General features: G+C 53.8%; 44 protein-coding genes and 1 pseudogene (1 of these 45 running past the window's edge). 24 read left to right on the top strand and 21 right to left on the bottom strand.

What is annotated here, in order from left to right:
* Positions 1-234: 234 nt before the first annotated feature.
* The 8 genes from AB1611_12400 to AB1611_12435 all read right to left on the bottom strand — a co-directional run bounded on the left by AB1611_12400 (position 235) and on the right by AB1611_12435 (position 9,213).
* A complete protein-coding gene (locus AB1611_12400; GenBank protein MEW6380391.1) occupies positions 235-1,452 on the bottom strand; it encodes a citrate/2-methylcitrate synthase in 1,218 nt (405 codons plus the stop codon).
* Between the two features lie 227 nt (positions 1,453-1,679).
* Positions 1,680-2,303 carry a hypothetical protein gene (locus AB1611_12405; protein MEW6380392.1) on the bottom strand — a complete coding sequence of 208 codons (624 nt, stop codon included), beginning with the start codon at positions 2,301-2,303 and terminating at the stop codon, positions 1,680-1,682.
* Positions 2,304-2,523: 220 nt separating this feature from the next.
* Positions 2,524-3,432 carry an XrtA system polysaccharide deacetylase gene (locus AB1611_12410; GenBank protein ID MEW6380393.1) on the bottom strand — a complete coding sequence of 303 codons (909 nt, stop codon included), beginning with the start codon at positions 3,430-3,432 and terminating at the stop codon, positions 2,524-2,526.
* On the bottom strand, positions 3,425-4,555 hold the full coding sequence (locus tag AB1611_12415) for an AAA family ATPase (GenBank protein MEW6380394.1): 1,131 nt from the start codon (positions 4,553-4,555) through the stop codon (positions 3,425-3,427). Before AB1611_12415 ends, AB1611_12410 begins: the two co-directional genes overlap by 8 nt.
* A 16-nt stretch (positions 4,556-4,571) precedes the next feature.
* Complete coding sequence (locus tag AB1611_12420; protein ID MEW6380395.1) at positions 4,572-5,342, bottom strand: CpsD/CapB family tyrosine-protein kinase; 771 nt, start codon at positions 5,340-5,342, stop codon at positions 4,572-4,574.
* 15 nt (positions 5,343-5,357) lie between these two features.
* Positions 5,358-6,878 carry an XrtA system polysaccharide chain length determinant gene (locus AB1611_12425; protein MEW6380396.1) on the bottom strand — a complete coding sequence of 507 codons (1,521 nt, stop codon included), beginning with the start codon at positions 6,876-6,878 and terminating at the stop codon, positions 5,358-5,360.
* Positions 6,879-6,936: 58 nt separating this feature from the next.
* Complete coding sequence (locus tag AB1611_12430) at positions 6,937-7,782, bottom strand: SLBB domain-containing protein (protein MEW6380397.1); 846 nt, start codon at positions 7,780-7,782, stop codon at positions 6,937-6,939.
* A 177-nt stretch (positions 7,783-7,959) separates the two neighbouring features.
* Positions 7,960-9,213 (bottom strand): sugar transferase, encoded by a 1,254-nt coding sequence (locus AB1611_12435; GenBank protein MEW6380398.1) that lies wholly within the window; start codon positions 9,211-9,213, stop codon positions 7,960-7,962.
* Positions 9,214-9,533: 320 nt separating this feature from the next.
* Between AB1611_12435 and AB1611_12440 the strand changes: the two genes are divergently transcribed.
* On the top strand, positions 9,534-10,031 hold the full coding sequence (locus AB1611_12440) for a peptidoglycan recognition family protein (protein MEW6380399.1): 498 nt from the start codon (positions 9,534-9,536) through the stop codon (positions 10,029-10,031).
* A gap of 66 nt (positions 10,032-10,097) precedes the next feature.
* Here AB1611_12440 and AB1611_12445 read toward each other — a convergent pair whose 3' ends face one another.
* Positions 10,098-10,907, bottom strand: a complete 810-nt coding sequence (locus AB1611_12445; protein MEW6380400.1) for a glycosyltransferase — start codon at positions 10,905-10,907, stop codon at positions 10,098-10,100.
* A 984-nt stretch (positions 10,908-11,891) separates the two neighbouring features.
* Here AB1611_12445 and AB1611_12450 point away from each other — a divergent pair.
* Positions 11,892-12,989, top strand: coding sequence for a sodium-dependent bicarbonate transport family permease (locus AB1611_12450; GenBank protein MEW6380401.1), 1,098 nt, complete (start codon positions 11,892-11,894; stop codon positions 12,987-12,989).
* Positions 12,990-13,148: 159 nt separating this feature from the next.
* Here the strand turns inward: AB1611_12450 and AB1611_12455 are convergent, their stop codons facing one another.
* Positions 13,149-17,558, bottom strand: coding sequence for a CHASE domain-containing protein (locus AB1611_12455; GenBank protein MEW6380402.1), 4,410 nt, complete (start codon positions 17,556-17,558; stop codon positions 13,149-13,151).
* A 232-nt stretch (positions 17,559-17,790) separates the two neighbouring features.
* Here AB1611_12455 and AB1611_12460 point away from each other — a divergent pair.
* Positions 17,791-17,934: pseudogene (locus AB1611_12460) on the top strand (winged helix-turn-helix domain-containing protein).
* Between the two features lie 18 nt (positions 17,935-17,952).
* Positions 17,953-18,261: a transposase gene (locus tag AB1611_12465; protein ID MEW6380403.1), complete on the top strand. Its 309-nt coding sequence runs from the start codon at positions 17,953-17,955 to the stop codon at positions 18,259-18,261.
* 90 nt (positions 18,262-18,351) lie between these two features.
* Here AB1611_12465 and cmr1 read toward each other — a convergent pair whose 3' ends face one another.
* From cmr1 to AB1611_12520, 11 genes are all read right to left on the bottom strand, one after another.
* A complete protein-coding gene (gene cmr1 / locus AB1611_12470; GenBank protein MEW6380404.1) occupies positions 18,352-18,834 on the bottom strand; it encodes a type III-B CRISPR module RAMP protein Cmr1 in 483 nt (160 codons plus the stop codon).
* Positions 18,831-21,743: a DUF499 domain-containing protein gene (locus tag AB1611_12475; GenBank protein MEW6380405.1), complete on the bottom strand. Its 2,913-nt coding sequence runs from the start codon at positions 21,741-21,743 to the stop codon at positions 18,831-18,833. The genes cmr1 and AB1611_12475 overlap by 4 nt, the downstream gene beginning before the upstream one ends.
* Complete coding sequence (locus tag AB1611_12480) at positions 21,740-24,742, bottom strand: DUF1156 domain-containing protein (GenBank protein MEW6380406.1); 3,003 nt, start codon at positions 24,740-24,742, stop codon at positions 21,740-21,742. The genes AB1611_12475 and AB1611_12480 overlap by 4 nt, the downstream gene beginning before the upstream one ends.
* Complete coding sequence (locus tag AB1611_12485) at positions 24,714-25,022, bottom strand: hypothetical protein (protein ID MEW6380407.1); 309 nt, start codon at positions 25,020-25,022, stop codon at positions 24,714-24,716. Before AB1611_12485 ends, AB1611_12480 begins: the two co-directional genes overlap by 29 nt.
* 123 nt (positions 25,023-25,145) lie before the next feature.
* Positions 25,146-26,075 (bottom strand): MBL fold metallo-hydrolase, encoded by a 930-nt coding sequence (locus tag AB1611_12490; protein MEW6380408.1) that lies wholly within the window; start codon positions 26,073-26,075, stop codon positions 25,146-25,148.
* A gap of 61 nt (positions 26,076-26,136) precedes the next feature.
* On the bottom strand, positions 26,137-27,018 hold the full coding sequence (locus AB1611_12495; GenBank protein MEW6380409.1) for an MBL fold metallo-hydrolase: 882 nt from the start codon (positions 27,016-27,018) through the stop codon (positions 26,137-26,139).
* A complete protein-coding gene (locus tag AB1611_12500; protein ID MEW6380410.1) occupies positions 27,015-27,749 on the bottom strand; it encodes a hypothetical protein in 735 nt (244 codons plus the stop codon). Before AB1611_12500 ends, AB1611_12495 begins: the two co-directional genes overlap by 4 nt.
* Before the next feature lie 25 nt (positions 27,750-27,774).
* Positions 27,775-31,293, bottom strand: a complete 3,519-nt coding sequence (locus AB1611_12505; protein MEW6380411.1) for a helicase-related protein — start codon at positions 31,291-31,293, stop codon at positions 27,775-27,777.
* Positions 31,286-31,564: a helix-turn-helix domain-containing protein gene (locus AB1611_12510; protein MEW6380412.1), complete on the bottom strand. Its 279-nt coding sequence runs from the start codon at positions 31,562-31,564 to the stop codon at positions 31,286-31,288. The genes AB1611_12505 and AB1611_12510 overlap by 8 nt, the downstream gene beginning before the upstream one ends.
* 157 nt (positions 31,565-31,721) lie before the next feature.
* Entirely contained in the window at positions 31,722-32,282 is a 561-nt protein-coding gene (locus AB1611_12515; GenBank protein MEW6380413.1) for a gamma-glutamylcyclotransferase family protein, read from the bottom strand.
* 11 nt (positions 32,283-32,293) lie between these two features.
* A complete protein-coding gene (locus AB1611_12520; GenBank protein ID MEW6380414.1) occupies positions 32,294-32,707 on the bottom strand; it encodes a hypothetical protein in 414 nt (137 codons plus the stop codon).
* A 586-nt stretch (positions 32,708-33,293) separates the two neighbouring features.
* On the opposite strand from AB1611_12520, the gene mraZ reads away from it, so the two are divergent.
* From mraZ to AB1611_12620, 20 genes are all read left to right on the top strand, one after another.
* Positions 33,294-33,725: a division/cell wall cluster transcriptional repressor MraZ gene (gene mraZ / locus AB1611_12525; GenBank protein MEW6380415.1), complete on the top strand. Its 432-nt coding sequence runs from the start codon at positions 33,294-33,296 to the stop codon at positions 33,723-33,725.
* 7 nt (positions 33,726-33,732) lie between these two features.
* A complete protein-coding gene (gene rsmH / locus AB1611_12530) occupies positions 33,733-34,683 on the top strand; it encodes a 16S rRNA (cytosine(1402)-N(4))-methyltransferase RsmH (GenBank protein MEW6380416.1) in 951 nt (316 codons plus the stop codon).
* Positions 34,677-35,018, top strand: a complete 342-nt coding sequence (locus AB1611_12535) for a septum formation initiator family protein (protein ID MEW6380417.1) — start codon at positions 34,677-34,679, stop codon at positions 35,016-35,018. The genes rsmH and AB1611_12535 overlap by 7 nt, the downstream gene beginning before the upstream one ends.
* A 254-nt stretch (positions 35,019-35,272) precedes the next feature.
* Positions 35,273-37,114 (top strand): penicillin-binding protein 2, encoded by a 1,842-nt coding sequence (locus AB1611_12540; protein MEW6380418.1) that lies wholly within the window; start codon positions 35,273-35,275, stop codon positions 37,112-37,114.
* Positions 37,115-37,117: 3 nt separating this feature from the next.
* Positions 37,118-38,719, top strand: coding sequence for a UDP-N-acetylmuramoyl-L-alanyl-D-glutamate--2,6-diaminopimelate ligase (locus AB1611_12545; protein ID MEW6380419.1), 1,602 nt, complete (start codon positions 37,118-37,120; stop codon positions 38,717-38,719).
* Positions 38,716-40,125 carry a UDP-N-acetylmuramoyl-tripeptide--D-alanyl-D-alanine ligase gene (gene murF / locus AB1611_12550; protein ID MEW6380420.1) on the top strand — a complete coding sequence of 470 codons (1,410 nt, stop codon included), beginning with the start codon at positions 38,716-38,718 and terminating at the stop codon, positions 40,123-40,125. The genes AB1611_12545 and murF overlap by 4 nt, the downstream gene beginning before the upstream one ends.
* Positions 40,126-40,128: 3 nt before the next feature.
* Positions 40,129-41,205 carry a phospho-N-acetylmuramoyl-pentapeptide-transferase gene (mraY, locus tag AB1611_12555; GenBank protein ID MEW6380421.1) on the top strand — a complete coding sequence of 359 codons (1,077 nt, stop codon included), beginning with the start codon at positions 40,129-40,131 and terminating at the stop codon, positions 41,203-41,205.
* 120 nt (positions 41,206-41,325) lie between these two features.
* On the top strand, positions 41,326-42,702 hold the full coding sequence (gene murD, locus AB1611_12560; protein MEW6380422.1) for a UDP-N-acetylmuramoyl-L-alanine--D-glutamate ligase: 1,377 nt from the start codon (positions 41,326-41,328) through the stop codon (positions 42,700-42,702).
* Complete coding sequence (ftsW, locus tag AB1611_12565; protein ID MEW6380423.1) at positions 42,689-43,786, top strand: putative lipid II flippase FtsW; 1,098 nt, start codon at positions 42,689-42,691, stop codon at positions 43,784-43,786. The genes murD and ftsW overlap by 14 nt, the downstream gene beginning before the upstream one ends.
* 119 nt (positions 43,787-43,905) lie before the next feature.
* Entirely contained in the window at positions 43,906-45,048 is a 1,143-nt protein-coding gene (gene murG / locus AB1611_12570; GenBank protein MEW6380424.1) for an undecaprenyldiphospho-muramoylpentapeptide beta-N-acetylglucosaminyltransferase, read from the top strand.
* A 20-nt stretch (positions 45,049-45,068) separates the two neighbouring features.
* Entirely contained in the window at positions 45,069-46,475 is a 1,407-nt protein-coding gene (gene murC / locus AB1611_12575; protein MEW6380425.1) for a UDP-N-acetylmuramate--L-alanine ligase, read from the top strand.
* On the top strand, positions 46,472-47,383 hold the full coding sequence (gene murB / locus AB1611_12580) for a UDP-N-acetylmuramate dehydrogenase (protein ID MEW6380426.1): 912 nt from the start codon (positions 46,472-46,474) through the stop codon (positions 47,381-47,383). Before murC ends, murB begins: the two co-directional genes overlap by 4 nt.
* Positions 47,384-47,466: 83 nt before the next feature.
* Complete coding sequence (locus AB1611_12585) at positions 47,467-48,381, top strand: D-alanine--D-alanine ligase (GenBank protein ID MEW6380427.1); 915 nt, start codon at positions 47,467-47,469, stop codon at positions 48,379-48,381.
* A gap of 22 nt (positions 48,382-48,403) precedes the next feature.
* Positions 48,404-49,156 (top strand): cell division protein FtsQ/DivIB, encoded by a 753-nt coding sequence (locus AB1611_12590; GenBank protein ID MEW6380428.1) that lies wholly within the window; start codon positions 48,404-48,406, stop codon positions 49,154-49,156.
* 25 nt (positions 49,157-49,181) lie between these two features.
* Positions 49,182-50,426 (top strand): cell division protein FtsA, encoded by a 1,245-nt coding sequence (gene ftsA, locus AB1611_12595; GenBank protein ID MEW6380429.1) that lies wholly within the window; start codon positions 49,182-49,184, stop codon positions 50,424-50,426.
* A gap of 115 nt (positions 50,427-50,541) precedes the next feature.
* The gene (gene ftsZ / locus AB1611_12600; protein MEW6380430.1) at positions 50,542-51,810 is read left to right on the top strand and encodes a cell division protein FtsZ; all 1,269 of its coding nucleotides are present in this window, start codon (positions 50,542-50,544) and stop codon (positions 51,808-51,810) included.
* A gap of 88 nt (positions 51,811-51,898) precedes the next feature.
* Positions 51,899-52,726, top strand: coding sequence for an energy-coupling factor transporter transmembrane component T (locus tag AB1611_12605; GenBank protein MEW6380431.1), 828 nt, complete (start codon positions 51,899-51,901; stop codon positions 52,724-52,726).
* Positions 52,727-53,132: 406 nt separating this feature from the next.
* Positions 53,133-55,625, top strand: coding sequence for a right-handed parallel beta-helix repeat-containing protein (locus AB1611_12610; protein ID MEW6380432.1), 2,493 nt, complete (start codon positions 53,133-53,135; stop codon positions 55,623-55,625).
* A gap of 17 nt (positions 55,626-55,642) precedes the next feature.
* Positions 55,643-57,217, top strand: coding sequence for a cohesin domain-containing protein (locus AB1611_12615; GenBank protein ID MEW6380433.1), 1,575 nt, complete (start codon positions 55,643-55,645; stop codon positions 57,215-57,217).
* 195 nt (positions 57,218-57,412) lie between these two features.
* Positions 57,413-57,671, top strand: partial view of a hypothetical protein gene (locus AB1611_12620; protein MEW6380434.1) — the 5' end (the start) only. 554 nt of this gene lie beyond the right edge of the window; only the first 259 of its 813 coding nucleotides appear in the window; its start codon is at positions 57,413-57,415; its stop codon lies off the right edge, out of view.

The raw sequence follows: 57,671 nt of genomic DNA on the forward strand, positions 1-57,671 counted from the left end.
TGTGATCTGAGCCTTTTTCAGCTCGGCTTACGCTTCTATAATTATCTATTGAACCAGGAATTACCTATCCCTGTATTATTTTATCATGCCTTTGAGGCAAGATTATGAAAATGTGTCCGGTAGTGAGTAGTAGGCATGATAAGTCCTCATATAAAAATCCAAAGGCGGAGATTTAACTCCGCCTTTCGGGTGAAGTGCGATTACATCCAAAAGCTTATTTCCCCCTGCCTTATTCTACCGCTCCTTTATGGGTATATACGGCCGGTTATGGTCGCCGATGTACTGCTGGGTGGGACGGAATATCCGGTTATCCTGTACCTGCTCCAGCCAGTGCGCTGCCCAGCCGACAACTCGGGAGATGGCAAACAGGCAGGTGAAAAGATCAATGGGAATGCCCAGGCATTCATAGACAATGCCGGAATAAAAGTCCACATTCGGGCACAGGTTCTTATGGGACAGTTTCTTATCAACAATCTCTTCCAGTTTCAGAGCGATTTTGTAGAGGGTTTTGACTTCCTCGCCGGGGAAGGCATCGAGCAGTTCGGGAATAAGGCTTTGGAGAACATCTGCCCTCGGATCTTTGGTCTTGTAGACCCGGTGTCCGATACCCATGATTTTGGCCTTGGCGTTGAGTTTTTCATCCACGAAAGATTCCACGTTATCCGGATGTCCGATCGAATAGAGCATTCGGATGACCCGCTCATTGGCACCGCCGTGGAGTGAGCCGCTCAGGGCTCCGACAGCCCCGGAAATTGCAGAGTAAATGCTGGCCTGCGTGGAGCCGATGACTCTGGCCGTAAAGGTCGAGGCATTCATGGTATGCTCCATATGCAGGATCAGGGCCTTATCCAGGACCCGGGCCGCTTCCGGATTCGGCGGGTTTCCGGTCAGCATGTAGAGGAGGTTTTCCGCATGATTGTATTTGGATTGGGGTGGAATCGGCTCTTCCCCGTTGCGATGGCGTTCAAAGGCGGCCAGGATCGTGGGCATTCTGGCAATGAGTGAAATAGCCCGCCTCAAGTTGTGACGGGAGGAGCACACATCGTCAGCGTAATAGTCCTCGCCCTGGAGAAGAGCGGTAGCCGTCTGGAGGGCGATCATGGGATGCATGCCCACGGGAAAATGGGTAATTGCCTCGCGGATCGTATTGGAGATATACCGGGATTTGGTCAGCAGGGTCTTGAACTGGTTGAATTCCCGCTCCGATGGCAGATGCGAATAGAGGAGCAGGTAGGCGGTTTCCTCAAAACAGCTTTCTTCTGCCAGTTCCCTGATATTGATACCTCGGTACTCCAGAATCCCCTGCAGGCCATCGACATGGCTGACGGAAGACTTATTGCAGATAACTCCTTCAAGCCCGGGGCGGTAATTGTCCTCCACTTTCGGCTGTTCTCCTTTGGGCTTCTCGATACTCACCATATTGACATTCCCCTGGTTGTCCATACATTCCATATACTTCTCCTTTCCTTGCCTTTGCAGCAGTTACGTGGGCAGATAATCCAGCTTCTTGGCGTGTGGATAAAACTATACCATAAAATCAAAACCAAAATCAAAGCCATAACAAGCCGGGACTCTGAGGAAAGAAAAAAAGATGGATTCTCATGATTTAGCCACCGGCTCACCATCCGGTGGCTAAATCATTGCAGCATTCACCTTGAAATGAAGACAGGAAGTATGTTCTAGTAGCCAGTAGAGGAAGGAGATGTATTCCAGGCAAGGCCTGGTGTGAGCGTATTCGTAAAATTATCTCCGAACACAAAGAAGTTGTAATTCTGGCTGATAGTATAATTCTGTCCATTGGGAGAATTATAATTGAAGCTCGAAGAGGGAATGGCAGAGTATGGCAGTGTTGCCTTATAATTGAACGGAGAATATGAATAATCAGGGGAAACTCCCCAGGTGGATACGGTAACCGCATTTCCAGAATAATCATCGGCTAACCGGTGTCCCCATCCCCATCTCCATTGGTATCCGAAACCTGGCCCATTGCAAAATGGATCGTAGTTTGTCACATATACGGATGGTTGATACAATAACGGCTGATAGGTTGAATCCAGGTCCGTCAGATATAATGAAGGTTCGTAATTTACTACGGTAGTGTTATTTACCGTGGTGTAATCATTCATCAATGCCGTATAACTGTTGTAACTCCCACCGCCACCGCGTCCATTGTTCCAGCCTGCAAACAGGTCATCATACCTTCCGCCATGATAACCTGCGGCTTCAAGAAGCATGGGAATAACCAAAACACTTATAACAGTAAAAAGTATACCAGTGATTTTTTTGTCTATAATTTTTGACATTACGATATCCCCCCTGAAAAATTTTAGGTATTACCAATAGTCATTAAAATATAGATTACCCCAAATAGTAACTTATTATTAAATAAACATCCCCCCTTCGGTTAACCAGAATTTTAATTCTTATTATAGACGACGGGTTACAGTAATAGTTACGAATTTCTGCTGTTTGAATAGCCGATGGTAAGGGGTATACCCAGGGACGGGCTTTGGATGAGGGTAATCAGGAGGATTTCCAGCCTTCCAGGACTTCCCTGGGCTCCTCACATATCTGGACCAGGGGCAGGCTCACCTTTCTCTCCTCCCTGGCCAGGATTTCTCCCAGGGGGGCGAAATGAAAGTCCTGCAGCAGACGGATGAGCTTTTTTTCTGTTGTGTGCAGGTTAAGATAGTGCCGGAACTGGTTGACCGGCCCAATGGGCAGACGGGGCTGCCCCGGATCAAGCTCCCAGGGATGAAGGTAGATAACTGCCGGGCGTCTTTCCGTGTGATTCACCTGGAGCAGAGCGCGATAAATCAGCGAATAGGGCAGGAGGCGAAAGTACCCCCCTCCGGCGATGGGAAAATTCTGTCCCAGAAGGCTGACGGTGGACAGAGGAAATTCCCGGATGGATTTATTTTTCGGGGTCCTGATCCGGTAAGGGAAGCGGGGGGAGTCAGGAATGCCGTATCGGTCGTGAAAAATGGGGAAAATGCTGGAATCATAGCGAAATCCCTGCTCAATAAGGATATCAAGGGCCCAGAGGGTATCCTGGCGGATGGAAAAGGTAGGGGCCCGGTATCCCCGGATTGCCAGATGAGTAATCTGCTCCAGAGCCCGCCTGCTGCGCTCAATGTCAGCCCGGAATTCCTCCGGAGTCTGCCGGTAAATATCCATGTGCTTATATCCATGACAGGCGATTTCATGCCCTTCCCGATGGATCTCCTCTACCAGTTCGGGATATCGTTCGGCATTCCATCCCAGGATAAAAAAGGTGGCCCGGATACGAAACTTTTGAAATATATTCAGGAGCCGATGCACATTGGACCGGAGACGGCTTTCCTGCTTCGACCATTCCTGAAACTGGATAACCGACTCCATGACTTTGGCCTGAAAGTATTCTTCCATATCGATTGACAGGGCATTAATCATGATTATCCCTGGCTTTCGTGAAATCTTCATTGATTTGCCTTTGCACTGCATCAATCATCATGGAGAGAGAAACGATCTGAGTCAGGATAACGACGTCCTTAAGCTCCGGGTTTTTTATGGAAGATAAATCATCGGGAAAGCAGGGCAGGTTTTGCCCACTCGTGCATGTTTTCTGCAAGTAGTTCCGGTAGAGGGAATTTACTCCCTGAGAAAGCAGCTCAAGGTCCTGACGCACCGAAGGAAGATGCCCCATCCTGTCTTCGCTTGACTTCCACAGCCTGAAGGGGGCGAATTTTTTCTCTCCCCCCTCTTTCCCCTTCACAGGGAGCTCCATGAGGACCTTGTCAACAAGCCAGGTCCTGATGGTGTGTTTTTGCTCTACATACCCGGCCAAAAGGGCAGCATCACATATAATGTTGATAATCCGGGGGATACCGCCTGAGGCATGGAAGATGCACTTTACAGCTCCTTTGGAGAAAGGATTTCTGGGGCATCCGGCCACTGCCAGCCGATGCTGAATATATTCTCCGGTTTCTTTCAGACTCAAGGGGAGGATATGAAACCAGACGCTGACTCTTTGCCTGAACTGTCGCAGGTGGGGAGAATCCAGAATCTCACGCAGCTCCGGCTGCCCGACGAGAATGATATGGATCAGTTTATCTTTTTCCGTTTCCAGGTTTGACAAAAGGCGAACTTCCTCCATCGACTGGACCAGCAGCCGCTGGGCTTCATCGATAATCAATACTGCTTTTGATCCAGCCGCATATTGCTGGAGCAAATAGGCATGAATCATCTCCAAGATATCTACCCTTGCCAGGGAAGCGGAGGGTTTCGGTATCTCATACTCCCGGGCAATCATCCGAAGCAGTTGCTGAGGGTCGGAGCTTGGATTGGTAATATGGGCAATCCTGGCCCGATCCCGAAACTGGCTGACAATCGCCTTGGTCACCATGGTCTTTCCCGCGCCGATTTCGCCGGTTATTACGGAAAATCCCTTTTTTGCCTCCAGAGAGTAATGAAGATATGCTATTGCCCGCTTATGAATTGAGCTGAGATAGAGGTACTGCGGATCAGGTGTAAGGTTAAAAGGGTTTTCTGCTAACTGGTAAAAATTTTTGTACATGACGTATCCTGGTGATCTAATAGTAATAATAATTGGAACTTGGCCGGTCCGTCCTGTTCAGGACAATGCCCATCAGATTGGCCTTTTTCAGTTTGGCCACGGCTGATTCCAGGGCGACCATTCGGGTTTTACCTGCCCGTGCGACCAGCAGCACGCCATCCACCTTCAGTGATAGAATAAGGGCATCGGTAAACTGATTGATCGGCGGCGAGTCAACAATGACAAAGCGGTTCGGGTACCGCTCCTTGGCTTCCTGGAGGAGCAGGGACATTCTGCGACTGTTAATCAGCTCGGAAGGGTTTTGAGGGATCGGCCCGGCCGGCAGCAGGCTCAGCTTGGGGATTGCGGTCTTGACCAGGGCCTCGGCTAGATTCACCTCATTCCGGAGAAAGTTTGCCAGTCCGACAAAAACCTGTTCCACGCCGAGCATGCGGTGAACCTGAGGATTTCGCATATCGCAGTCGATCAGCAGCGCCGTTTCCTGCAAGCCCTGGGCAATGGATATGGCCAGATTCACCGAGGTGGTGGTCTTCCCCTCCCCTACAGCGGCACTGGTGACCAGGAACAGCCGCTCGCCGTTTTGCTGGCCGGCGTTCAGGATCATGGTCCGCAGCACCTTGTACTGTTCGAAGGCATCGGTACGGTCCTGCATCATGGCCTGAATCCGGGGATCAAGCTCATGAAAGTCAGGGGATGGCCTGGATGGTATGTGGCCTATGGCTGATATGGACTCATTTTTTTTCCGCTCCTGGGCTGCTCGCTCCAGAGCCCGCTCAATAAAGCTCATAGTGATTTTCCTTTATTATTGAAACACATTTCGCATTAAGGAAAAAAGGATCAATAACACCCAAAAGATAACTATCACCCCGTGGATAACCTGGCAGCGCTTGTGCCGCTGTTTCTCTTCCAGAGTAAATACCAGGGGTATATTAGCCACCACCGGGATATGCAGATTATCCTGAATATCGCTCTCGTCCTTGACTGTGCGACAGAGGTACTCAAAGCCCACCAGAGATCCAAGACCTGTGGCCAGAGACAGAATGATGCAGATCAGGGTAATCTGCCAGGGATTATAGGCAATAGGCCTCAGGGGGAGGCGGGCCGGGTCGAGAATTTTAAACCGGCTCTGGTGAGCGGTTTTTTCCATCTCCCTGACCATGTGAATCTGTGCCAGGCGCTTGAGCAGTGTTTCATAGGCTTCCTCGTTGACCTTGTTATCCCTGGTCAGTCTGGCCAGTTCCTCTTCCTGGGCTGGAATAGAGCTCACCCGGCCAGCGTAAACGGCAATGTCTTTTTCAAGCTCCTGCCGCCTGGTCTGAAGAAGGTTTATTTCAACCTCGATATTGTTGACCTCTTCCTTAAGTTTTTGATAGATCGGGTTAATGATCGAGGTTTCCTGAGAAGGGCCATTCACTTCGGGCTTTGGTTTGCTTTTCTGCTGAGCGGCGGACGCCTTTTCTTTCTCCATCTCTGCTTTCAGCTTGATGACATCAGGATAGTTTTCCGTATATCTGGATGATAACTCAGCCAGTTGAATCCGAAGCTGCCTGATCCGGTCTTCTCTCTGGACAAAGGCCACGATTGATGGCTGCTCCTCAGCCAATTGTTTTTGCAGGATCGTCCGCTTTTGTTCCAATTCCCTGGCTTTTAATTTAACCTCGGTGAATTCGTCCTGAAGCTTCTGGAGGTGAGTGAGGTTAATATTTGCCTCTCCCGGCATCTGGCCGATATTTTTTTCCTTGAATTCTTTGAGGGCCTTTTCCGAGCTCTCCAGCCTTTCCTTGTATTCTTTGAGCTGCCTGCGGACAAAATTATACTCGACCTGGGCCTGGCTCCCGGTCAGCTCCAGATTTTCCTCGATGAACATCCTGGCTAAGGTATTGGTAATGTCCCGGACCTGATGCGGCTCTTCCCCCGTATAGGTAATAGTGAAAAGGCCGGTGCCGATGCTGTCGATGACAATATTATCCCTGATCTGATTGACCATTCTTTCAAGCTCAAGGGAGCTTTCAAGCCCGGAGGGATTTTGACTGCGATGAGCCAGACCGAGGCTCGTGATTACCCTGCCGAGCCGGTTATTGCTGAGAATCAGGTTACGGATGGTCTTTATCTGCTCCGGGTCCACGCTGGTCTGCCTGTTCTGGGCAAGAGGATTTTCAATGGTTTTGACTTCAAGCATGACCGTACATTGAGACCGGTAGCGCCGGGGGAGAAGAAAACTGCCGGCGATCGACAGAAGCAGGCTCAGCGAGAAACAGCCGAGAAAGACCATTTTATGATACCGAAAAATCTGGAAATAATACTTTAATGTTTCTTTTCCCATGAAATTTTATTCCCCGCCTGTGCTGATATTCCTTTCGGCGTTATGACTGTCATGCGCTTCACAGCAGGGATTCCGGAACAAAGATTGTGTCACCGGGCATTAAGGATACATTCATCTCGGGATTCGCTTTCCTCAGCAGAGCTTTGAAATTGACCTGAATGGTAGTAAAAGAATTTTCCCGGCGACGGGAAATCTTGACCCGGTCGATTCTGGCAAATTCGGTGAATCCTCCAGCCTCCAGAATAGCATCCATAGCGGTCAGCTCTTTCCGGAAATGGATGACCTTGGGATTTTTAACCTCGCCAACCACGGTAATTCTGGCGTTAAAATTGTCGGGGATAAAAATCGTGTCATCGGTCTTGAGCTCAATATTCTGGCTCAGGTCACCCTCCTTTAACAGTTGGTAGAAGTCCACCTCAACCGCACGGTCATTCCGGATCAGGGATGCCCTTCCGAGGTCAGCCGTATCCAGGACTCCTCCGATGAGCGATAAAAGCTGCAGGACAGTTGTCCTTCGCTTGAGGGTCACCATACCCGGCTTTTTGACCTCCCCGAAAACATAAACCTTTAAGCTATTGATATTACTGACAGTTACTGTAACCGTCGGCTGATTGACGAACCGGGTTAATTGTGTTTGAATACTGTCGGCCATCTCTTGCGGAGTAAAGCCCGCGGCCTGAATATCCCCCAGCAGGGGAAAAGACACCTTTCCATCAGGACGGACTACTGCCGTGCGGGTCAGATGCTCATTGTCCCAGACCGAGATGGATAGCTCATCCTCAACCCCGATCAGATACGGCTCCCCATCCGAAGCAGCACAGAAACCCGTGTAAGCATGCAGGAAGAGAATCATAAATAACCAGATGCCAACCCCGGTCTCCCCAAAAACCCGTACCTTCTTCATGCTTTCCTATCCCTCCTCTCCTGACCAGGTCTCTCCCTTGCGCCTGGTCAGATAGCATAGCTTCGCCCTCTCAGGGCATATAGGGCAATATCATTACTTCTGACTTCTGACTCCTGACTTCTGACTCCTGACTCCTGACTTCTGACTCCTGACTCCTCTTCACTGACCACTGACCACTCACAAAGCTCCTTTTCTAAAGAGAATGATATTGATGGTTTTTAGAGCAATAAAAAAATCAAGAGCAAGCGACATATGTTTAATGTAAAACAGATCGTAGCCGAGTTTTTCTCCAGTTTCCCGCAGAGTGCCGCAGTAGCGGTAATTGACCGCTGCCCAGCCGGTGATTCCGGGCTTGACAATGAGCCGTTGTTTGTAATACGGAATGACTCTATCCAGTTTCTGAACAAAAAACGGCCGCTCCGGACGGGGGCCTACCAGGCTCATCTCTCCCTTGAAGACATTGACCAGTTGAGGAAGCTCATCGATGCGGGTCTGCCGGAGGAACCGGCCGATGCGGGTAATCCGGTGGTCATTTTTTTTCGTCCAGATCGGGCCGGTCTGTTGTTCTGCATCAGCTCTCATGGTCCGGAACTTATACAATTTGAAAATTTTCTCCCTTTCTCCCACTCTTTCCTGTCTGAAGAGGATCGGCCCTTCCGAATCAAGTCTGATCAGCAGGGCAGAGAGCAGGATAACCGGAGAAGTGAGGATGAGCAACAGGCTCGAAAGAATGATATCCAGGAGCCGTTTGACTATTCGAATCATACCCTGGCTGTGAAAACCGCAGGTAAACAGGAGCCAGCTTGGACGAAGCCGGTTGATCAGGATCTTGCCGGTGACCCGCTCGTAAAAGTCAGGAGCATCGTAGACTTCAAGACCCTGGAGTTTATAGTCCAGGAATCGCTCTGAGGAAAAGGCTTCCCTGCGTTCATCCAGGGCAATAACCATAACCTGCGGCCTGTATCGATCCACGATTTGAGGCAAGTCACCGACTTTCCCCAGAACGTCGGTATCACTTTCCATTTCCAGGGAGGAGAGTTTATCCTCCGATTCCACAATTCCGAGAAAATGGTATTTCCCTGGGGTGTGCTCCCTCAGTGCCTGCGCCAGCTTCCGGCCATTGAAGGTATTTCCGATAATAAGAACCCTTCGGGGAAAGCTGATCGAGGGAAGAAGTTCCCCGGCGGCCAGTCGCCAGAGAAGAACAAAGAGCAGTGCCATTCCCCACGGAGGAAGAAATTGCCGCAGCAGTGTGGTATCGAGGCTAACCAGAGAATAGATAACCACAAGAACCATAGGGATCATAAAGGCGCTGATGATCCGCTGAGCAAGTACTTTCGGTCTTCGGCATACCCTGACATCAAAGAGATCGCAGATAAAAAAGAACAGCAGGTAACAGGGGACAAGCCAGGGGAAAATCCGCACAGCCATCCGGTATCCTCCAAACCAAAATTGCAGAGAGAAAAAGAGAATTGGCAAGTCGCCGATCAAGTATAGAAAACAGTCACTGGATGTATTTGAAAGCACGTAATTTTTCATGAATCTCTGTTTTTACATTTCTATCAAGCAACTGTTCGGCTTGAATATACTTTTTATTTCAGGCGGTGACTTTCAGGTTTTATTCTTGTCATACCTTTCACCTTTAAGGTACAATGAAGCACTCACTTTCACTTACCCCTATAATCGTGAAAAACTGAGGATAACCTTTAATGCAACGTAAGATTCACACGGTTACGCAGCGGAGGGGAAAAATGAGAAAAATCAGCAGGATAATTGTTCATTGCACCGACAGCGAGTTTGGCGATGCACGGCTGGTAGACGATCTGCATACCGGGCGGGGAAATCCCCTGATTTCATTAGCCTGGCCATCGGGAACCGAAGTATACGAGCGGAACCCTTTCCGGAAAATCGGTTATCATTATCTGATCCTGAACGGATTTATCAAGCCGGGAGAGTACCAGGCCGAACTGGATGGCTGCATTGAGCCGGGAAGGAGCGAGGAGGAGGAGGGTGCCCATTGTTATGGCCAAAACCACGACAGCCTGGGAGTCTGTCTGGTAGGAAAGCGGCTGTTTTCAGCCAGGCAATTGTATTGTGCGCTGCCCGAACTGCTGACCAGCCTCAGTGAAAGATATGCTCTCTGCTGTCACGATATTTACGCCCACTATGAGTTCAGCCAGGTGAAAAGCTGTCCCAATATTGATATAGAGCTGATTCGCAAAATTTTCACTGCCTGGCAGGGGAAGTGATCAGTGGCCAGTAAAAAATTGGAGGCAGATGGCTGATAATGAGAAACCGATACCTGATCACTTCGCTTACCGTTTCAAATCCCAGTGGGTATAAAGGACTCTGAGAACATCCGCCAGCAGGCGGACTGAATCGCCGGGATCATTCTGTCTGTTTGCCCGTACCCTCTGCGGGGGACACCATTCTACCGGAACCTCTTTAATTGAAAATCCCATAGCCCAGGCCAGATAGAGCTGCTCGATATCAAAGCTGCGGCCATAAAGCTTCTGGGCTCTGGCAATACATCTGGCCGCCTCCCGCCTGAAGAGCTTGAACTTGCACTGCCTGCACCGGGTCCCCATGATCGATGTAAACCAGGCCAGTGTCTTGACCGCATGCCTCCCCAGCTTCCTTCCTGCAAATGGAGGAAAGGGCTCCTTGATCCCGTCCTTCGGAAAAGCGAGAACCACGTCTATTCCAGCCTGAACATGAGGCCACATTTTTTCCACCTCAAAGATGGGGACCGACAATTCCTCATCCGTACAGAGGATGTACTTTCCCCGGGTTCGAAGTATACTCCGGGACAGGGAAAATCCCTGCCCAAGGGTTTCGATACTTCTCTTGACCCTGCTCGATCTTTGTTCTTTGAACTCATAGACATAACGGCCCGGCTTTTTGATAACCTCCGTAGTCCGGTCGTAATTGCCTCCATCAACGATCATGATTTCCGAATTGAAAACCTGGTTCTGCAGGTAGTCTTTGACAATGTTCAGAGTATCATCGATCTGGTCCTGCTCATTAAAGGCGGAAATGATTACCGAGAGAAAAATATCCGGCTTGGGAGAGCTTTTTTCCTCCATGGACTGGATTGGTTCCAGGTACCGTGCTTCTGCTTTCATCTTCCCTCGGTTTTAGGGCCTTTGTTGTGGTTCATGGTTACTATACCAACAAATTTGGTAACTTGCGCCTGATGAATCCATGCCGTCGTGCCATCATGCCATATGGATAATCCGCATCTCATAAATATTACGTACTTGTGTCGGCTTTTTTGTATTAGATATTGCATAAAATATGTGTAAAGTAGTTATAGCGGCAGCAGGAATAAAAGGTGTCCAGGAATTAATGCTTCATCTCTCTACCGGACACTTTTGAGGTAGCAACCGCGAATGAACGCGAATGAACGCGAACTGAACAAAGAGGACTCGATAATGAAGGCAAATCAAAAGAATTTATTAGCGTCTATTCGTGTGCATTCGCGGTTGATTACAGGAATTGAAAAAAAGTGTCCGGTAGCGAATGCTTCATTTCGCTTGACATGAATAAACCTCAGTTGGTATAATATTCTAAATTTTTTTTCGAAGGCCAATGGGATCCTTCTCATACAAGGATTCTGCCGATAGGATATATATTCGTCTATCGTTATAGCATTATTTTATTAACCACTCATTTATAGGAGGTATAAAGATGTCTACAATCGAAGAAACAGAGTGTCCCATGTTTTCCTTTCACGCCCTGATTACCATGCCTGCCTGTTTTCCCAACCAAAAATTCGATGATGCATACCAATAAAAATACCTAAAATAAAAAATTTTTTTCCCTGTTATGGGCTTCTCCTTTCTTCCTGATCGGGGTCTGGAGATCGGTTTGACTTGTGCTCATCGAGCAGACTGCCAATCGATCGATACCATTTGTCCACGGGATACCTATCCAACCGGAATATGTACACTTCCCTGTTTATTTACGAAGAAAGAAGTATTCTTTTTATATTTGCCCATAAGCTAACAGAAGATAGTTTTTCTCTATAAACAGCGTTTGATTAATTTTCAGGATAGCGTCATCAGTATTTTTTACAAGGTTATGAAAGACACAAGGAGCTTTTCATCATGGTTATACTCATGGTATTGATTGGGAGTTTTTTAGCGGGTATTTTACTTCAAATGGTTTCCACGCGGTTTGGAGAGCGCAATTCACCGGGCAGCCGGTGCTTCGAGACGTGGCAAAGAGTCAGAGAGATACTGCATCCGGCTGTCGTCCTTTACCTGCTTGTTCATATCGGATTGATCGGCGGGGCTGAAATTGCCCACGAGGGCTTGGGCAGCCTCACGGTCCCGGCTATCTTCAGTTTCGGATTGGCCCTGCTTCTTTTTATCATTACCCTGCTTGCGCTATCGTGCATCCAGATCACGGACAGGGAAACACGAATCAGCATTGCCACGCACTTTGGCTCAGTCAGCGTAGGCACTTTTGCCGCAGCGCAAGCATTTCTGCAAAACCGTGGCATTTCCTATGCACCGTCCACCTCAGCCTGGCTGGCCCTCATGGAAGTTCCTGCTATTCTTATCGGGGCCTCAATGCTCGGCGGCGGCCTCAAATCATTGAAGGACACTTTCGGTGACCGGGACATTCTCGTGCTCTTGTGTACCCTGATTCTCGGCTTTCTTCTCGGCCATCGACTGGTCCATCGATTCGATTTTCTTCTTGTCACTCCCTTCGAGGGAGTATTGGCCTATTTCCTCTTCGACATGGGGCATCAAACCGGGGTCAACCTCGGACATCTGCGCCAAAGCGGCTTACGGCTGATTCCCTTTGGCATTCTTATGGCTGTCTGCGGGGGTACCCTTGGAGGGCTCGTGGGCACGCTTTTCGGCCTGGGCATCGGAAATGTGGTTATCGTAAGCACCCTGAGCGCATCGGCCTCGTATGTAGCTTCAACCGCGGTCATGGGCAAGCTCGTTTCCCCGGAGGCCATAGCTACGACCCTCACGGTATCACTGGGAATTACCCTGCCCTGGAACATCCTCATAGGGATTCAGCTCTATACGATCCTGGCCCAGTCACTCCATGCCATTCAGGGAAACCCATACCTGATAGGATTACTCTTGACCTGGTATTTGATTATCGTGATTGGAGGGCTGTTTGCCCTGCCAAGGCTCCGGTCGCTCAGAAGGCTTCGGTGGAATGAAGCCCGGCAGGAAGGGTGAAAGAAGGAGATACGATGCGCTGCCGGGAATTTTCCCGGTTAAGCTTACAGAATCCCGCTGCCTGCATGAGGCAGCGGGAATGGAATCATCGACCATTGCAGATCATGTCGGAGATCCCGGCCAAGAGGAACCTTCCACAGCCTCAACAACCCCGAGTAGTTACCCAGGAAGACCATGCTTATCAGCCAATACCTGAACAAGGGTTTCCTTCAAGGTCTCGGACTCCTTCTCCAGGTGGGGCAAAAGGTGTGCGACCTTGGCAAGGTCTCCTTTCTTGGCCGCCGTTTCCATGTCATACGCCGTCTCTTTCAGGGAGAGTGCACTGAGGTTGGCAGCTATGCCCTTGATCGTGTGGGCCTGAAGATGAACCAGGAATGCATCCCCGCTGGCCAGGGCTTGTTTCAACCTGGCTATCTGCCGGGGAGCATCTTGAAGAAACCCCTCGATGAGGATCATGGCCAGATCCTCATCGCCCAGAAAACGGCTCATAAAATCTCCCCGATCGAATACCTGAATTAGCGGCTTTTTCTTTTCTTCATCTTCCCTGATCTGCTCCTGACTTGGTCTGCTCTTTTTCCCCCAGTCTTTAAGCACCTTGGCCAGGGCCTGTGGATTGACCGGTTTGGAAATGTAGTCGTCCATACCCGCTTCAAGGCATTTCCCCCGATCCCCGGTCATAGCCTGGGCAGTCATGGCGATAATGGGAATATGGTGATTGAGCACGGCTGATGAGGGATGGCGTATGATGCGGGTAGCTTCATATCCATCCATTTCCGGCATCTGGCAATCCATGAGCACCAGGTCATAGGGAATCGACTCAAGGGCTTTGAGTGCCTCCCGGCCATTAGCCACAGCATCGGCCCTGTACCCCAGTTTATTCAGGATAGCCAGGGCTACCTTCTGATTGGTTATATTATCCTCAGCCAGCAAGATGCGGATCTTGCGGCGGTTGTTCTCCTCAACGGTGTATTTGGTAACCAGGCTTTCTTCCTTTTGGTTACAAGGTGGATTCTTTCTCCCCAGAGCCAGGGAAAGAGCATCAAAAAACCGGGATTGTTGAACAGGCTTGGTAAGATAAGCGGCAAACCCGATCTGATCAAGCCTGGCTGCATCTCCACGTTTGCCGATCGAAGTCATCATGATCAGGATCGTTTCGCGCAGGAGAGAGTCCTGTTTGATTTTTTTTCCAAGCTCCTCGCCGCTCATCCCCGGCATTTGCATATCCAGGATAGCCATAGAGAAGGGTTTTCCCTCTTGAGCTGCCAGCCGGAGCTTTTCGAGGGCCGAATAACCGTCAACCGCTTCTTCGCACAGGCACTTTCGAGCCCGGAGCAACTCGACCAGAAGGCATCTATTGACTGGATGGTCGTCCACCACGAGAAGACGAAGCCCGCTCAGGTCGGCTATTTCCCGGTAAGGTTTTGGCTCTGTCTGCTTGTCCAGGACAATGGTAAACCAGAAAGTAGAGCCTTTCCCCTCCTCGCTGACCACACCGATCCGGCCACCCATCATCTCGCTGAGGCGCTTGGATATGGATAAGCCAAGCCCTGTTCCCCCATATTGGCGGCTGACTGAGGAATCAGCCTGGGTAAATGGTCTGAAGAGCTTTTCAATCCGCTCCCTGGCAATGCCTATCCCGGTATCACTGACCTCAAAGCGCAGGGTAGCCTTACGGTCATCCTCCTCATCGAGCTTTACCCGGATGATTATCTCGCCCTGGTGAGTAAACTTGATGGCATTTCCAGCCAGATTAATCAGAATCTGGCGCAGTCGGCCAGGGTCTCCCCGAAGGAGCGTGGGCACGTGCGGGTCGATAAGAGAAACAAATTCAAGGCCCTTTTCCTGGACTTTAAAACTCAGTATATCGCTCAGCTCATCCAGGGCAACCACCAGGTCAAAATCGATAATCTCAAGCTCCAGCCTGCTGGCCTCAATTTTGGAAAAATCGAGAATGTCATTGACGAGGGCCAGCAGCGACTCGGCACTGCTGCGTACGATATCGGCGTACTGGCGCTGCTCCGGCGAGAGATCCGTATCGAGCAAAAGCCCGGTCATACCGATTACCCCATTCATGGGAGTCCTGATCTCATGGCTCATGTTGGCTAAAAATTCACTCTTGGCCTTATTGGCTGCTTCAGCCTGGACAGCCAGGTCATTGGCCCGGTCAATCGATTCCTTAAGCAGCCAGTTGGCTGCCTCGGTCTCCTCCTTGGCCTTTCTGAGCTGCTCTTCAATTATCCTTTGTTCGGTAATATCCTCAGCCGAGCAGACAATGTATTCGACCTGTCCGGCAGCATTCAGTTTCGGTGTTTTGACAATGGATAACAGGCGTCTTTCCCCACGGCCATTGGTTACCCATTCTTCGGTGCGCATCTGCCTTTTTTCCTGGAACAGGAGGTTATTTCCGGACAGGCAGGCTTCTGCCTCATCATGAGGAAGCAGGTCATAGATATTCCGATATTCAATATCCCTGATTTCCCGGCCAAGAAAGTCCGCGCGGGCGCGATTGACCCTGCCGCAGGTTTTAGCATCCATAAGATACCATATCTGGGTTTCGATATTGTCTAACAGCATCTGGAGTTCCGCTGTCCGCAGATTGACGAGCTCTTCGGTTTTCCTTGCCTGATGATGAAGAGTTTGAAGATAGAGCATAAGCAGGAAGGTAATAAACAGCCCGGCAGGCAGAATCAGCCAGTGCCCCAGAGAACGGTGGGCTTTGAGATAAGAAGCTTTGGCTGTGCAGACTACCGACATTTTCCGGTCAGCCACAGGAAAGGTTTCTTCAAAGGATAAGTCCGGCAATGCCCGCTCTGACTGGAAAGCAGTGGAATACAGAAGGCGTTCCCGGTACGGGGCGGATAAATCAAAAAGAAGGAAATCCATGCCTTCATGAGGTGCGTGGACCAAAGCGCCTTCCAGACAGTCACTGGGCCGGAACACGCCGACAACAAATCCCAGCAGGGCTTTTCTTCGTTCTTCCAGTTGAGCGACAGGTTTTTTTGGGTCATAAACGGGGATAAAGACGAGAAAACCGAATTGATTGCCGGTTTCCTGCACCAGCCTGATTCGGGAGGTGACCGCCGGTTTTCCGGTATCACGCGCTTTTTCCAAAGCCTGGCGTGTTACCGGATCTGAGCCAAGATCATAGCCGATCATTCTCTCATTACCCTGGTAAGGCTCAAGATAATAGACCGGAAAGTACTCGTCACGAAAGGCTGCCGTGACCATCTCTCCCCGATTGTTCTTTTCCCGGAATCGGAAATGAGCAAAACCCTCCTGCTGTGCTTTTAATTCAAAGCGCTCCCGCTCCTGGCCGGTTATCCGGGGAATCCACTCAAAAGCTTGAATACCCCGGCCCTGGGCAATAACCGGCTTGATGAACCTTTCAAATTCCAGACGCATCACTACACCTTGAGACCGGTCAAAGAATCTGCGCAAGGCGTCAAGGTCCAGGAGCGCCTGACCAAGTTTCTCCCTGAGCAGGAAAATGCAGGTAGCCGCTTCTTTTTCAAAATACTCGTGAAGGTCCTTGTGGGCTGTTTTTCCGGCAGAATAGAAGAGGGCAATTGTCAGGATAAGACCGGCCAGGCCGATAAGTCCCGGCTTCCCAAACCACAGCCGGTTGGATACAATTTCCTTATTCTTTCGGACAAGACTGCCTTTGGGCAGAAGCGACCAGCCAGAGATCGCCGCCAGCAGGATGAGGCCAAGCCCCAGCAGCCAAAAGCGCGCCTGCCGGAGCGCCTGCCTGCCCTCACTGGTAATCAGAGGCGGCTGGTGTATCTTGAGGAGCAGGACCGGCTTGCCGTTCAGGTCAGGATACTCTGAATATATATCCAGGTACTCATGATATTCATTTTCCGGTTTCACCAGGTAGTAGGAGTAGCCATGGAGATTCTGGGGGATAAACTTCCGCGCTTTTTTCGGGAGCTCATGCAGGGCTGCAATGCTGAAGTCCACGCGATTCTGCCTGCCGATTAAGGTGGCCAATTGCTCGTTGAGAAATCGCCCCATAACAATAACTCCCCTGGCAGGGCCATGTCCATTACTGTCGAGAACCGGCTGTGAAACAATCAGCATCGGACCAAGGTCAGTCATGAGCAGGCCACTGCCTGCATCGTCTTGCGGGTGCTTTATGACAGCCATCAGCGGGTGAGAGAGGGAAAGAGGGGAGGTCAGAATAGATTTCCCGGTGATGAATGACCGCAGCTCCAGGTCATATACCCCCTGGTACCTGATATTTCCCTGGTTATCAGCAAGGCAGACCAGATTGAGATGGCCTCCCTCGTAGGTCGAGGGCATGAAGTTTTCATCGATATATTCCTGACCGCCCTCTTCGAGAAAGCTGCAGGTGTCGTCCCATATGGAATAGCCGGTAATAAACTGGCCCAGACTCTCCAACTCGCGCTGCATGGCCAGACGACACCGCTCAAGGCTTGCGCACCATTCGGTTGCCTCCATCACCTCAAATTTCGGGAAGACAATTAACCGCTGAATGCCCAGGCTCAGGAGCAAAAATAAACCAAAAGCTGCGGCAAAGCTCAAAAGTATTTTAGACTTTTCTACCAAAACCGTTTTACCTTTTTAGGAAATAGAATCTCGGATAGACTGGGGGCTCTATAATTCCATCGACATGGGCCGGGCTTTTCTTCAAGAAGAAAGGGGGGTGGAGGAAATGGAAGGGAAGAGGCTTGAAATTGATTTTTATTTCTTCTATACTAGTCCAAGTTTGATTTTTCAGGGCATATAAATTGCATGAGTTACATTAAATACTTTCTGATACTTCGCAAAGGTTAAGCAAATCAAAGCCTATATCAAAGAGCACTTTGGTGTAGACTATAGTGTTGAAGCCGTAAGGCAATCGCTCCATAAGCATGGACTGGAATTACTCCGCCCTAAACTTATCCCTGGCGATCCTCCCAGTGAGGAGGAGCAGAGAGAATTTATTGAAAAATATCACACTATGAAGTCCTCCAGCGAATCCGGAACCGTGACCTTATTTATCGATGGCATGCATTTGATTCATCAGCTCATTGCCAGTCTTTGCTGGGGAGATCCCCTTGATCCACCAGTGATGGAAACCAATACTGGTCGCAAGAGACTGAATATCTTAGGGGCATATAATCCCGACTCTCATTCACTTGTTCATCTTACGGGTGAAGAAAATTGTGATGCCAAGCGGATTATTGAGTTTTATACCCTCATCATCAATGCCTATCCCAATGCATCCAAGATCATAATCATCAGAGATAATGCTGCCTATTTACCGTGAAAATATTGGAGGACCAAGGGCAAACTCCTCCCTTCCCGTCAACCTGCCGGTTTACAGGCTGGATTGCAGCCCACGGAGAGTGGGGTTAACTCATTGATTTACCTGTGCTTGTACAGGCCAATAACCATACTTCTTCAGTGCCTTTATCCACCGAGGGGCATTGCGCTGAACAGCCATTGCCTCAGAGGCCACACATTGGTCTATGTATGGCTCTTTGTGTTTCAATATGGCCCATACCACTTCCAAAATCTTATGCCCCACTGCTACTATGGTTCGCTTGTGTCCCCGTCTTATCACAAGCCCTTTGTGTATTCGTTCTGCGCCACAGCCGAATAGTTCGCAGACAACACAATGGTTTCGATCTTCACATTTCGTATCGGTAGGGTCGCAGGCATTGCCGTTCAGACCGCGCACCAACACCTCGAGCCACCAGCGGATGGAACCAAGCAGGCCGGTGGTAATCAGACGGTCCGATTTTCCATTGAGGTCGCCGGTCCATAAATCCGTCAATGCCCTGAGTCGATAGGTTGTTCCGCCTTTCGTGAGAGCCATGGTTTCCCTCTCTTCGTTCATTCCTCCGCAGTCCGCTCGATGTCTGCTTCATCGAGCGGTTCGTCCACGGCATTGCGCAGCCAGGAAGGATCGAAGCCTACAGCCGAGGAGCCCTCGATGCGGATTCGCACTCTGGCTCCGTCAGATTTGTCGGCCAGGTTCGCGATGGCCGGGAATGCCTTGAAGACCTGTTCTCTGGTGGCTTCGAATGTCAGTGCGACCCGCTTCTTCCGACCGGCGGCATCCGTGCCCGTCGTGACAGGTCCAGTACTGGTTGCCACATCAATTCCGGCCGGGCCCTCTTGGACGCTCGGTGGAGGAACTGCGCCTGTATCGACGGGGAAAACGCCTGCGGGTTGGGCCGCCGGGGCTTCCGGGACCGCTGCCGGCATCATGAGGAAGCCGGAATCGAAATCGACTTCGTCATCGGCAATGGAGCGGCCGAGAATCACCTTGTCGCGATTTACCTGGTACCTTCCATCAGGACCAAGACCGGGACTGCTTCCACTCGCATAGGCGAAAACGCTTTCCGATACACCGCGAGCGATACCTTTACGCAGGACAGATGCGGATTCCAATCGAGGCGGCGCAATATCCCGGAAAAACGATTCAAGCACATCGGACGCCTTGATGCCCATGAGCGGCGGCTCACCCTCGCTCAAGCGTTCGCCGAGCCGCACTCGCTCGGCGATTTTCCGCGGGGTCACCGATCCGTGAATGCGCGGCGTTCCCACGCTGGTGAGAAGCTCCATGATCCGCTCGTGCACGCCAGTTGCCTGAAGCGGTCGACCGCCCCTTTCCACTTTCTCTATTTCCAGTTCGCCATCCTGAACCCGAGGCAACCACGCGGCCGTGTAAAGCTCCCGGAAGCATGACTCGGCGGCGGCCTGCTCGGTGCGTTTCCTCTCCTGGAGTTGATCAAGCTGGTCCTTGGTGAGCCGAAGTTGCTGCTTCTTGGCTTCCACAAGGTCGATGGCCAAGAGATACCGGACAGCGCGCCGCAGTGCCTCAATCTGTTTCTTCTCGGGTATCGCGAGTCCCAGCCCGTTGCGGAATCGCCGGGGACGATCCCCGTATTTGGTCAGGTACTCCTTGGCCTGGCGTTCCTGTTCCGCCTTGCCCTCGGCAGCGAATTCAAGCGGCAGGTAGGCGACGAGAAAGCGTGGGTCCTCATCGGGGATGTCTTGGCTCTTCGCCGGCCAGACGATGGCTGTGTGGTGTCCGGCCAGGCGGGTATCCAGCATTTCCTTGATCTGGCTTCGGACCGGGCCGAGACCGTGAGCCTGGGAATCCTCGCGGGCAACGGTCTGCTCCGCGTCCTCGATCAACTTGGTAACATTCGGGTCCTTCTTGAAGCAGTAGCGGACGCCGTCGTAATGCAGGTACAGGCATGTGTTGCGAAGCTCGGACAAGACTGCGGTGGCCGTGATGTTGTCGAGATCCGGACCGACGCAGGCCGCAAGCAGTTCGTTTTCCGTAACGCCGGGCGGCAGTGTCTCGTCGCTGCCCGAGCCCTCACGCCTCAATCCGCCAAACGAATACAGAAGGATGGCCGTGGCGATGCGCGTGGCGGGTTTCACACTGGCAAGCGCGGGGGTCTCGCGCGACATCCGGTCGTCGATGCGTTTTGCCCGGGCGTTCGGACCGTCGATGTCCGCCGTGATGACCGGGTCGTAGTCGTTCTGTACCCCAAGCTCTTTGAGCATCTTCACTCGGACATCCACGTCCTTCACCGGCACGTCTCCGGGCCCGAGAAGCGCCTTGGCCCCGCCGTTCTTCTTGAGGGAATGCATGCAGGAGGCAAGGAACCGCAGCGCGCCGCGTGTCCTCTGGAAGGCATCCACCGCGGTCCAGCGTTCCCTCATGATGTCGATGAGCGCGGGATGGAATGGATATGCCGCCCGCATCCGATCACGCAGCAGACGGCCTTCCTCCTCGGCCTGCTGGCGCTCGGAGGGGGTTTCGGCATGGGCCCGCCGCATGCCGGTCACGACGTCCTGATATGCCGTGGAAACTTCAGTTGCTGAGGAAGCGTCGGGAGCGCCGCCCAACAGACGCCGCTGAAGGATCGGAAGGACCTCATCCCCCGAGACAGGTTCCCTGAGTTGGTCCACCCGAGATGCGAGCTTGTCGATCTCGGCAAGCAGCCCGACATTGCCCAGGGCCTCCCTGGCGCTCCAGGTGAGGGAATAGACGAGCGCGGCCTTCTCGCTCCCGGCCACCTCGACGGTCAGGTTCTGGAAGAAATCCTTGGCCTGTCGCTGGAGGGTGGAATCAAGGACGCTGACCGCAGCGGAGCGCTCCATGTATTTGAGCACTTCGTCGAGGAGGATCAGAATCGACCGACCGCTTGCCCCCTTGGTAAGCAGATCGCGGATCACATCCCCGCCCGGGGCCACGCGATCCTTGTCGTGATCGGCCACCAGGGGGAAGGCCTTTTCGGGGTCGATCTGCCAGGCGATCCACCCCCACATGGTCTGAATCGTGCGGCCGTCATCCAGCGTCTTGCCGTTACGCGCGTCGAACTTCTCGCCGTCGAAAACCGCCACGGCCACATTGCCGGGCCGGGCGAATTCCTTAGCCTCCGGGATGCCGTCCAGCGCCTCTCGATTTCGCGCGGCATGGAACAGCGAAGCCAGGGTGTGCGACTTTCCACCGCCGAAAGGCACCCGGAGTTTCAATACCCGGTTGTAACCAGGCTTGCCGGAAAGGGATGCCAGCACTTCGTCCAGGAGCTTTCGCAGATCGGCCGTGAGATATGTCGCCCGGAAGAAAGCCTCCGGGTCCCGGTTGACCACGGGAACGTTGGGATCATTGGCGGCGATGGCTCCGAGATCGATGGCGAACACCGCCTCGGTCAGCGCACCCGCTTCCACGTCGGGATGGAGCTTGACCAGGTCGGTCCAGGGACGAAGTGCATGTGTGCTCACTTTTTGGCCTCCGAATTTCGAATGAGTTCAAATAGGGTTCCTTCCCTGGCGGCCAGCCGTTGGTCGATGAGCGCCCGCCAGTTGGCGACGAGTTTCTTGAGCGCAGCCCCTTCCGCCGGCGTGGTCGCCAGTGTGTGTTCCGGTCCGTCGTCCTTCCTGCCGGCCAGCGCCGTTCCGGCCAGGGTCTGGGCTACCAGTCGCAACCGTTCGCGGTCCGGCCTCGCCTCGTCGAGGAAGTCATTCAGCTTGCGGGGTTCGTTTTCCACCAGCCAGAGGATGCGGTGCAGAATGTCGATCAGCGGGGCGGACTTGCCGTCATCCTTTGGCATCCCCAGCTTTTCGTCATCACCCCGTTCGGCGAAATCGCGCAGCCGGTATTTGCCCTTCTTTTTTTCGACCAGCGCGCGGCTTCCGGACGAGAGTCCGTTCTGGCCGTCCAGCTCTACATTCTGGCCGTAGGTGAAAACGATGGCCTCGCCCGCGTCCATCTCGGCCGCCTTGTAAGCGTAGCGCCAGAGGACGTAAAACCGACTCGGGCCGTCCACCGCTGCGACCCCGCTGCCGGTAACCCCGAAGATTTTCTCAAGAAGCGTCTCCAGGACGACCCCTTCCACCTCGGCCAGGAACTTCTCGGCCGGGACCTCCTCGCCGTTTGCGTACTCCACGCGGGCAAATTTGGTGAAGGCGCGTAAGCCCGCGCCCACCGCGGCGATGACCAGGTCCGCGCCCGTGATGCCCATTTTCCAGAGCGAATCAACGCGCTCGCGGACGATCTTATCGAGCTCGGACCGTACTTCGTCCTCATAAGAGCCGGTCAATGCACCTTCACGTTTGCGGGCAACCAGAAAGATGCTGGACGCGAGCGCCGCCGTGTTTTGCGCGTTCTGACGTACTTTTCGTTCCATATCGACCGGCCAGGCCTCCACAACCACGAACCCCGCCTTCATCAAGGCATTGATGAGTGTGGACCAACCGGCAGTTGTTTTATGAGCGTATACGCAAACCAGCGGCATACCAGGACGAAGGACACGGTTGCATTCGACAAAGGCTTCCTCCATCATCTTTTCGTATGCCCGGTCGGCGAGTTCCTTCGATCCTTTGTGCCGGTACTTCGCCGCAATGGCTTCGTTCTTCTTCGGCGTCAGTTCAGAAGCGAAATGCTCCGAGTGGATGTTTCCAAGAGATCGTTTGTGCCATACAAAGAAATGATCCGCCAAGTTGGAGTAGGACCGGCTGTCGTAATAGGGAGGGTCTGTGATAATTGCATCAAAAGCATCCTCCGGCCAAGGCGATTTGAGAGCTGAACCACGGGCCACGATACCGGGGTAACCCGCCACGGCGAATTCATCGAGTGCCGCGGCAACATAGCCAATGGCGCTTGGCCAACTTCCAGAGGTATCGACAACGGGGTTGGCTTCAGCGAAATCCATAATCATTGGCATTCCAGCCGAATTAAATGTGTTCTTAATGAATTCGGGCTGCCAGGTACAGAACGAGGTGCAATAGTCTGCCAGCCGGCCGAGCGCCATGCTGAGGCAGGTTGCCATGGCCGTAGCAATATCAGCATCTCCCATCGCGTTGACCAACTCGACATGGGCTTTCCGGATTTGCCCGGCGAAACACGTCATCGCAAGAAGCTGGCGCGGTGAAAGGATGTCGCGCCAGTGAGTGAAGCCGTAATGCTGAACATCGAAAGATCGGGGATTCGGCTCAAGAGGTTCGGTGGGTACGGTCACCCCGTATGCAGCAGCAGCTTCTTCTGCACGCTTATGGAGGCTGCTATCATCCAAGGCTTGATGGGGAACGTCAGACGGTGAGAGATATGTCTTTCCGTCACTTCTCGTGCGGGTAGCGACGACGGCCATGAGACGATGCCCAAACCGCTTCGCACAACCTTCGGCCTTCACATAGTCGCTATCAGCAACAGTCCCACAAAGCGAACACGTTGCGTCACCTCCTTTTGAACCTGCCGAAGGGTTAAATCCCAACCCTGCCTCAGACCTTGCTTCAACAACCTCGAAACGAATGTCCTTGTTTTCGCGATCTCCGCAAATCTTCACGGCTACATACTTAGGATCACTCCTCTTACCGCCACTTTTCTTGCATAACCATGTCTGCCTGACCAGCGGAACAGTTGCCCCGCACGAAGGGTTTTTGCAGCGGACGGTCCGGGTCCAGAGATAGGCAACTGGCACGAGGTACCCCGGCGGTACACTTTCCCTTTCAGAAGACTGCCACAAATCGGCTTGAACCCGAGGTTTTTCACCCTTGCTGTCGGGATCGGGGATGAGCGGGTAAAGGTCGCCGATCTCGGCCTTGACCTTCTTGAGTACCCATTCGCCCCAGTAGCGGACCTCATCGGCCAAGCCGCCCCAGGTGGTTTCGCCCTTCGCGTTCTTGGGGCCGGTCATACCGCGGACATTCGGGTCGGGCTTTCCGTATTTCTGCGGATAGACCAAGGTGCAGAGTTGGATGATGTGCGCCACTGGGTTGAGGTCGAGGGCGTAGGCTTCACAACCGAAGCGCAGGGCTTCCAAAGGGATGGCCCCACCACCGGCGAACATGTCGAGCACCTTGGGACGAGGGGCGCGGCCTTCTTCGATGTCCTCGACGGTGACCTTCTTGCCGGTCTCTTCGGTCAACCGCTCGGCATGGGCTTCGAGAATATGCCGCTGGGCTTCCTTGATGACGGTAGGGTTGCCTGGATACTTGCAGAGCCGCTCGATGAACTTGGCCGCATTGGCCCTGCCCAGACTCTGCTTCTTGTTGTCAGGTCCGTTCTCCGGGATGAACCGCGACGCCGGGACAAGCGCGCCGTATACCGCTGCGCGACACGCCACCAGGGGCCGCCGCGCCCACCAGAGGTGAAGGGTCGAAATGTGCCCCTTGCGGACGGATTTCTCCCGCGACGCCTCGGCGCTGATGGCCTGTATCGGCAGGAAATCTTCTATGAGTCTGCGGTCGTTCAATTCAGCGTTCTCCACAAAGAGGTCCTTCAAGCTGACGGAGCCTGCTTTCAATCTGGATTCGTCCGGTCTGCTGGAGGTTCGGCGTGTAATGCGCCGCATAGTAGATCGTGCCTCGGCAGTTCTGTCGCCACTGACCGGCGCGGTCGTGATTGAGCACACGCTCCTGCACATTGTGCGACTCACCAACATCTAGGCACGTCCAGGTCTCGCCGTTCTTACACCAGATCACGTACACACCGGCCCTCGTCTCCAGTTGATTCGCTGAAGTAAAGGCCCCTTCGAAGTTGTAGCCATGTCGCTCAAAGCTCATAGGTCCCTCCTTTGGCGGAGTGTTCGTTCAAGACCGCCGTCCCGACCGAAGCCACGGTCAGAAAGCTTGCTCTCAATCTCATTGCCTTTTTGTTCGCGTTCATTCTGTATTCCGCTCCATGAATCACCTGTTCGCGATGGTCTCGTATGTACAAGTGCCGTCCTGCCCAATCCACACGAGAACGCTTCCGTCCGTTCTGGTCGAGAACATCCGACGGTCATGCTGATTCTGGCCAAGGCTGAACTCACGCTGAGAGTATCTGGAATCAACCTGTGTCTGACCCGATTGCTCTCCTGGGCGAGCGGTTCTCTCGGAGACGATGTTGAAGTAACGTGTGGGACCCGCGTTATCAAACCACCCGGAACAGAATCCGTTCGGGTGCCCGTGGTGTGGTGCCACAAGGATATCCACTCCAGGCCTTATGGCATTCCCTGTGATGCTGGAGCGGAACCTGGAATTGATTGCCAGAAGCCACTTCATCCCCTCCGCAGTCATGTCGCCGGTCAGGGCAATTGTGCGGCCAGCGTATTTTATGACTGAGACGTAGGAGGAGTTGTTTACATAGTCGGTGTCCGTACTTGAAATGGCGGAAATCAGATCCAAGGGAAGCCAGTAGTATTGGAAAGACATGTCTCCGCCCAGGGCTGGCTGAGAAACCACTTGATGATAGTAATCCCAGGGCCAGAAGAAATTCCGCCTGTAAGATTCCAATGGTCTGTTCTCCCGGTTCGAACTCCCTACGCGTTGCCAGTCCAAATCAGGGCGGTGAATTATGATCGACGGTTTCAGAAGCGTTCGTAGGTTCTCAATGTCGCTAATGTGGTCGGAGTGGGGATGCGTAATCATGAAATAGGCCAAATCGGCGTTTGCCCAAGGAGTGAACGCGAGTCTTCCTTGCCCCAGCACAGAGTTTGTCTGGCAGTCGCGTAGTAAACGAACAGGGGAAAAGTCCTCAGAGCTACCGCAGTCCACCAAGATGAGATAGCGGTTGGGAGTGATAAAAGCGACACACAACCCTCTACCAACATTGAAGACGGCCATCTGAAGCGTCATCTTGCCCTCCCCCGCAGTCGTGGGTTGGGATGGTAATCGTTCATGGGTAGCCTGCTTTCAATCACTTTGCAGCCTTCCATCCCCATTTGCCATCATCGGTAATCCAAATGTGGATGTGGCCATGTGTTTTCGTAGAAACTAAACGCTTTTGCTGCGGGTTGTTTCCACAACAGAAGTTATTATCCGAGTATCTTGTATCGGCCTTCGTTTGCGACTCTTCTTCTCGCTCACTTTTCCGTCGTTCCGAGGCAATATTCATAATCCTGGTTGCACCAGCCACGTTGAACCACTCGGTGGCAAATCCAGAGGGATGGCCGTGGTGGGGTGAAAGATAGAAGTCCACGCCCGACTTTATTGCGGAGCATAGACCCTGGCTTTGGCCGAGCAGAGCGGCCATTCCTTCCGACTCAATATCCCCCGGCAAGGCAAAGCAGTAGTTCCTATACGTTATGACGTTCACATAGGAAGTGTTGTTGACGTAAGCACTATCTGTTGCGCTGATCTCGGAGGCCTTGGCCTCGCCGAGGCAATAGGAACTTATCGCAAAACCATCGCCCCAATCGGGCTTGTCTGTATCGTTGACCGTGGAGTTGTACTTCGGGGGCATGTAGTTTTCCATGTAATGCTTCATCGCAGCACTCTGATTACTGCCACCGCTAATGACCTTCTTCCGATCCAAGTCCTTTCGGCGAAGAATCATGTACGGTTTCAACCGGTTGGTTACGTTCTCGATGTCGGCGATGTGATCAACATGCGGATGGGTGATGATCAGCATCGTCAGTTGGAAGTTCCTGTGGCGAGTCCATTCTTGTGTCGCAAGCCATTCAATCGGTGAGAAATCATCGGAGCGCCCGCAGTCTATGACGCAAAGGTAGCCGTTCGGGGACCTAACAGCGACACACAAACCGCGACCGACATCAAATACCCAAAGGTCCATGCTCATGCGCCACCCCTTCCTCGAGTGGTCTGATCCGCTCTCTGGGGATTTGTGAGAAAAGACGTCCAAGCCGATTCGGCGTAGCGGATAGCGGCGATTCGAGTTGCCCCAGGCAGAACGAAGATGCGACCAACAATTGCTGCCAACCCCAGGCCAAGGCTCAATATGGTGAGGATGAGAAGGGTTTTGCCTCCGCGCGTATGCCAGAAAAGGCCGGTTACCCCGCCGGAGAGTAAGGAGTTCAATAACAAAAGCCACCAGCTTCCCAAGAGGTTTCGTAGGAAACCATATTCGGCGTTGTGCGCAGACCAAAGGCCGTTATGGTCGTGTTGCCGTATGTGCTGCCGAACGAGTCGAAACGCATCTTGGACTTGATGAAGATCATTGGTCCAACTGGCTTCAGTTGCCCCGTTAATCCCCAATGTGGTTGCGAGGCTACTTCGTAACCGTGACTTTGTCTCTGCAGAGAACGTGGAGTCGGCGTCACCAAGAACCGTTGCGGACGGCGGACCTCCCCATGAGGCCCATAATCCGTTTTCAATTCGCCGCCCAAGACCACGAACCACAAAAGAAAACGCATAGAGCAGAGCAAGGAAGATGAGAGCAGCCGCCGAAGTTGTCAGTAATGTCGACGCGAAGGCCTGTACAACCGCCACAACGACCAACACCCACGGTGACGCAATCACCAGGGCAGGCGCGAATCGAGCTCTCAATTCATAGGCGTCAACAGCTACCATTGGCTTTCTCTATTTCGTTTCGTCCTCATTCGTTCCTCATTGCCGCCTGATTCACCGCATCCGCCGGTATTTCATAGAACCTCGCAGCCACGATCTCCCTCTTGGCGTGGTCGAGCTTGGCAACGGGATTGTGGATGCGCACAAGTTCAGGCGAATCGCCCAGGGGTCCCCAGACCACATAGAGCCAGTAGGTCTCGGCCAGTTGCTGGGCCTTGTACCACTCGTTGGTGGTAAGCCTGATCGGCTGCCCCCGCAGGCGTCCTTTGACCTCGACTCTCTTGACGAAGACCTCGCCGGTGGCTTCATCGGCGATCTTGTGGGCGCGGATGTCGAACCCCAACTTCAGATGGCCGACTCGCTCGATTCGGTCTTGGGGGAAGCCCTCCGCGACCAGCGCTTCAATAACCTTGTCCTCCGCAGCGATCTCGCTCTGCCGGCGAATATTCGGATCGAGTTCGTCGGCCAGATCGGCGAGTTGGGCTTGGGTGTCGGCATCGGGAGCGAGGACAAAGGCCGTCCCCACATGCTTGACCGGCCCGGTTCTGGCAATCTCAAGCCGTTTTAAACCGTCGAGGCGTTCCTGGCGTGCGCGCTGAAGCTCATCTATATATTTCCTGGCCTCGTCTGCAGGTAGCTTGTACTCCGGTTTCGAGAAGACCTCCGCGGCAAGCAGCATGGCCCGCTCCTGGGCGCGGTCGATCCGGGCCTTGAACGACTTTTCCAGGTATTCCCGGCAAACCAGCGCGAAATGCTGCCGTTCGCTCTGACAACGGGCGCGGCACTCGAGCTGGTAGGTCGCTTTAAGAAAATCGGAGGCCCCTTGCGTGGGAGCCGGTTCGATCTTCTGCGGCGGATGCGGATGCGCCGCAAGGTTGAGGAGGATGTCGCTCGGGATGACCTCGTAATGCCCGCGCTCCTCCCGAACGGCCACAAGCTCGCCATAGAGCGGCACGTCGTTTCCCTTCGAATCCTTGCCACGAATCGATATCTCAAAAAGGTGGATACGATAGGGTTCTCTGCACAGAGGATCGACGAAGAAACCGGTCCCGCCGATCATCCCCGCCAGCCGCTCGTTGAGTTTCTCATCCACCGCCGCATAGAGCGGATGCCCCGGCCCCATCAGTACAGCGTCAACGTGAGCATCCTGTTCAAGGTGGTGTTTGTGGAAGGTGATCTTTCGGTAGGACGATTCGGCTTTCCCGACCTTCTGGACGGAGCGAAGACGTTCAGAGCGAAGATCTGCAAGGACATGCTCAACGCGCCACAACCCGTCGGCCCTCGGCTCGATCCGAAGGCCCACTTCCCGAGCAGCAGCGACGAACTGCGCTTCCACATATCGAGGCATGAGCCGACGCTCTTCGACCTCGAGGTTCCGGCGCTGGAATGCTGAAAAATCCACGTGGCTGCGCGCGAGGGCAATGCCCGTGGCTTCCTCGTATTCTTTGAGCTTGGCCGGATTGATGCGGTCAATCTGATCGAGGTACTCATCGAGCCGCCTGGGATCATAGGCCGCGTCACGGAGCATGTCCGGGAGGTTTACGTCGTTCAGCGACAGCACTTCGCCGATTACATCGAAAACACGGCCTTCGAGGGCCTCGTTCATCTGGTCCAGCTTTTCCAGAAGGCGGTGGAGAATCCGGCCTTCAACGATGGGCTGGCCGTCTTCGGAGTCCGTGGCCACGAAGTTGAAAGCGTAAACGTCCCGGTCCTGACCGATGCGATGAATACGGCCCAGGCGCTGTTCCAGCCGGGTCGGGTTCCAGGGCATGTCGTAATTGATCATTAGGTGGCAGAATTGGAGATTGATCCCTTCGCCGGCGGCCTCCGTTGCGATGCATACCTGCGCCCCGGTTCTGAAAACCTCCTGAGCTCGCTTACGTTCATGGGGGTTCATGCCGCCGTGGATTTCGCAGGTACTGAAACCCCATCGTTCAAGATGATCGCGCACGTAGCCGAGGGTATCCCGGTGTTCCGTGAAGATCAGGAGCTTTCCCCGGCCATCCTTCAGGTCCATGAACTGCGCCTCGCCGAGGCACTTCTTCAATGCGGCCAGTTTGGAATCGTTCGCGTTTTCACGAACCCTTCGCGCCTGCTCGACGAGTTCCTTGAGGGCGGAGATTTCCGCGCGCAACTGTTCAAGTTCCAGCGCGGCCGTGTACTCATCGACCAATTGATCACGTACCGCATCGTCGAGATCGTCTTCATCCTGCTCGGCATCCGGCAGGCGACCCTGCAAAGCGGCCAATCGCTTGGCGCGCTGGGCCGGAGTAAGCCCCTCAAGCTCCTCCAGGAGATCCTCCTGCTTTTTCAACCGCCGCTTGATCGACTCGTGAATGGCGCATGTGGAGCTCACCAACCTGCGTTGCAGGACAGTTCGGGTCAGCGCTGCGGAGGAACGTCTTTGCCCGGTCTGCTGCGGGATAAACTCGTTGATGTAAGCGGTAACGCTCTTGTAAAGGATGTACTCGTCGTTGTTCAGGCAGAAAGTGACGGTGTTGGTATGCCGGTCCGGGAAGAGCCGTTTTCCATTCGCGTCCTTAAGATCTTCTTTCAGCCTCCGGAGAGACCACGGCGAATCCTTACCGAGGCGGAAAACGTCTTTGCGGATTGCTGTGGCCTGTTTCCCGAGGCGGTGTGGTTCCGGAAACAGGTCCGGATCAATGAGCCGAAGGAAATGAGCGAACTTGTCTTCATCCCCATGGTGGGGCGTGGCAGTCAGGAGGAGGACGTGGTCCGCCTGAGATGTGAGACGCGACGCCAGATCATAGCGCTTCGTTGTCGCAACCTTGGATTCTCGATTCTGTCCGCCTGAGGCTGTCCTGGCCGAACACTTGTGGGCCTCGTCGATGATGACGAGGTCCCACCGCTGTTGCCAGACGCGCTCGCGCACGTCATCTTGCTTGGCGTAGTCAATGGAAGCGATGATCTGTGAAGACCTCTGCCATGGATTGGTCAATTGCTGTTGGTCGACAGCGGAAAAGATGATGTCGAAAGGCTCGCCGAACCAGCGGAGCATCTCGTCCTGCCACTGTATGGTGAGCGGGGCGGGGCACAGGATAAGAATGCGCTCAATCGCCTCGCGAAGTTTCAGCTCCTTTACCAGAAGCCCGGCCATGATCGTCTTGCCGGCTCCAGGATCATCCGCCAGCAGAAACCGCAACCTGGGCTGCGGAAGCATCGCTTGGTACACTGCTTCGATCTGATGTGGCAGGGTGCGGATGCCTGAAAGACTTACGGCAAACTGCTGGTCATGCGCGTAAGCCAGACGGACTCGGGCCGACTCGATCAGGAGTCGAAGCTTCTCGGCGTCCACAGGAGTTTCTACTTTGGCTTCGTCAGGCTCCTTTCCAAGGACAGCCACGACCTCTTCCGCGGAGATGACGGCCTCTTCCAATGAGCCGTCGGGAAGACGAACGCGACACTCATAGCCTGCCGAATCATCAGAACCGAGCGGTCGCGCATCTTCCAGGACCACGGGAACATCGAAATGTCCGGGAAGGGATATCCGCTGCCCTATCTGAGATGTGAGCAGACTGCTACTCATTCCCGCCCCTCTTCCGTGAACGTGTCTTTGCTGTTGAGCGATTCGTCTGGGTTTTCGAGGAGGGTCGGCTTTGGACGGAACTTGGAGTCTTCTCTCGCTCGTTGTCTTGGCGCACCCACTCGTCTATTTCGGATAGCTTGAAACGAAAGAGCCGTCCCACACGGTGAGCAGGGAGCCCCCGTTCATCGATCCATCTATAAACCGAGTCCTTGGCCACCCCAAGGTGGGCGGCCACATCGTCGACGCCAACCCAGCGTTCTTCAGCGGCCATTTCAATCCTCTCGTCAGGTGTCAGAATCACTGCCTATGTATGCCAACCAAACCAGACACAAGTATACGAAACATGTCCATTCCAGTCAAGGACAAACTGCTGGAATACCGGGAATCTGCTGCGTACATGGCTCCAGATGGCACCAGCTACCGGGGCTTCAGCGCCAGATTCCGCCGGTTAGCTCCTTGACGCTCCCGGTCCAGCGATCCCCCACCACATAGAGCCAGGCCGGGAGCACGGTTCCGTTTATCCAGACGGGTACCAGGACGCGGCGGTAGAGGCAGGGACCGCCGGGGTGAAACCCCTCCAGCCGGTCGATGGCCGGGAGGCGGATCACGGGATCGTCGAAGGCAAGAAGCTCCCCGTACATGGGGCCCCAGGCCGCGCCTGTGCCCTTCTTCGGGAGCCGGTCGGGGGTTGGCTCGGGATTGGACATGCGGGCCGTCACGTGCGCTTGTGTGGCCACGTCGGCGAGCGGGTTGGTGGTCCCGACGGCAAGGATGTCCTCCTCCGGGACCTCCAGGACCGGAATGCCGGAGGATGTCTCGAAGAGGCGGCCGCGGACCACGGCGTCCTCCACCGCCAGGACTCCCCGGCAGAAGCGGTCGTGGTTCCAGAAACCGCGCTTCAGGGTGCCGTAGACGAAGAGTCTCGGCATTCCGTTTGTGTTCGGCTTCAAGGGTTCTGTTGGGTTCATTGCCTGGTTCATGGGGTTCATTGGAGTGTCTGTCATGGCTCCGCGCCCTTTCTCTCCTGGGCGACGAACTCGAAGGGCTCCACCGAGTACGCGGCCAGGTCCTCGCGCCGGAACACCACCAGGCTCATGGGCGGGACCGCAATCTCACGCCAGCCTTTTTCCTCCGCCAGCACGACGTCGAGGTATGCCGGGTCCGAGGCGTAAAGGACGGCCTTGCGGCGGGGATGCCAGCGCAGTTCCAGCGGCCTGTTCCCCTTGAGTACGAAAATGGTGCCCGGATCGGTCCGGCAGGCGATGACGGCGGTGATCTGCCCACGGCAGCGCCGGAGGCAGGCTTTGAACCGCTCGATATCCATGGCCCCGTCCCGGGCTGCGTTCGCGGCCAGGCGGAACAGAATCTCGCTGTCCACCTCGGCGAAGCGCCGCAGCGATTCAGAGAGTGCCAATTTAGCAAAGGTCACCTTTTTTATTAGGACGCACCTAATCCTTTGGAATTTAGACTCAAGCCTCTTAAGTCTAAAGTGGTAGCTAACAGTTTGTCGAAGAGAAAAACTCAATAGTTGATATCAGCTCCGCTTATGACAGGGTTTGATGCTGATTTATAAGTTTGGTTTCCCACTTTAGTTATTAATGGCGTGAGTGTACCTCCTTTTTGCAGGGCAAGTGGGTTTTTATTAAATTCTGACACTGAGTACCTTGTTACTCATACCGCAACTGACTCTTATACTTGAGAAGTAATTCTAATACATGGATATTCAATATTATCAATGGGGGAGGTGATAATAACCATCACCCCACCCCCCTTGAAAACCCTGCCATTTTCTCCCACCCGGCCTTTTTTCTAAATTAACGGTGTAGTTATAATCCATTGATATATCTATTTTTAATAAGCTTCATTCCATCCCTTCGAACCATAGCTATAACCCAAAAAAGCACCATATTTTTCCCTTGACAAAAGCTTGTGAAAGGGGTATTTTGTGAGCAAGTGCAGCAAAGTGGGACAATGTGGGAAATGTTGGAGATGAAGAGAAGGTGTTCATCGGAAGGTACGAACACAGCCTTGACAGCAAGGGAAGAATAAGCGTTCCAGCCAAAATTCGTGACACTCTCCGGGAGGATTACAAGGACGAGCGGCTCATTCTGACCTGCTACGAACATTACCTGGTGGCATATCCTGTCCAGGAGTGGCTTCAGATCGGTCAGAAAATCCGTCAGGCCCCGAACATGGAGCAGGGGGTAAGTGACTTTATGCGGATTCTCTTCTCCAATGCTTCCGAAGTGAGCTTTGACCGTCAGGGAAGGATCCTGATCCCACCTCAGATGCGGGCAAAAGCGGCTATCGATAAAGATGTGGTCATGGTCGGGGTGATGAACAAAATTGAAATCTGGGCTCAAGACAAGTGGCTTGAGTATGAGAACACGGTTCAACTGGATCGGGCACGGTTGGCCAGCTTCGGTATTTAAAAAACAAATGTACATTCACCAGCCCGTGTTGTTAAAGGAAGTTCTCGATTTTCTTCAGTGTGCTGACGGGATGGTTTACGTCGATGGCACAACAGGTGAAGGAGGGCACGCAGAGCAGATTCTGGAGAGAAGTTCTCCCACCGGCAGGTTGATCGGGATCGATCTTGATGAGCATATCCTGCGCAAGGCAGCCGAGCGGCTTGAGAGATTTGGCTCAAGGGTCCGGCTTATCCGGAATAATTTCAAAAATATCAGAGACATCCTGAACGGCCTTGGAGTTTCTCGGGTTGACGGAATTCTCCTCGATCTTGGATTTTCCAGTTTCCATCTGGAAAGCCGGGATCGGGGCTTCAGTTTTCAACAAGATGCACCCCTGGACATGCGCCTTGACCAGAGCAATCCCCTGACCGCAGCGGCGATTGTCAACCGGTCTGGCGAAGCGGAGCTGGCCGATATCATCCGGCAGTACGGCGAAGAGAGGTGGAGCCGGAGAATCGCCCGGGCGATCGTACTGTATCGGCAAAAAGCTCCCATTTCCACGACCGGGCAACTGGCGGAAATTGTAAGATCAGCCATTCCAGCACGGTTTCGCTCCGGGAAAATAGATGCTGCTACCAGAACCTTTCAGGCGCTGCGTATTGCGGTCAACCAGGAGCTTGAGAGACTGGATCAGGCTATCAGGGATGCTGTTGATTTTCTCAGGCCGGGAGCACGGATATGTGTCATATCTTTCCATTCGCTGGAGGACCGGATTGTCAAGAGGAGCTTTCGAAGTCTTGCCCGCAGCCAGGAGCCTCCATCCCTGGACAGGATAGGTGGATTGCCGCTGAGTCCGGTGTCCCCGGTGGGGCCGGTGCTCAGGGTATTGACTCAAAAGCCCATTGTACCCACGGAAGAAGAGATCCGGGCCAATATACGAGCGCGAAGCGCAAAACTCAGAGTGGCTGAAAAATGGTAGCCGGTAAGGGATTGCAGAACCAGACTCCCCATCGGGAATTATCGCCCCATGCTCTGCGCAGGCTTGCGGGAAATGTTGTCGTGATTATCCTCATGGTTCTTGTGGGTTTGTTTCTTGTCTGGCGGCCGATTCAGGCGGCGCGGATAGTCAGGGATATTGAGCGGTTAAATGGACTGAAGGCTGAACTGATTGAAATAAATGCCCGCTTGAAACTGGAGAGGGCGACCCTGACCCGTCTCGACCGGGTGGAAGAGCTGGCCAGAAGGGAATATGGGTTTATCGATCCGAATAAGAGTCAGATTTTTGATGTTTTCATAAAGGATTCCACATCCTGACCTCCCCTTGCCATCCTCTCTCCCCCCAGGGGAGAAGGTTAGGGTTGGGGGATTTGCTTTCGCTGTTATTGCTCATACATTTGACGGCACCGCAGGTAAAATTCCCCTCCAGGAATTCCTCAGAGTGCAATTCAGGAGTCAGGAGTCATAAGTTAAAAGTCAGCAGGCAGGAAGCCGGGAGAAGAGAGTATTTATTCTGAATTCTGACTCCTGAATTCTGACTCCTGTTTATTGAGTTGGAGCACATAAAGAAGATGGCCGCACAGAGAAAAAGGGTGAAAAAACCGTCCAAGCCCCCTAACACCAGAGGGCGGATTATGGTTCTTCAGGCTGCCCTTATGCTGATCATGGTCCTTTTGGCTGTCCGGCTCTACCAGCTTCAGATTACTCAACACGATTTTTATGCCCGGAAAGTCCTGCCGAGAGGAAAACATGAACCTGCTCGGTCCGCAAGCTCTCGCCGGGGCGGGATCTACGACCGGCAGGGCCGTGAATTGGCCGTGAGTATCAGGCTGAGCTCAGTTTACGGCATCCCTGGACAACTGCGGGCAGAAGAGCGGGAAAACATCCGCAGGGTCTGCAATATCCTGCAGGTCGAGCCGGGCTCTTTGGAGCATAAACTGGAGTCCCGGCAGCATTTTATCTGGCTCAAGAGAAAGATTACCCCTCAGGTGGCTGATCGGCTGGAAGAGCTGAATCTTGCCGGGATCGGCTTCCGGGAGGAAAATCAGCGGTATTATCCGGCCAGGGAGCTTGCCGCCCAGGTACTTGGATTTACCGGGATGGATAATCATGGGCTTGAAGGAGCTGAGCTTTACTACGATCAGGCGCTTTCCGAAGCCGGGCTGAATGAGGGTGGTGCACTTGCCGCGATATCCGCTCCGGGAGCGGATATCGGGAATCTGCCCAAACCCGCTGGAGCATGCAACATCCTTTTAACCATCGACAAGGTTATTCAGTATCAGACGGAAAAAGAGCTGATTGCGGCCTGCACAGCCGCACAGGCAAAGGCCGGTACAGCCATTGTCATGGAAGTGAAAAGCGGCCATGTACTGGCCATGGCCAACTGGCCGCAGTTCAATCCCAACAGCTTTTCAAAATACCCCGTCAGGTTCCGGCGAAACCGCTGTCTTACCGATGCCTTTGAGCCGGGATCGATTTTTAAGATTTTTCTGGCGGCTGCCGCTCTGGAGACCGGAAGGGTTGGCCCGAATACTGTCATCTTTTGTGAAAACGGGGTCTTTCATATTGGTCGCCGGATGATCCGCGACACCCATAAGCACGGGATGCTGACCTTTAGTGAGGTGATCAAGATGTCCAGCAACATCGGCTCGGCCAAGGTCGGCCTGTCACTGGACAGGGAGAAGTTCTATACCACCTTGAAAGAGCTTGGATTCGGCTCTGAAACCGGCATCCGGCTGCCGGGAGAGGCCAGGGGAATTGTTCCTCCGCTCAGAAAATGGACAGACCTGACAACAGCCAATATTTCCTTTGGACATGGCATCCTGGTCACACCATTGCAGATCATCACCGCTGTCTCCTGCCTGGCCAATGAAGGCTGGTGGAGAGAGCCGGCGATTGTGCAGGGCCTGATGAACGAAGAGGGAGAAGTGTTCGATGTTCCTGACCCCGGTCCGGTCCGCAGAGTGGTTTCCCGGAACACGTGCCGGACTCTGATCGGAATGCTCGAAGGGGTAGTCAGGGATGGAACCGGCACGGCTGCTGATATTCCGGGCTACCGGGTAGCGGGAAAAACGGGGACGGCCCAGAAGGTTGACCCAGTGACCCGGCGTTATTCCCAGGAGCTTTTTAATTCTTCCTTTGTCGGCTTCTTTCCGGCCAATGCACCGCAGATAGCCATTCTGGTGACCATTGACGAGCCGATGGGGGAACACCTGGCCGGGATCGTGGCAGCGCCGGTATTTCGCAGAATCGCAAAGAGCGTCATCAGCTATTTGAATATTCCTCCGGTTCAGGAAAGAGGGACTCCTGCAGCGGATTCGCTGTTGCGTCTGGCTGACGGGGCGGCAGGATCATCGCAGAGGGGTGGTGCCGGTATCAATGGCGGTACCGGGACTATGGAAAAGGGGAGATGAGGTATGGACCTGTGGCAGCTTTTGACAGCTTTACCTGAGAAAGAGGTCAGGGGAGAATCGGCGAATCCTGCCGTGACCGGAGTTACGCAGGATTCCCGGTGCGTTGAGCCCGGGTTTGTGTTCGTGTGCATCAGCGGCTATTGTACGGATGGGCATAACTACATCGAGGATGCAGTCCAGCGGGGAGCGGTGGCAGTGATTGTAGAGAAAGACCTTGCATGGGCAGAGGCAAAGGCAAAGGAGACCACAGAGACACAAAGACACAGAGATACCCGGAGAAAAGCACAGACACCGGATGCGGCAGGCTCTGCGGTCCTGATCAGGGTGAGGAACGGGAGGGAAGCCCTGGCGCTCCTGTCTGCGGCATTCTACCGGCACCCATCGGCCAGCATGAGAGTCATCGGCATCACCGGCACGAATGGGAAGACCACCACCAGCTTTCTGACGACTTCGATCCTTGAGGCGGCAGGTCATGCGGTCGGCCTGACCAACACCCTCATCTGCCGGATCAAAGGCCAGGAGAGGGAGGCGGACAGAACCACTCCCGAATCCGTGGACCTGCAAAGGACCCTCCGGCAGATGGTGGATCAGGGCTGCCAGTATGCTGTAGTCGAGGTATCGTCGCACTCGCTGGTTTTAAACCGGGTTCTGGGCTGTGAATTCGATGTCGGGGTGTTGACCAATATCACCGGCGATCATCTGGATTTTCACCTGACTTTCGACGAATACCGCAAGGCCAAGCTGAAGCTGTTCACCGGCCTTGCCCAGGGTGAAAAGCGGCCAAAGGCTGCGGTGCTGAATCTGGATGATCCAAGCTTTGGGATTGTTCGGGAGAGCACAGGGGTAGAGGTACTTTCATACAGCCAGACTGAAAAAGCCTCGATCTGGGCCGAGCGGATCGATGCCTCGCGGTCAGGGCTGCGCTTTGTGGTCCACACCCCTGCCGGGACTGTGGAAATCCAGAGTCCTCTGATCGGGCTGCACAATGTATCCAATATCCTGGCAGCCATCGGCGCGGGAGTGGCGGAAGGGATAAGCCTCGATCACATTCAGGAGGGAATCGGACGGGTTCTTCCGGTGCCGGGGCGGTTTGAGACCATCGACTGCGGGCAGGACTTCTGGGTGGTGGTGGATTTTGCCCATACGGCCGATGCCCTGCAGAACCTGCTGCAAACAGCAAGGCTGCTTGAACCCCGCAGAATCATGACCGTTTTTGGCTGCGGCGGCGACCGGGACCAGAGCAAACGCTTTCCCATGGGCCAGGTAGTGGCCAGACTCAGCGACCGCTTCATTATCACCAATGACAATTCCCGCAGCGAGGACCCTGCGGCCATTGCCCGCACGGTCGAGGAGGGGGTGAAGTCGGTGATCGGCTGTCGGCAGGCCGGGGCAGCGGAGAAATACGAAGTGATTCTCGACCGTCGCCAGGCTATCGAAAAGGCCCTCCTGTGGGCTGAGGCGGGTGACATGGTCCTCATCGCAGGCAAGGGACATGAGCAGTATCAAATTATCGGATCGTGCTGTATTCCTTTTGATGACCGGCAGGTAGCCAGGCAGATTCTCACCGGCCTGGTTCAAGCCGCAGAACGCGGAGGGGGGAAATGATCGAGTTGGCCAGAAAGACTAGTCTGACAATTGATGATATCCTTACAGCTACTGGTGCAGATTTGTGGATGGGCAGTAGATCCGCAACATTTTCCGGCGTATCAATCGATTCCCGGACCATCGGGCCGCAGGAGCTCTTCTGGACCCTGAAGGGGGATCGGTTCGACAGCCATGCTTTTGTCAATGAAGTTATCGGCAGGGGAGCTGCGGGGGCAGTGGTTGGCCCGGAGTTTACCCCGGCAGCGGAGGACTGGCCGCAGGGGAAATTCCTGATCCGGGTAAAGGACCGGCTTTTGGCCCTGCAGGAGACAGCCCGCCACCTTCGTCAGCAGTATCCGGTGCCGCTTGTGGCCATAACCGGAAGCAATGGCAAGACCACGACCAAGGAAATGATCGCCTCGATCATGACCTGCAAGGGAAAGGTATTGAAAACCGAGGGGAACCGCAATAATCTCATTGGCCTGCCTCTGACCCTGTGCGGCCTTTCGGATGAAGTCAAGGCAGTGGTCCTGGAGCTGGGGATGAATGCCTTTGGAGAGATCCGGAGCCTCACCAGGATCTGCCAGCCCGATGTCGGGCTGATCACCAATATCGGTCCGGCCCATATCGAATTTTTCGGCTCACTGGAGAAGATCAGCCAGGCCAAGGGAGAATTATATGACGAGATGAAGCCCGAAGCCGTGGCCGTCATCAACCTGGATGACCCGTACTGCCTGAAACTGGCCAGCAGGCGCAGCCGGATAATCACCTTCGGTCTCAGAGAGGGCGCAGACCTTCGCGGAGAGAATATCCGGCAGGAGGAGACTAAAACCTCGTTTGTGCTCCGCACGGGCGCAGAGAAGGTGGATATCACCATCCCCCTGGTCGGGCGGGTCAATGTATATAACGCCCTGGCCGCGGCTGCGGCGGCGCGGGCCCTGCGGATTCCCCTTTCGCATATCCGGCGGGGGCTTGAGCAGGTAACGCTGCCACCCATGCGGATGATGCGGCTTTCGGGTCCCAATGGCTCGATTATTCTGAACGATGCCTATAATGCCAATCCCGCTTCCATGTGTTCGGCTATCGATACCCTCATCCAGAGCAAAAAAGGGGAGGGGAGGGCCATCCTGGTGCTGGGGGACATGCTGGAGCTTGGACCGGACGCCGAGCGGTTCCACCGTCAGGTGGGAAGGCTGGTGGCCCATAATTCGATTGACTTTCTGTTCACCTTCGGTCCGCTGGCCCACTGGATAGCCGAAGAGGCCCTGGCCAGCGGAATGGACAAAAATTGCATTTTCCCGGACTTAAACCATAACCAGATTGCTGAAACCTTAAAGACCCTGCTGGCTCCGGGGGACCGAATCCTGATCAAGGGTTCCCGGGGGGCCAGAATGGAGGGGGTCGCTTCGTTGCTGGTGGATAAATAAACTATGCTCTATCATTTGCTGTATCCGCTCCATGAGCGGTATTCCATGCTCAATGTCTTTCGCTATATTACCTTCAGGACCGCCTATGCCATACTGACCGCCCTGGTGCTCTCCTTTGTCCTGGGACCGCGGCTGATCGAGTGGCTCCGGGAGCTTCGGGTCGGGGAAACAATCCGTGAGCTGGGGCCGCAGCGGCATCAGGTCAAGGCAGGCACACCGACCATGGGCGGCATCCTGATCCTCCTTGCCCTGATCGTTCCCACCCTCCTCTGGTCGGATCTGACCAACCGGTATGTCTGGGTGGTTCTCCTGGCTACCATCTCCTTCGGCCTGATCGGTTTTGCGGATGACTATCTGAAGCTGCGCAAAAAGAAGGGCCTGTCCATGCGGACAAAGTTTGGCCTGCAAATTCTGCTGGCTTCGGTTATCAGCCTGTATTTATATTACTTTCCGGCCAATTCATACACCACCGAGCTGACGGTGCCCTTTTTGAAGAACTTCCGGCCAAACCTCTACTGGTTCTACCTTCCTTTTGCTGTCGCGGTGATTGTCGGAACCTGCAACGGCGTCAATCTGACCGACGGACTGGACGGGCTGGCCATCGGCCCCCTCATCATTTCGGCCATGGCCTTTATGGGCATCAGCTATCTGGCCGGGCATGCGACCTTCGCCAATTACCTGATGATCATCAATGTCAAGGGAGCAGGCGAGTTGACCATCTTCTGCGGAACAATGGTCGGTGCGGGCCTTGGCTTTCTGTGGTTCAATTCCTATCCCGCCCAGGTATTCATGGGCGATACCGGCTCTCTGTCGCTGGGTGCGGCCCTGGGAACTGTAGCTCTTATCACCAAGCATGAGCTGCTGCTGACCATTGTCGGCGGCCTGTTCGTTATTGAAACGGTATCGGTGATTATTCAGGTCTGCTCCTTCCGGCTTCGGGGACGGAGGGTCTTTAATATGGCCCCCATTCACCACCACTATGAGCTGAAAGGGTGGGCTGAGCCCAAGGTCATCGTGCGGTTCTGGATCATCTCCATTATCCTGGCCCTGATAAGCCTGAGCACGCTGAAATTGAGGTAAGGAAAGGCAAAGACAAAGGCAAAAGAAAATTAACCACGAAACACACGAAACACACGAAAGTATTTTTTTCGTGTATTTCGTGTGTTTCGTGGTTCAAATATTTTTTAAAGGAAAATCCATATGCATATCTCAGAATTCAAGGGGAAGAGGGTCTTAATCGTCGGTATGGCCAAAACGGGAGTGGCCCTGGCAAAGCTCCTGGCTGAACAGGGGGCTCTGGTCACGATCAACGATATCCGGCCGGAAGCTGAATTCTCCGCTGTTTTGAGTGAATTGCAGGGGCTTTCATATCGGGCTGAATTCGGGACGCACCGGGTCGAGACGTTCCTTGACCAGGACCTTATCCTGGTCAGTCCGGGAGTGCCAATCCGGCAGCAGGCTTTTGAGGAGGCGAGATCGCACAATATTCCCATTTCCAATGATCTGGAGCTGGCCTTTATGCTCACTCGCGCTCCCTTCCTGGCCATTGCCGGAACCAATGGGAAAACCACGACCACAACCCTTTTGGGTGATATCTTCACCCGCGCAGGCCGCAACATCATCCTCGGCGGCAATATCGGCACCCCCCTCTCTCCCCTGGTCTGCGAGCAGCCGGAGGCGGAGTTTATCATTGCCGAGGTGAGCAGCTTTCAACTGGAGGTCATTCACCGCTTCCGTCCGCGGGTGGGAATCATGCTCAATATCACTCCCGACCACCTGGACCGCTATGCATCCTGGGACGAATATGTCCAGGCCAAGGCCCGGCTGTTCGCCAATCAGACAGCCGAAGATTTCGCCCTGATCAATGCCAGGGATGCAGCCACGCCTCAACTCCTTGCGATGCGCCAGGGATCGGGGAAGCTGCTCTTTTTCCGGACCGATGCCCCGGTTGACGAAGGCGTGATGATCCGGGGAACGGATGTCGTGGCCCGGCTCGATGGACGGGAAGAGCACATCTGCTCGCTTGGCCGGATGAAGCTTTCCGGCGGGCACAACCGGGAAAACGTCCTGACCGCTGCCCTGACTGCCTGGCTCTGCCGGATCGACCAGGCCGCTATCCAGCACAGCATCGATGAGTTTACCGGGCTTTCCCACCGGATTGAATTTGTCGCTGAAATCAGGGGAGTGCGGTTCATCGACGATTCCAAAGGGACCAATGTGGATGCCGTGGTCCGGGCCATCGAGAGTATCACCGGGCCGATCTGGCTGATTCTGGGAGGCAGGGACAAGGAGAATGATTACCATCCCCTGATCCCCCTGGTCAGGGACCGCGTCAGGGGCATTCTGGCTATCGGCGAATCCAGGGAAAAGGTGGATCGGTTTTTCCGGCAGATCGTTCCGGTTTATTGTTTCGATTCTTTCAAGGGAGCGGTGCAGCAGGGTTTTTCCCTGGCTGCTCCGGGAGACACGGTGCTGTTGTCTCCGGCCTGCGCCAGTTTCGATATGTTTCAAAGCTATGCCCATCGCGGGCAGGTTTTCAAACAGCTTGTTCAGGAGCTCAAGGATGCCGAGGGCTAGGAACTACGATCAGATTCTCTTTCTAACGGTGGTGATGCTCATCGGCCTGGGGCTGGTCATGGTGTACAGTTCAAGCGCACTGGTGGCCGAGGGTTCCCGCTACCAGGTGTCGCCCTTTTACTTCCTGAAGAAACAGGCCCTGTATGCCGGGCTGGCCATGCTGGTTCTCTTTTGCACGATGTCTGTTCCCTATGGCTGGTGGCGTACCTGGACCTATGTGATCCTTCTGTCGTCGCTCATCCTGCTGATGCTGGTCTTCCTTCCCGCTCTGGGAAGACAGTCCGGCGGAGCCATGCGGTGGCTGAATCTTGCCGGTATCACCTTTCAACCGGCTGAGATTGCCAAATTTGCCCTGATGCTGTATCTGGCGCATTTTCTGACCAAAAAGGCGGAAGCAATCGGAAATATGAAGGCCATATTTCTGCCGCTGTGCATTGTCCTTGGCTTTTCGCTTCTCCTGATTGTGAAGCAGCCGGACCTTGGCACCAGTGTGCTGGTTATGGCCGTAGCCTTTGCCCTGATCTTTGCCGCAGGAGCCAGAAAAAGCCACCTTTTCGGGCTGGGCCTGCTATTTCTGACAGTTCTGGCGGGACGGATTTACCTGATCGATTATCAATGGCGAAGAATCGTGACCTTCCTGGACCCCTGGAAAGACCCGAAAAAGGGAGGATATCAGATAATTCAATCCTTATGTGCCCTGGGCACCGGAGGGTGGTTTGGTCTGGGTCTGGGACAGGGAATCCAAAAGCGGGGGTATCTTCCCGAAGCGCATACGGATTTCATTTTTTCCGTTATTGGCGAGGAGCTTGGCCTGATCGGTGCACTGGCTGTTCTGGTCCTGTTCGGGGTGTTCATCTGGCGGGGATTCAGGATCAGCCGCCAGAGCAAGGACCCCTTTGCCTGTTACCTGGCCCTGGGAGTCACCTGTCTGATCGGCCTGCAGGCGCTGATTAATGTCGGCGTAGCCGCAGGAGTATTACCAACCAAGGGGCTGCCCCTGCCATTTGTCAGTTACGGCGGCTCTTCCCTGGTGGTGAATGCTGTAGCTGCGGGAATTTTACTGAATATCTCTCAACATGCGTAAGATGCATCGAAAGCCGAAAAGGCCGGACTCACCTGATCTTCTTTTCGGCATATTGGCTGGAAAAGTTCGATGATGGAAATGAAAAATTTTGATTATAGCGAATTTACGGAAGAAAAACGATGAACATCATCCTGGCTGGCGGAGGAACAGGCGGGCATCTGTATCCCGGAGTGGCTATTGCCCAGGAGTTTCGGAGGCAGAGGCCGGATTCCCAGATTCTGTTTTGCATAACCAGGCGAAAGATCGACCAGCAGATTATTTCCGAAGAAGGATGGAGATACAGTACACTGCCGGTCGAAAGTTTCCGGGGTGTTTCCTGGCGTACCGTGCGGGCTTTGGGGGGTCTTGCCTGGAGCATCCGGCAGGCAGGCCGTCTGGTGCAGAGCTTTCATCCATTGCTGATCATCGGCCTTGGGGCGTACCCTTCGGTTCCGATGATCGTGGCCGGAAAATGGCACAGGGTTCCGCTCGTCATCCAGGAGCAGAACATTTTTCCCGGAGGAGCGAATAAGATGCTGGCCAGATGGGCTGAGCGGGTGTTTATCTCATTTGCGGGTACGGAAAAGTATTTTCCTTCCGTGCCCGACGAGAGAATCATCCTGACCGGAAACCCTGTCCGCCAGGCAGCAGCCGGGAGTGAGGGTGAGAGTAACAGCAGTTTTCGGTCACTGCTTGGCCTGGAAGAAGGGAAATTCACCCTGCTGATCTTTGGCGGGAGCAAAGGTGCGCACAGGATCAACGAGGCGGTGCTGGAAGGGCTGGCCGGCCTTCCCAAGGGGCTTGGTGAGAAGCTTCAGATCATCCACCAGACCGGGCAGGAGGATTTTTACCGTGTGCAGCAGCACTATCAGGAACTTCCGGTCAGGGCAACAGCCCTGCCCTTCATCTACCGGATGATGGAAGCCTATCAGTCGGCGGACCTGGTAGTCTGCCGGGCCGGGGCCACCACCGTGGCCGAGATCACCCTGATGGGCAAAGCGGCCATCATGATCCCCTATCCGTATGCGGTTAACGATCATCAGGCCATGAACGCCGCAGAGCTCCAGAAAGTGGGTGCTGCGGAAATGATTCTGGAACGGGATCTTACGGGTGCCGGTTTGTGGGCCAGGATACAGACATTGATGGAGCATCCCCAGATGCTGGCCAAAATGCAGGAAGAGTCAAAACGGCTGGGGAAGCCGGAGGCGGCATCGAGGATCGTGCAGGAATGCCTGAAGGTAGTTGGAGAGAAGTCAGGAGTCAGGAGCCAGGAGCCAGAATAAAAGAGTAAGGGCAAAGAATTATGCACTGGAAGATCAACCACATACATTTTATCGGCATTGGCGGTATCGGCATGAGCGGTCTGGCCGGGTTGCTCCACAACCTGGGCTTTCGGGTGAGCGGATCGGATATTGCCGAATCGGAAAATACCCTGCACTTGCGCAAGCTCGGCGTCGCCGTGACCATTGGCCATCATCCTGACAATATCGGCTCTGCCGATGTGGTGGTCTATTCTTCAGCCATCCGGCAGGATAACCCTGAGCTTCTGGCCGCTCGAAACTCCACTGCTCCGCTTATCCCCAGAGCGGAAATGCTGGCTGAGCTGATGCGCATGAAGTACGGCATTGCCATTGCCGGAACTCATGGGAAAACCACTACCACCTCGATGATCGCCACGGTGCTGGCCGAGGGCGGCCTTGATCCCACTGCCGTCATCGGCGGCAGGTTGGCCAGTTTTGGCAGCAATGCCTGGCTGGGGCAGGGGGATTTTCTGGTGGCCGAGGCGGATGAAAGTGACGGCTCCTTTTTGCAATTGAGCCCTGCCATTGCCGTGGTCACTACCCTGGATGAAGAGCATATGGACTATTACGGCTCACTGGATCGGTTGAAGGCCGCCTTCCTGGATTTCATCAATAAGGTGCCTTTCTACGGAACCGCAGTCATCTGCCTGGATCAGGGGAATATTCAGGCCCTGGTGCCTGACATCCGGAAACGGTATATCTCCTATGGTCTGATCAGCCGGACGGACCTTACGGCTTCAGCCATCGAGGCCGCAGGGCTGCAATCTTCCTTTGAGGTTATCTGGAAGGAACAAAAACTTGGCCGGATGGTGCTGAACGTGCCGGGAATCCATAACGTCTATAATTCCCTGGCTGCTACAGCCGTAGGTCTTGACCTTGGACTTTCCTTTGACACTATCCGGGAGGGCCTGGCTGCCTTCCGGGGAGCGGACCGGCGATTCCAGATCAAGGCCAGGGTGAACAACACCTATGTGGTCGATGATTACGGGCATCATCCTGCGGAGATACAGGCTACTCTGGCCACAGCCAGGAGCGTTCTGGCCACTGAAGCGGAAGGGGCAGTAACGGGCCGCCGCCTGATCGTGATCTTCCAGCCTCACCGCTACACCAGAACCAGGGATTTGCTGGCGGAGTTCGCTACTGCCTTTTACCAGTCCGATACCCTGATCATCACGGATATCTATCCGGCTGGAGAAAGGCCGATCGAGGGCATCAATGCCCTGGCAATGGCCGAAGGGGTCAGACAGAGCGGCCATACGGATGTGCACTACATTCCTGACAAGGATGAGATACCGGCCCTGATCGGACATATGGTCCGGCCCGGAGATATGATTCTGACCCTGGGTGCCGGAGATATCTGGAAGCTCGATTCCCGGATCGTGGCCCTGGTCGAGGAGAAATTTTCATGATGAGTCGGAGCTTTGCGGACCGGCTGACAAGCGCTTTTCCGGGAGAGGTGAAATTTCAGGAACCCATGAAATATCATACCTCGTTCGGTATCGGGGGGCCGGCTGAGTGCCTGGCCACAGTAAAGAGCCTCGATGAATTGCGCCTGCTCCTTTCCCTGGCCGATGAATACCGGCAGCCGGTCTTTATTCTGGGCAGGGGAACCAATATCCTGGTGCGGGATGGAGGAATCCGGGGGCTGGTGATCCGCCTGGATGGAGAATTTACCAAGGCCGGAGTGCAGAGACATGAACTTATCGGCGGTGCCGCCTGCCCCCTCTCTTCGCTGCTTCGGCTGTCGGTTCAGCACAAGTTGTCCGGCCTGGAATTTGCTACTGGTATTCCGGGGGCTTTCGGTGGAGCAGTATGCATGAATGCAGGTTCGGCTGAAGAAGGGATAGGGTCTCTGGTCAGGGACATCCATCTGGTCTATGCAGATGGATCGACCGGAGTGCTGCCAGCCGGGAGCCTGAATTTCTCCTATCGCCACTGCTCCCTGCCGGAGGGGAGTATCATTACTGCTATCGCTCTTCAGCTCAGCCAGGTTGAGCATAAGGAGATCATCCTGGCCAGGATCAAAGAGCGGTATACGGAGCGGCTGAAATCCCAGCCCCTGCGGGACCGGTCGGCAGGCTGCATATTCAGGAATCCGCCGGGCGAATCAGCGGGCAGGCTGATTGATCAGGCCGGGCTGAAAGGGCTTTCGATCGGTGGTGCGCAAATCTCGACCATTCATGCCAATTTTATCATCAACCGGGAGGGAGCTTCCTGTTTCGATGTTGTACGGTTAATCGATGTGATCCGGGAAAAAGTCTATCAATCCTCTGGTTTTACTTTGGAGACAGAGGTTCTGCTCGTGGGAGAAGGATGAGAGAATCGAGATCGTGGAGAATGATGAACCAGACAACTGCTGATAAAGGATTAAGAATAATGCCTAAGAAGAATTTATCTGAGATGAAAATTGCTGTACTCATGGGAGGCACCTCTTCGGAGCGTGAAGTATCGCTCAGGACAGGGCGTGCCATCGAAAATGCGTTGAGAAGCCAGGGGTTTCAGGTAGTGGGTATCGATGCTGACGGCCAGATTGCCAATAAACTGACAGCCGAGCGGATTGATCTGGTATTTTTGGCTCTGCACGGAAAGAACGGAGAGGATGGATCGGTTCAGGGGCTTTTAGAGATCATGGGGATACCGTACACCGGCTCCAATGTTCTGGCCAGCGCTCTTGCCTTTCATAAGGCCAGGACCAAAGCTGTGTTGAGTTTCCATAATATCCCTACGCCAAGGTTTGCGGTCTTGAGTCAGGCGGATTTTTTATCTCAGCCGGAAGAAACCGAAAAGCTGGTCTGGAAGTATCCGGTCATCGTCAAACCCTGTGAGGAGGGATCCACCTTTGGTGTTTCTCTGGTGAGGTCTCCCGCTGACCTGGAAGCTGCCTGCGCCCATGCCTTCCGGTATGGCAGGGAAGCCCTGATCGAGGATTTCATCGATGGACGGGAAGTTACGGTAGGGATTTTGGGCAATCAGACCCTGCCGGTGGTAGAGGTTATTCCCCTGTCAGGGTTTTATGACTATGAATCCAAGTATACGCCGGGGAAAACGGAATACGTCGTGCCTGCCCGGCTTGAGGAAAACCTCTATCAGCAGGTTCAATACTGGGGATTGCAGGCTCATCGGGCGCTTGGGTGCAGGGGCGTATCGAGGGTGGATATCCGGATCGACCGGCAGGGGAACCCCTTTGTGCTGGAGGTCAATACCATTCCCGGTATGACCGAAACAAGCCTTTTGCCCAAGGCGGCCAGGGTGGCCGGGATTTCGTTTGAGGAACTGGTGAAAAGGATTCTTGTTTCAGCTTGTGAGCAGGACTGATACAAATACACAGGGAAATGCCATGAGTACCTGGAAGAAGAGACTGTTTATCGCAACCCTGACAGCCCTGACCTGCTCTCTGGCAGTGTGGGGCGGGTACCGGCTCCTGGACAGGATTCAAACGTTCCGGGTATCCAGGATTACCCTTGCCGGAGCAGAGCGGTGTGATACGAGGAAGATCGGGGAATTGGCCTTTTCAGCAGCCTATGGCCGGTGTATCTTCAAGGTCAACCTGCCGGACCTGTATCAGCAGATCCGGTCCGACGGATGGATCAGGAATTTATCCATTCGCCGGGTTATGCCTTCCACCCTGGAGATTCAGATCGAGGAGCGGGTGCCTTTTGGTATTCTTCATGCCGATCAGCTCTTTCTGGTGGATAGAGAGGGTGTACTGATTACGGCCATAGGGAACAAAAAGGCATGGAAGAGCCTGCCGCTTATCAGGGGGCTGGATTTGAAGGGGGCTGGCGCAGGCTGTAAGCCTGACTCTCCCGGGCTGGAGTCAGCCCTGAATGCCCTTGCTCTGATGCAGGAAATGAGAGCCCCGTGGCTGGCAAAGTTTCGGGAAATATCGGTAAAGAGTCCGGAGAATCTCATTCTCTCCAGCCAGGGGAAAGGCTGTGAGATCCGGCTTGGGAGCAGTAACCTGCGGGAGAACCTCCAGTATTTGAAGTCCGCCTGGAGCACCATCCAGGCCAGTGTGTCCGGTATTCAATATATTGACCTGAGATACAAGAATCAGCTTATTATCAAACCACACAAGCATATTGGTTAACTCTCCGAAAAAGGAGGTGAGGGAAATGGTTAAGAAAGATAACCTTATTGTAGGGCTGGATATTGGCACAACCAAGATTTGTACTATTATCGGAGAGGTTGGCAGCCGGGGTGAGATCGATATCATCGGCCTTGGCCTCAGCCCTTCCCACGGATTGCGCAAGGGAGTGGTCATCGACCTTGAAAGCACGGTCGAATCCATCAAAAGATCGGTCCATGAGGCGCAGGTCATGTCCGGCATTCAGGTGGATTCAGCCTATGTCGGCATTGCCGGAGGGCATATCAGGGGCATCAACAGCCGGGGGGTGATTGCTATTTTAGGCAAGAACCGGGAGATCACCCAGAACGATATCGACCGGGTCATCGATGCTGCCAAGGCTGTAGCTTTGCCCGTGGACCGGGAGGTGATCCATGTCCTGCCGCAGGAGTATATCGTCGATAATCAGGACAAGATCAAGCAGCCTCTGGGAATGAGCGGGGTCCGGCTGGAGGCGGAAGTCCATATCGTGACCGGAGCCATTACTTCCGCCCAGAATATTATCAAAAGTGTCAACCGTGCCGGGCTTGAGGTAAAGGATATCATTCTGGAGCAGCTCGCTTCCAGCGAGGCTACCCTGACCCATGATGAAAAGGAACTGGGCGTGGCGGTGATCGATATTGGAGGAGGGACCACGGATTTAGCCATTTTCGTGGATGGAAGCATCCGGCACACGGCTGTTATTTCACTTGGCGGGGACAACTTTACCCACGATATTGCCGTAGGTTTGAGGACCCCTAACCAGGAGGCCGAACAGATAAAAAGAGAGTACGGGTGTGTGATGGCCGCCCTGCTGGATGGGGAGGAAACGATCGATGTGCCCACAGTCGGAAGGCGAAGGCCCCGGACCGTATCGCGTCAGGTACTGGCGGAAATTATGGAACCCAGGGCTGAGGAGATTTTCGGACTGGTTGACCGGGAGATCAAGAGCAGCGGCTATGGTGATCTGATTCCGGCAGGAGTGGTCATTACCGGCGGCTCGTCGCTCATGGCCGGGATGGTGGAAATTTCCGAACAGATTTTTGACTTACCCGTGCGGATAGGCATCCCAACCGGCTTTGGCGGGCTGGCGGATGTGGTCAGAAGTCCTGAATACTCCACCGGGGTGGGCCTGATTCTCTATGGATGGAAGAGCGGTCAAAAAAAGGTTAATTTCAAGACTCAACAGAGCGATAGTCACCTTTTCCAAAACATTCTCAAGCGGATGAAAGACTGGATGAAGGATTTCTTTTAAAAGCAGGAGTCAGGAGTCAGGAGTCAGGAGTCAGAAAAAAAGAGTATTTCATCTGACTCCTGACTTCTGGCTCCTGACTTCTGACTTCTTAATGCTTATAAAGGAGGGCATGGTGATGCCAATAGATCTTGAAGAGAATTACGAATGTTCAGCGAATATCAAGGTAATCGGGGTGGGAGGAGGCGGAAGCAACGCTGTCAACCGGATGATTAACTCCAAAATGCAGGGTGTGGAGTTTTACGTGGTAAATACCGACTTACAGGCACTCAGAAATTCTCCGGCGGTAAACCGGCTGCAACTGGGCGCCAGGCTGACCCGGGGATTGGGGGCCGGAGCAAATCCGGAAATCGGCCGCAAGGCTGCCCAGGAGGATGAGGAAAAGATTCTGGAAGTTGTCCAGGGAGCGGATATGCTTTTTATCACCGCCGGTATGGGAGGCGGCACCGGGACCGGTGCAGCTCCGGTGATTTCCAATATTGCCAAAAAGGCCGGTATTCTGACCGTGGCTGTGGTGACCAAGCCTTTTATCTTCGAGGGGAAAAGAAGGATGATGCAGGCCGAAAAAGGGCTTGAGGAGCTGAAGGCAGCCGTTGACTCTCTGGTCACGATCCCCAATCAGCGGCTTTTGAACATCATCGAACCTCAGACCTCGATGAGGAGTGCCTTCAGCATGGCGGATGAAATTCTGCACCAGGCAGTGCAGGGAATTTCGGATCTGATTACCAAGCATGGAGAGATTAACCTGGATTTTGCCGATGTTAAGACCATCATGTCGGAAAAAGGAACCGCTCTGATGGGCACCGGCATTGCCAGAGGAGAAAAGCGGGCTTTAGAGGCGACCAAGAAGGCCATATCGAGTCCTCTGCTGGAGGATAACTCTCTCGAAGGTGCCCGTGGGGTTCTCCTGAACATCACCGGCGGAAGCGACCTGACCCTGTGGGAAGTGAACGAGGCATCGTCAGCTATTTCCGAGCTGGTTCACGAGGATGCCAATATCATTTTCGGTTCCGTGCATGACGAAGGAATGGTGGATGAGGTCCGGGTAACCGTGATCGCCACCGGATTCGACCACCGGGAAGAGAGCGTGCAGAAACTGGAAAACGTGGTAACGCAGGCAGCCAGGCTGAAGCCGGAAAGCTACAATCCCCGAAACCGGGATGTCCCGACCTACCTGCGGACCCAGGACAAGGTCCAGGAGAAATTCCAGGAGAAAAGGGCAGGGAAAAGAGAAGGCCTTGAAAGCCTGTCCTCTTCATCGGGTCCTCGTTTTGCCCGGGGCCGGTCGATAGTCAGTTCGGAGAATCTGGGCCTTCTGGACAATCCGGATAGGGATGAAGACGAGCATCTGAACGTGCCGACTTTCCTCCGGCGTCAGATTGACTGAGAAGAAAGAAAAATCAACGGATTAAGGGCTAAAAAGGGCAGGTTTTTCCGGATCAGGAGTACCGGATCAGGAGTAGATGTGACCTTGAATGTTTTCGATCGGGTGCTATAATCAGGCAGATCGGGAATCGGTTCTCGACCGTCTGGATCCCTGGACGAAACTGGTCATTCTGTTCGGGTTTTTCGGGGTTGTGTTTTTCTACCCTTCGCCAGGGATCTTATTGTGTACCGGCATATCCCTCGTGCTTTCGGCCAAAGTAGGAAAGATATCAATCGGTTACCTGATCCACCGGTTGAAATTCCTGCTCTGGTTTTTCATCTTCGGCAACCTTTTTTACTTCTTCTTCACCCCTGGCCGGATTCTCTACCAGATTCCGGGGCTGGGGCTCACCGTGACACAGGAAGGAGTGAGGAAGGGGTTAACCCTGATCGCTCAGCTCTGCCTGATGGCCACTGCCTCCTTCCTGCTCCTTGGGACCACTTCCACGGTCAAACTGATAAAATGTGTTCAGTGCATCTTTTACCCTCTCTACCGGCTGGGTATTGCAGTCCCTGACATTACCCTGATGATGGTCATGAGCTTGCGGTTTATCCCGGTGCTGCTCTCGGAAGGAAAGCGGATCACCCAGATTCAGATGAGCCGGGCAGGATATGCCGGGGAAGAGGGATTGATCGGCTATGCCAAAAACCTTGTCCCCCTGATCAGCCCCATATTTTTGTCCACTGTCCGCAAAGCCCAGATTCTGGCCCTGGCCATAGAGCAGCGGGGCTATACCGGAGAGGTGAGCAGGCAGCACTTCTACTTTCCCCGGCTGCACAGACGGGATGTGGCAGCCCTGGTGCTCGCGGGGCTGTTCCTGGCCGGGCTGATTCTCAGGCAGCAGCAGGCAGGGTACATCGTGCGGCCAGGGTGGTGAGCACAAGCCACAATCTGAAGATACGTAAATGTCACCCTATGAAATAAATGTCATCTGTGCATATCATTAAAAAACAGTGTCTTTCTGCCAGATATGAAAAAAATTTCCTGGTTCCTTCCATCGTGAGTTACTCTAAAACATAACCTGCCCAATTAATATTTAACAAGAACAATATATTAGCAATGTATTATATCTGGCCAGTTCGCGGCATCAATCTTGCTTAAAATTTTATTACTCAAACTCCGTAACCTCAAGAGAAATCCCCCCATAGAAGGACCTTATTCTATGATAAGGAACTTTGCTGCTTTCTGTTACTTTTTATTTATCACCTTATTATTTATCACTTTTTATCTATAACGTTTTTTAACATTTTTACTAATTTACGGCCAGAGGGAGGAAAAGGTTCATGAGAGGAAAATTTACTGTTATTTTTATATCACTCCTGGCAGCTTTCCATCTTATGGGTACTGCTGTCGTGGGAAAAACTATCAGGGTGGCGAAAAGCGGAGGAGATTACACCACCATCCAGGCGGCCATCAATAACGCCGCATCTGGAGACACCATCGAGGTCGGTCCGGGGGTATTCACGGAAAACATCGTAATCAACAAAAATGTAATCCTGACCGGTGCAGGGGCAACTACCTGGGTTCCGCAGCCTCCTTCCACCAGTATCGAGCTGCTCAGACCAGAATTGATTTACAAGTATCCGATAAAGATCGGCTGGCCTGACCCCCCGCCGGAAGTCATAAATCCCGGTCTGCTGGAAATCCCGAATATACAGCCGGCATACCAGCCGATTGTCAGGGGGAGAGATGCTGTTTCACTGGCCCTGGCAACTCCGGCCATAACGATAACTTCCCCAGGGCTGATCCTGCAACCAACATCTACTGTTCAAACTCTCGCCAGGGAGATCGACTATCCCGGCCCGACCGCCAGCCTGACCATTAAGATACCCTCGTATGGATCACTGTATACCGGCCCGCAGATCGTCAAGCCCGGATCGATCTTACCCCTGCTGAACGGGAGCGTTATTCAGGGAAAGGGATCGGGGCATGTAGTGACATATAACGGTGTTTCAGGCGGCCAGATCAGCGGGTTTACCATTACCAACAGCGGCACGGGACATGCCGGTATTATCCTGTACTCCAGTTCCAACGTGACTATTGCCTGCAATCGGCTGGTCAATAATAAGGATGGGATCGTGACATCCAATTCCTCTGCCATTATCCGGAATAATGTTTTCGATGAAAATGGCTATGAGGATAATTCGACCTGCGATTACGGCATCTGCTGCCTCAAGTCAACCCTGTCCATTACCAATAACCTGCTCATCAACCAGGAAGTCGGGATTTATGTGGCCTGGGAGGAATCGGGCGGCACAGCGATTGTCAATAATACCATCACCGGCAATCGGTATGATGGGGTCTGGTGCTACCGCTCCGCGCCGGTTATCAAGAATAATATCATCACCCAGAACGGCTATGGCATCTGCGCCATCTATAGCGCCGCTCCGGTCATTTCCTATAATGATGTCTGGGGAAATGGGCAGAACTACAATCAGCAGACCGGCGGGGTAGCCGCTCCGGGACCAGGAGATATTTCCTCAGATCCTTTGTTTATCAATTCCGATGAGGGTAACTATCACCTGGGTCTTCTCTCCCCCTGCCTCGATGCGGGTGATCCGAATCCCATTTACAATGATCCGGATGGAAGCAGAAACGATATGGGCCTCTATGGCGGATTCGGAGGCTCGCTGGGAACTCCGGCAGGCGAGGAAAGCGGCTTTGTTTTTACCGATATCGGCAACATCCCGACCGCTGCGATTCCCCAGGCTCAGTCTGATCCTTCCTGTGGTCTGGCCAAGGTCAGTCAATCCCTGGCTGACAAACTGCGGATTCACCAGTGGGTGGATTGCCCCTTTGGCGGCCAGCTCAGGTTCTTCGGCCAGTTCGGCCCGCTGGATACTGTCGATTTCTACCAGATATTGGCCGCCCGATGGATAAATACCAGCACCGCGCCCGCTGCCGGTGATTACGTACCGCTCAATGATCCGCTGGCCAAGGTGAAGACTACCCTCGATGGGGGAAAGGTCAAGTACGACGTCGTTACTCTGGGTCCGCTCGAGCGGGGTGGTATATCCTCGCTGTATGAATTGAACAAGGGAGCTTACTGGTCACAGTCCGATCTTCGCATGATCTGGAACAGCGCTGCCGTGCCGAACGGGAAATACAGCCTGAAGATCCGGGCCTTCAGGTGGAATGCCGCAAAGACTGGACTGATCGAGGTCACTCCGGGCTCCCCCGATCCCCAGGCTATCGACCCTACTGACATGGATCACCTGACCATCATCGTCAACAACAGCCAGGTGAAAGCCGAGATTCACTGGGTTAAGTATGATCATGGCAATCCTAACTACGATCCTGCCACCGATGGCAACATTCCGGAATGTGCCGTCATTCACCTCAATAATGACCGTGAAAACCTGCGGTTTGTCATTACCGCCTCGCATCCTGAAGGATATCTGGACTATTTCAGCCTGGATTGCCTGTGGGGCAAGAATAAACCGGGCGGGGTAATCGAGTATGAGACATATGCAACTGCCACCGCCTCATCCCCCCATACCTGGTATGGAGTTACCCAGACGGAATTCTCCCTGCCCGGCGACTGGAGCCAATGGCACAATTGCGCCTATCAGTTCCGGCTGTACGCCCGGTCCCGCGCCACCGACGGATATACCTACCTCTATGGAAGGGAGTTCAACGACCATTATACCATTGAAATCGGCACCGGTTCTTCTTCCTGTTCTTCTTCGGGAGTCCCCGGTGATATCAACAACGATGGCCGGGTGACGATTGATGAGTTGACCAGGGTCATCAACGCCTTTCTGGGCAGGAGATAAGGAAGGAGAAAAACCGTATGAATAAAAAAATATGTCTTGTTCTGATGATAACGCTGGCAGCCTGCTGCTGGCCGGGGAGTTATCTCATGTCCGCATCGGCGCAGACAAGAGCGGTGAGCATCAATCTGGCCAATGCTTCCGGGGCTCCCGGCTCCCTTATCACGCTACCAGTGTCTTTGCAGGCCAATGGAAATCAGGTGGGCGCTTTGTCCGTTGATATCGGCTTTAATTCGCAGATGCTTCTCAATCCCACGGCCAGGCTCAATCCGGCCATTGCCGAGGGGACTTCGAGTAATAAAACCCTGATCAGCAGCACCCCGTCAACGGGTGTTGTACGGATGGCCGTCATTCCCAACTTTTCCGGCACCAGCGGAGTGGGCTCGTCAACCGGAACAATTCCGGACGGTCAGGTGGCCACCATTACCTTCTCGCTCGCCGCATCCGCTGCACCAGGGGCGAAATTGACGCTGACCAATTCTCCTTCTTCCTCCACACCGGCAGGAGCAGCGTTGTCCACCACCGGCCAGGGCGGTGAGATAACCGTCAGTGCAGGTACGCCGACATGGCAGGAAATTTGCGATGGGAGGGACAATAACGGCAATGGCCAGATCGATGAGGGCCTGACTCAGACCTGTGCCACTGCCTGTGGCAGGGGCCATGAAGTTTGCCAGAATGGACGCTGGGTCAACTGCAATGCACCTTTGCCTCAGACCGAAGTCTGCGACGGGAAGGACAATGATTGTGACAACCAGATAGACGAAGGAGTGATGAATACCTATTACCCGGACCGCGACGGCGATGGGTACGGTCAGTCCGCCGGAAGCAGGCAGGCCTGCTCTCCTCCTTCCGGCTATGTCGCCAACAGTCTCGACTGCGACGATGCGGACAGCACTGTCCATCCACGGGCTCCGGAAATCCCCTGCAATGGCAAGGATGATGATTGCCAGGGAGGGGATGATACAGTCCATTGCGAATCAATACCGGCAGGCGGCTGCACGGAAGACGATTCAGGAGCCATAGATATCCAGGGAGCTTCGGGAAGGCCGGGAGAGGAAGTTACCATTGCAGTCAGAGTCAAGTACGCGCCTGGTTCAATCTCCGCCTTTGGCTTCGATGTCCTCTTCGATGAAAGCGTTCTGGAATACTCAGGCTATGCGAGAGGAGACCTGACAACCTCCTTCGACCTGTTTGAAGTTAATCTGATCGACTCAGGCAGAGTGCGGATAGGCGGCCTGACTGACAGCAGCCTCCCGCAGGGGGCAAACGGGTCTTTGGTCCTGCTGAAATTTATTGTGATCAGCGATCCGGAAGAGGAATGCTATCCCCTGGAACTGGATGACCTGTTAGATGACGTTGCACACTACTTCTCTGCAAGCCGGGGATGCTTCTGCATCGGGTTAAGCTGCACCGGTGATCAGAACGGCGATGGGAAAATCACTCCCCAGGATGCCCTGGTAGTCTTCAGGTGCTACCTTGGAATAGGTGAATGCCCTCCGTGCACTGATGTCGATGGGAACGGGCAGACTACCCCGTCCGATGCGCTGTGCCTGTTCAAGGCATACCTTGGACAGCCTTCCTGCCTGGATGATTAGACGTGGGTGGTGAAACTATAAGCCCGGCTGAAGGGGAACACCTTCAGCCGGGCTTTGATGCTTTTGGGGTATCCCGCGTAACGTCATTGCATTCAGGGTGGAGAAGAGTATTTTTGTGATTAAAATTTATTGTATCGACCGTTGTTATTATATATAATATTATTTTTACGGTAAGGTTAGTGGGAAGGTCTGTCTATGAAACCTATGAAACATACCGATGGCTTATTTAATAATTGTAAAATTACTATAGAAGAATGGCAAAACGAACTGGAAGGTGACAACATAGGGAAAAAGATCGTCAAGAACTTCAAAGAAGAGACTAACCTGGACAGGAAGGGATTTTTAAGCTTTTATGCACGGGTCTGTAAAATGTACCCCGATAGGGCTTCACGAAACTTAAATGCACAAACCATTATAGAATATTGTGCTGACCATAAATATGCAAATCCTTCCC

The sequence above is a fragment of the bacterium genome (assembly GCA_040755755.1).
Taxonomy (GTDB): Bacteria; SZUA-182; SZUA-182; order DTGQ01; family DTGQ01; genus DTGQ01.

Coding starts and splice junctions, on each gene's coding strand:
- AB1611_12400 (MEW6380391.1), bottom strand. CDS start 1,452: ATGGAATGTATGGACAACCAGGGGAATGTCAATATGGTGAGTATCGAG.
- AB1611_12405 (MEW6380392.1), bottom strand. CDS start 2,303: ATGTCAAAAATTATAGACAAAAAAATCACTGGTATACTTTTTACTGTT.
- AB1611_12410 (MEW6380393.1), bottom strand. CDS start 3,432: ATGATTAATGCCCTGTCAATCGATATGGAAGAATACTTTCAGGCCAAA.
- AB1611_12415 (MEW6380394.1), bottom strand. CDS start 4,555: ATGTACAAAAATTTTTACCAGTTAGCAGAAAACCCTTTTAACCTTACA.
- AB1611_12420 (MEW6380395.1), bottom strand. CDS start 5,342: ATGAGCTTTATTGAGCGGGCTCTGGAGCGAGCAGCCCAGGAGCGGAAA.
- AB1611_12425 (MEW6380396.1), bottom strand. CDS start 6,878: ATGGGAAAAGAAACATTAAAGTATTATTTCCAGATTTTTCGGTATCAT.
- AB1611_12430 (MEW6380397.1), bottom strand. CDS start 7,782: ATGAAGAAGGTACGGGTTTTTGGGGAGACCGGGGTTGGCATCTGGTTA.
- AB1611_12435 (MEW6380398.1), bottom strand. CDS start 9,213: ATGGCTGTGCGGATTTTCCCCTGGCTTGTCCCCTGTTACCTGCTGTTC.
- AB1611_12440 (MEW6380399.1), top strand. CDS start 9,534: ATGAGAAAAATCAGCAGGATAATTGTTCATTGCACCGACAGCGAGTTT.
- AB1611_12445 (MEW6380400.1), bottom strand. CDS start 10,907: ATGAAAGCAGAAGCACGGTACCTGGAACCAATCCAGTCCATGGAGGAA.
- AB1611_12450 (MEW6380401.1), top strand. CDS start 11,892: ATGGTTATACTCATGGTATTGATTGGGAGTTTTTTAGCGGGTATTTTA.
- AB1611_12465 (MEW6380403.1), top strand. CDS start 17,953: ATGAAGTCCTCCAGCGAATCCGGAACCGTGACCTTATTTATCGATGGC.
- cmr1 (MEW6380404.1), bottom strand. CDS start 18,834: ATGAACGAAGAGAGGGAAACCATGGCTCTCACGAAAGGCGGAACAACC.
- AB1611_12485 (MEW6380407.1), bottom strand. CDS start 25,022: ATGAGCTTTGAGCGACATGGCTACAACTTCGAAGGGGCCTTTACTTCA.
- AB1611_12490 (MEW6380408.1), bottom strand. CDS start 26,075: ATGACGCTTCAGATGGCCGTCTTCAATGTTGGTAGAGGGTTGTGTGTC.
- AB1611_12495 (MEW6380409.1), bottom strand. CDS start 27,018: ATGAGCATGGACCTTTGGGTATTTGATGTCGGTCGCGGTTTGTGTGTC.
- AB1611_12500 (MEW6380410.1), bottom strand. CDS start 27,749: ATGGTAGCTGTTGACGCCTATGAATTGAGAGCTCGATTCGCGCCTGCC.
- AB1611_12505 (MEW6380411.1), bottom strand. CDS start 31,293: ATGAGTAGCAGTCTGCTCACATCTCAGATAGGGCAGCGGATATCCCTT.
- AB1611_12510 (MEW6380412.1), bottom strand. CDS start 31,564: ATGGCCGCTGAAGAACGCTGGGTTGGCGTCGACGATGTGGCCGCCCAC.
- AB1611_12515 (MEW6380413.1), bottom strand. CDS start 32,282: ATGAACCCCATGAACCAGGCAATGAACCCAACAGAACCCTTGAAGCCG.
- rsmH (MEW6380416.1), top strand. CDS start 33,733: ATGTACATTCACCAGCCCGTGTTGTTAAAGGAAGTTCTCGATTTTCTT.
- AB1611_12535 (MEW6380417.1), top strand. CDS start 34,677: ATGGTAGCCGGTAAGGGATTGCAGAACCAGACTCCCCATCGGGAATTA.
- AB1611_12540 (MEW6380418.1), top strand. CDS start 35,273: ATGGCCGCACAGAGAAAAAGGGTGAAAAAACCGTCCAAGCCCCCTAAC.
- AB1611_12545 (MEW6380419.1), top strand. CDS start 37,118: ATGGACCTGTGGCAGCTTTTGACAGCTTTACCTGAGAAAGAGGTCAGG.
- murF (MEW6380420.1), top strand. CDS start 38,716: ATGATCGAGTTGGCCAGAAAGACTAGTCTGACAATTGATGATATCCTT.
- mraY (MEW6380421.1), top strand. CDS start 40,129: ATGCTCTATCATTTGCTGTATCCGCTCCATGAGCGGTATTCCATGCTC.
- murD (MEW6380422.1), top strand. CDS start 41,326: ATGCATATCTCAGAATTCAAGGGGAAGAGGGTCTTAATCGTCGGTATG.
- ftsW (MEW6380423.1), top strand. CDS start 42,689: ATGCCGAGGGCTAGGAACTACGATCAGATTCTCTTTCTAACGGTGGTG.
- murG (MEW6380424.1), top strand. CDS start 43,906: ATGAACATCATCCTGGCTGGCGGAGGAACAGGCGGGCATCTGTATCCC.
- murC (MEW6380425.1), top strand. CDS start 45,069: ATGCACTGGAAGATCAACCACATACATTTTATCGGCATTGGCGGTATC.
- murB (MEW6380426.1), top strand. CDS start 46,472: ATGATGAGTCGGAGCTTTGCGGACCGGCTGACAAGCGCTTTTCCGGGA.
- AB1611_12585 (MEW6380427.1), top strand. CDS start 47,467: ATGAAAATTGCTGTACTCATGGGAGGCACCTCTTCGGAGCGTGAAGTA.
- AB1611_12590 (MEW6380428.1), top strand. CDS start 48,404: ATGAGTACCTGGAAGAAGAGACTGTTTATCGCAACCCTGACAGCCCTG.
- ftsA (MEW6380429.1), top strand. CDS start 49,182: ATGGTTAAGAAAGATAACCTTATTGTAGGGCTGGATATTGGCACAACC.
- ftsZ (MEW6380430.1), top strand. CDS start 50,542: ATGCCAATAGATCTTGAAGAGAATTACGAATGTTCAGCGAATATCAAG.
- AB1611_12605 (MEW6380431.1), top strand. CDS start 51,899: ATGTTTTCGATCGGGTGCTATAATCAGGCAGATCGGGAATCGGTTCTC.
- AB1611_12610 (MEW6380432.1), top strand. CDS start 53,133: ATGAGAGGAAAATTTACTGTTATTTTTATATCACTCCTGGCAGCTTTC.
- AB1611_12615 (MEW6380433.1), top strand. CDS start 55,643: ATGAATAAAAAAATATGTCTTGTTCTGATGATAACGCTGGCAGCCTGC.